The organism is Streptosporangium sp. NPDC050148, assembly GCF_055586505.1.
Genome location: NZ_JBVJIA010000008.1, coordinates 1 through 57,145, shown reverse-complemented (window position 1 = coordinate 57,145; position 57,145 = coordinate 1). Strand labels below are relative to the sequence as shown.

Here is a 57,145-nt window from a genome sequence, read left to right as displayed (position 1 = left end):
GGAACTGCGCGCCGAGCACGCGCTCGCGCTCGGCCGGGGGCCACTCCTCGGGGGCGGGCCGGTAGGCGGCCACGTCCGCCACGGTGATCGCGTCGCCGATGGCGATCGGCTCGCGCTCGGAGGACTCCTCGGCGTAGTCGAAGTAGAGCGGGAACACCGGGGTCTGCACCACGTCGTGCCCGGCCGCGGCGGCACGCCTGGCCACGCCGGGCCCCCGCCAGGGCATCACGATCGTGTCGGGCCTGAGCATGCCGCTGACGAACGCCTCGTCCCAGACCACCGCCCGGCTTCCGCGCTCGGCCAGCACGTCCGCCAGCCGCCGCAGGAACCAGGCGTGCAGCTCGGCCGGGCTGTCCAGCCCGAGCTCCGCCTGGAAGGCGACGATCTCGGGGGAGGCGGCCCAGTCGTCGAGCACGCACTCGTCCCCGCCGACGTGGACGTACGGGGTCTCGCCCAGCGCCCCGAGGATCTCGTCGAACACGTCGGTCAGGAAGGCGACGGTCTCCGGCAGGGGGGACAGGATCGCGGGGGAGATGCCCCAGCGCTCCAGCACCCGGTGGGGCTCGGGGCGGCGCCCGCCGGTGGCGCGGGCGTCCAGCCCGGGGTAGGCCGCGAGGATCGCCGAGGCGTGCCCCGGTACGTCGATCTCGGGAACCACCGTCACGGCCCGCGCCCGCGCGTAGGCGCCGATCTCGGCCAGGTCGTCCAGCGTGTAGTACCCGCCGTGCGGGACGTCGTCGAAGGCGGGCTGCTCCCGGTGGTGACCCACGACCGTGCGCGGCCGGTGCGAGCCCACCTCGTGCAGCCGCGGGTGCGCCCTGCTCTCCACCCGCCAGCCCTGGTCGTCGACCAGGTGCAGGTGCAGGCGGTTCAGCTTGTGCGCCGCCATGAGGTCGATCATCCTGAGCACCTCGCGCCGGGGCAGGAAGTGCCGCGCCACGTCCAGGTGCGCCCCCCGCCAGGAGAACCGGGGCGCGTCCCGCACCCGGCACGCCGGCACGCTCCAGACCGCCCCCCCAGGGCCCCCAATGCCTCCCGCGCCACCGGGGCCGCCGGAGGTGCCGGTCGCCGCGCGGAACGCCGCGTCGGGGAGCAGCTGCCGCAGCGTCTGCCCCGCGTAGAAGGCCCCCGCCCGGTCCCCGGCCGTGATCCGCACCCCGCCGGCCGCCACCTCCATCGTGTACGCCTCACGCCCGAGCGCCGGGTCCGTCTCCACCGTGATCGTCCCCGCCTCGCCGGGAACCGGGTCGAGCACCGCCAGCGCGGTCCGGAGCGCGGCGACCGGTTCGGCGGGACCGGACACCGTGAGCCCGAAGGGAAGGTCCACGCGGCCGTCGGCGGCCGTGACGGCAGAGGGGAGCGGCAGGAGATCGGTCATGGTCAGATCATGTCAAGTCACTCCGCGCCCCGCCATTCCCGGCCCGCCCCACCGGCATCGGCGGCCCCACGGCCCGCTCGTCCGCGACGGTCGTCCCGGCGAGCGGTCCCGGCTTCCGCTCCGGGCGGACCGGCGGGCGGCCCGGAGCGCGCGAGCCGTCCCGCGCGAGCGCGGGTGAGCCGCTACCTCAGGTACGCCTGGAGCCCGTCCGCCAGGGAGAGCGCGACCCGCTGCCGGAACGCCGCCCGCTGGAACTTGGCGGCCTCGGCGGGGTTCTTCATGTTGCCGCACTCGATGAAGATCTTGGGCACCGTGGAGAGGTTCAGGCCGCCGAGGTCGTTGCGGTAGTCCAGCGCCTGCCGGCCGATGTAGGTCGAGTACGCCAGGCCGGTTCCGCGCCGGAAGGCGTCCCGCACGCTCAGACCGAGCCGCTTGGAGGCCCCGACCACCGGGTCCACCGGCCCGCCGATCTTCCTCGGCATGATCACGTGGAAGCCGTGGTTCGCGGTGCTCGACCCGTCGGCGTGGACGGAGATCGCCGCGTCCGCCTTGGCCCGGTTGCCGATCGCGGCCCGCTGGGTGATGCACGGGCCGACGCCGGAGTTGTTCGCGCGGGTCAGCTTGACCGTCGCGCCACGGCTCTTGAGGATCGCCGTCAGGCGCTGGGAGACGTCCCAGGTGAAGGCCGCCTCGCTGTAGCCGTTCGCGGTGGCGGTGCCCGTGGTGTCGCACGCCTTCCACTGGGTCAGCACGTTGACCTTCTTGTTGATCTCCGCGGGATGACGGTAGTTCTGCCCGTTGTGCCCGGGATCGACGACCACGACCTTGCCGGTGAGCGGCCTGGAGCCGGCGGTCCGGCTCGCCGGGCTCACCGCGGGATCGTTCGCCGCGCCGGTCGCGGGGCCGTCCGTGCCGTCCGCCGCGCCGTCGCCCGCCGGGGCGTCCGCACCGTCCGCGGGGGAGGTCCCGGTCGCCGGGCCGGAGCCCGCGTCGGCCGCCGGGACCGGTCCGCGTTCCCGCGCGAGGTCCGTGCCGCCGGTGCCGCCGGTGCCGCCGCAGGCGGCCGCGCCCAGGCCGCACAGGACAAGGGTCGTCGCGAGTGCTCTGCCGGTCACGCTCATCGCCCCCAAGATAGGTCGTCGACCACCCAACTTACGTGGCTTGGCGGCGTGGCTCAGCCGTTGTCGCGATATGGCCCCTTCCGTCCGTCACCAGGCGTGCTCGCCGACCTCCTGCTTCTGCAGGAGCGAGGCCAGCTCCCTGGCGTCCTCGGCGTCCAGGCCGAGGACCACGCGGGGACGCCCCCATGGGTGGTCGATCGAATGGGCCACGTAGCTGGCCACGGACTCGACCCCCGCGTCCCCGCCGCGGCCCCGGGTGGCCCGCCAGTGGGCCCACGCCCGTTCGAGTTCGGCGGCCGCCCGCTGGGCGCATGACACCAGTTCCGGATCACGCATTGTTACCCCCCTCGTCTCGCTCGGAGTCAACACCGGCGGCGCGCCGTGGTCCGGGATGTTGACCTGGATTTGGGGAGGTCATGGAGCCTGCCTGGGCGTCCTGTAACGCTCCAGGCAGGCCGTTTACCCCGGGGTGGGGCTCGTGCTGCGCCGTACGACCAGTTCGGGGGCGACCTGCCGCAGGCGCGAGGCCTTGCCGGGGTCGCCGATCCGGTCGTGCAGCAGGGCGGCGGCGGAACGCCCCATGGCACGGCGTGGCTGGTCCACGGTGGTCAGCGCGACCGGCTGGGTCCCGGCGCGGCGGATGTTGTCGTACCCGACCACGGACAGGTCCTCGGGGACGCGCAGGCCCAGCTCGGCGGCGGCGGACAGGACGCCCATGGCCACCAGGTCGTTGGCGGCGAAGATCGCTGTGGGCCGGGGGTCGCGGGTGAGCAGGCTGTGCGCCGCGCGCGCGCCGCCCTCCTCGCTGGGCTCGCCCTCCTCGACCATGATGTACGGGGCCAGGGAGTGCCTGCGCATCGCGACCAGGTAGCCCTCGCAGCGGAAACGCCCGCAGGAGATGCCGGTCGCCTCGATGTGGGCGATCCTGCGGTGGCCGAGCTCCACCAGGTGGTCGACGGCCAGGCGGGCACCGAGCTGGTCGTCGTCGACGACGATGTCCACGCCGCCGAGGTCGATGTCGCGCTCGCCCACCACGACCGTGGGCGTGTAGCCGGTGGCCTCGACGAGCGTGCCGCTGGTGGGCGCGATGCCGAGCAGGACGAGCCCGTCGACGCGCAGTTCGAGGAAGGCCTCGACCGCCTCGTCCTCGAAGGCGGGGTCCCACTGGCTGTTGCCGATGAGGAGCCTCAGCCCGTCGCCGTGCAGGCTCTCCTGCAGGCCGTCCAGGAACTCGGCGTAGAAGGGGTTGTGCAGGTCGGCGACGAGCGCCCCGACCAGGTGGGTACGGCCCTCGACCAGGCTGCGCGCGACCGCGTTGGGCCGGTAGCCGAGGTCTCTGGCGGCCTGGAGCACGGCCTGGCGGCGGTGCTCGCTGACGTGCGGCGAACCGCGCAGCACGAGCGAGACCAGTGATTTGGAGACACCGGCTCGTTCTGCCACGTTGCGGATCGTGGGTCTGGGGCGTGGTCCCCCGCCCCCGTCGGACAAGACGGGCGCGGTGAACTCGCGGGCTCGGGTGACGGTGGTGTTGACCGGCGGTCCTGACATGGCTCTCCCCCGGGATGGTGGATGGGCACCTGTCACTCAAAACGATCGAGTTCCTAATGGGGTACGGCCTCGGCGCGAGGGAACTCCGATCTTGACCCCGCCGTCGCGCGTGTCGGCTCCGCTAGTGTGCACGGTGTGGGTTCGACATCCGGAGCCGCCGAGCAGGCGAGACCTGCGGCGGGCGGCGCGCGACCGGCACGGCGCAGGCTCAGCGTGGACCGGCGTCGTGAGGAGCTCATGATGGCGGCCCTGGAGCTGTTCAGCCGGCATGACGCCGAGGACGTGTCGATCGACGACGTGGCCTCCGCGGCGGGCGCGTCACGGGCCCTGGTCTACCACTACTTCGGCGGCAAGCAGGAGCTGTACGTCGCCGCCCTCAAGAGCGCCGCGGCCCAGCTGGAGGCGCGGCTGCGGCCGCACCAGGACGGGCGCCCGCTGGAGGAGATGACGGGGGGCCTGACCCGTTACTTCGACTTCGTCGAGGAGCACGCCGCGGGGTTCGCCGCGCTGCTCAGGGGCGGCCCCGCCAACCGCAGCGGCGAGATCGGCGAGATCGTCGACTCCGTCCGGCAGCGGCTGTTCCGTCTGATCATGAAGCAGATGCGGGTCGAAGAGCCGGGGCCGGTGCTGCGCATCACGCTGCGCTCGTGGATCGCCTCGGTCGAGACCGCGGGCCTGGACTGGCTGGAGCACCGCGACGTCGAGCGGCCCGAGCTGGAGCGTCTGCTGATCGACCAGATGGTGGCGCTGCTCGGGGCGGCGGCACGGCACGACGCCCGGGTCGCCCGGCTGCTGGCCGATCTGGAAACGGACCGGCCGGCCGGATCCGGCTGATCCCCGGCACGCGCGGCCGCTCCCCGGTCCCTCGCGGCCGCTCCCCGGTCCCGTCCCGGACGTGTCCCGTCCGGTCCCGCCCCGCGGCCTCGCCGCGGTCCCGCTCCCGTCCCGCTCGCGTCGGTCCGTCCCCCCGTGGGACGCGTGCCCGTCACGGTGCGAGGACCGTCGGGCGTGAGCGCGTGTTCTTCGCGGAACGCGTGCCGGGGCGGCGCCGGGCGGGCGGCGCCGCTCCCCACGAATCTGTGGCCTGCGCGCTCACGTGGGGAGCGCGCACCAATCCCCCTAGGTCGGTAACGGCCCCCGTCTTACTCTGAGCGCTGTTGCGGAATCCCCGCCAGCAGCGCGCGAACCTCGGTCTCCCGGTACCGGCGGTGCCCACCCAGGGTGCGGATGGACGTCAACTTGCCCGCCTTCGCCCACCGGGTCACGGTCTTGGGATCGACCCGGAACATGGTTGCGACCTCCGCCGGGGTGAGCAGCGGCTCTGCCTCGGGTGTACGAGCTGACATTTGTGCGGCCTCTCCTCCATGTGGACCGGCGACAGCGATCCTGCGACTTGACGCTTGTCACGGATGTCCGCCTATGGCCCATGCGTGCGGCTGTTTGGGCCATATGCGGCATCACCCGATGTGACCATACAGCCACGTAGAGCGATTGGCGAGCCTTTGAGCGACTCATCTCTCTTGTACACCTGTTGTGGTCACGCTCGGTGATTCTAGCGACACGTTTCGTGGTATCGCAGTGAAAACGGCAAACTACTCAGTTCGTAGGTGCATCCCCGGTCATCGACGGATCTACTTACGCAGGTCGAAGGGTGGATTTGCGACTCAGTTTGCTGATTCGAGAAGTTGTATTGATCTCCAGCGGAGAATGACGCGCTGATACATGGCGAACGCCAGTTCTTCCTCGCCTTTTTCCAGACCCGTCAGCGCCGCGGCGAGCTCGGCCACCGACTCGTCGGCCTGGAGCGTCTCGTCGTCCATCAGGTTGACGATGCCCCCGTAGTCGAGCTCGACCAGCGAGTGGGGGTGGAACTCCTCCAGCCAGCGCGCCACGTCCTCCACCTCGCCGGTGACCGGGACCTCCCCCACCTGCCTCCTGATGATCTGCAGGGCGCGGGCGCTGCGGCGCCGGGCGTGGGCCATGGACGTGACGTAGATCAGGTTGCGCGTGGTGGTGGTGCCCTCCTGGCCCTGGTCCCCGGGCCCGTCGATGACCAGCCAGCGCTCGTTGCCGTCGAAGGGGACGAACCACGAGGTCGGAACGTGCCAGGTGGAGCCGCGGATGTGGGTGCGCAGCGCGGCCGAGTCGGTGCGGCGCTTGAACCGGTCGAAGTCGTCGGCCGTCTGCGCGGCCACCGCGGCCGGGACGAACCGCTCCATCAGCTTGGGCGGGGTCGCGCCGCGGAAGCGCGAGAAGGCCAGCCAGGACCGCAGCCTGCTCTGCCAGGGGCAGACGTACAGGACGTCCTCCACGCGCCTCAGATAGGCGTTGGGGCTCTCCTGGGCGGGCGCCGGTGCCGGGGGCACCCCGAGGAGGCGGCGCACCGCCTCGCCGTGCTCGGCGTGCAGGGCGCCGGCCCGGCGCGGCCGGTCGGTCGCCTCGGCGTAGGCGGCCCAGGAGGCGCGCTCCGCCGGGGCGAACGCGGCCAGCGGTTCGTAGACGCGGAGGTAAGCGGCGTAGGGCAGCACGACCGCATCGTGTCACGAAGCGCGGGTCGTTGTCCGTAGCCGGGGGCCTCGGGCGGGTGCCGTCTCGGACACTGAGACGAGCCGGTGCGGGAATCGTCCCCAGGCCGGAGGGTGGTTACGCTGAAGGTGATCTCCGCCGCGACGGTGCGGTGGTAACGAACGACTGGGAGTCACCACAGTGACCGACGTCTTCGGGCTGTCCCACAAGGACGCGGGCTCGGTAACCGGCCAGACCAGACACGAGCAGGTCGTCTTCTGCTCCGATGAGCGCAGCGGCCTGCGCGCGATCATCGCCATCCACAACACCGCCCTCGGCCCGGCCCTGGGCGGCACCAGGTTCTACCCGTACGAGAGCGAGCAGGCCGCGCTGGCGGACGTGCTCAACCTCTCGCGGGCGATGGCCTACAAGAACGCCCTCGCCGGGCTCGACCTCGGCGGCGGCAAGGCCGTGATCATCGGGGATCCGTCGAAGGACAAGAGCGAGGCGCTGCTGCGGGCCTACGGCCGCTTCGTCCAGTCGCTGGGGGGCCGCTACTTCACCGCCTGCGACGTCGGCACCTACAGCGAGGACATGGACGTCGTGGCCCGCGAGAGCTCCTACGTGACCGGCCGCACGCTGGCCCACGGCGGGGCGGGCGACTCGTCGATCCTGACCGCCTACGGCGTGTTCCAGGGCATGCGCGCCGCCGCCGAGCACTCCTGGGGCACCGCGTCGCTGCGCGGCCGGAGGGTCGGCGTGGAGGGGGTGGGCAAGGTGGGCCACCGCCTGGTCGGCCACCTGGTCGAGGACGGGGCCGAGGTCGTGGTCTGCGACGTGAGCGAGCGGGCCGTGGAGCGGCTCGTCGGGCTCCACCCGCAGGTGCAGGTGGTCGCCGACCGGCTGGAGCTGACCGCGTCGGCCCTCGACGTCTACGCGCCGTGCGCCCTCGGCGGGGCGCTGGACGACGACACCGTGGCCCGGCTGAGCGCCACGGTGGTCTGCGGCGGGGCCAACAACCAGCTCGCCCACCCCGGCGTGGAGAAGCAGCTCGCCGACCGCGGGATCCTCTACGCGCCCGACTACGTGGTCAACGCCGGCGGGGTCATCCAGGTCGCCGACGAGATCGAGGGATTCAACATGGACCGGGCGCGGGCAAAGGCCACCCAGATCCACGACACGACTCTCAAGATCTTCTCCAGTGCGGCGGAGGATGGCGTACCTCCGGCCGTCGCAGCCGATAGGCTAGCCGAGCGCAGAATGTCGGAAGTCGGGCGAATCAGGGGCATTTGGCTAGGCCACTAGCCCCACACGCCCATACGGCGTACCGAGCCGGGCGTAAAACGGGTACGGTTGTAGGCGAACGAGAGCTGACGCTCAAGTCAGGTGCGTCAGCGCGTGGTGCGTTAGCGACGAGGGGTCGGGCACGACCCCACACGAGGGGGTCGAGCCAATGGGGCGCGGCCGAGCAAAGGCCAAGCAGGTCAAGGTTGCTCGCCAGCTGAAGTACAACAGCGGTGGCACTGATCTTGAGCGTCTTCGCGACGAGCTCGGAGTCAGAGACGACTCCAACCACGACGACGACTCCAACGACGCCTACGACGAGCTGGCGGAGCGGTACGCCGACTACGCCGAGGACTTCGGCGCCGGTGACGACCGCGACGACGGGCCCTCCGGCCGCCGTTAGGCGGCTTTCAGATCAACGTGGTGCGGGGACACCCGGCGGTGAACGGCCGCCGGGTGTTCTTCTCGTCCGGCGGTCCGTGATCGGTGACATGAGGCGCTCCGGGTGACCCGGAGCGCCTTTCGTCGTACCCGGGCCCGGAGGCTTCCGGATCACCGCTCCGGGAGTGCTCCGGGACCGGCTGAAACGATCAGCTGAAGCGCGCCCGGCCGGTGCCCGGCACGACCTCGCCCAGCACCCAGGCCGGCAGGTTCCGCTCGCCCAGCAGCGCCAGGGCCGCGTCCACGGCCTCCGCGGGGACGATCGCCGCCATGCCCACGCCCAGGTTGAACGTCCGGTCCATGTCGTCCCGGCCCACCCCGCCGTGCCCGGCGAGCACCTCGAAGACGGCCGGGGGCGTCCAGGACGAGCGGTCCAGGACCGCGTCCAGCCCGGACGGCAGCGAACGGGACAGGTTGCCCGCCAGGCCGCCGCCGGTGATGTGCGCGTACGCGTGCACCTCGACCGTGCGGGCCAGCTCCAGGCAGTCGAGCGAGTAGATCCTGGTCGGCTCCAGCAGCTCCTCGCCCAGCGTCCTGCCCAGCTCGGGCACCTCGGCCTCCAGCGAGAGGCCGGCGGTCGCGATGATGTGCCGGACCAGCGAGTAGCCGTTGGAGTGCACGCCCGAGGAGGCCAGGGCCAGGACCACGTCGCCCTCGCGGACCCTGTGCCCGCCGAGCATCGCGTCGGCCTCCACCACGCCGGTGGCGGCCCCGGCGAGGTCGTACTCGTCTGCGCCCATGGCACCGGGGTGCTCGGCCGTCTCGCCGCCGATCAGCGCGCAGCCGGCCAGCCGGCAGCCCTCGGCGACACCGCCGACGATCTCGGCGATCCGCTCGGGCACCACCTTGCCGCAGGCGATGTAGTCGGTCATGAAGAGCGGCTCGGCGCCGCAGACCACCAGGTCGTCGACGACCATGCCGACCAGGTCGATCCCGATCGTGTCGTGCTTGTCCAGCCGCTGGGCCAGCATGACCTTGGTGCCGACGCCGTCGGTGGAGCCGGTCAGCAGCGGGCGCCGGTACGACAGCAGGGCCGAGGCGTCGAAGAGACCGGCGAAGCCGCTGGGGTCGTCCACCACCTCGGGCCGGCGCGACCGCGCGACCTTCGCCTTCATCAGCTCGACGGCGCGCTCGCCCGCCTCGATGTCCACCCCGGCGGTCGCGTAACTGGTCATCGGGCGTCTCTCCTCGGGCGGGTGGCCCGGCCCGTCCGGGCCCGGGCGCGGCTCACAGCTTGGCCTCCAGCACGAACTTGCCCACGTTGTCCTGGTCGATGGGGATCGGGTAGTTCCCGTCGAAGCAGGCGCGGCAGAGCCGGTCGGCCGGGATCGTGGTGGCCGCGGTCAGGCCCTCCAGGGAGATGTAACCCAGCGAGTCGGCGCCCAGCGAGGCGCGGATCTCCTCCACGCCGAGCGAGCCGGCGATCAGCTCGGCCCGGGTGGCGAAGTCGATGCCGTAGAAGCAGGGCCAGCTGACCGGCGGGGAGGAGATCCGGACGTGGACCTCGACGGCGCCCGCCTCGCGGAGCATCTTGACGATCGCCCGCTGCGTGTTGCCCCGCACGATGGAGTCGTCCACGACCACCAGGCGCTTGCCCGCGACGACCTCCCTCAGCGGGTTGAGCTTCAGGCGGATGCCCAGCTGGCGGATCGTCTGGGACGGCTGGATGAAGGTCCGGCCCACGTAGGAGTTCTTGACGAGCCCCTGGCCGTACGGGATCCCGCTCTCCTCGGCGTAGCCGACGGCGGCGGGGGTGCCCGACTCGGGCGTGGGGATGACCAGGTCGGCCTCGACCGGGTGCTCGCGGGCCAGCACCCGGCCGACCTCGACGCGGGTGGTCTGCACGCCGCGCCCGGCGATCGTGGTGTCCGGGCGGGCCAGGTAGACGTACTCGAACAGGCAGCCCTTGGGCTCGGACAGGGCGAACCTGCGCGAGCGCACCCCGCGCTCGTCGATGGTGATCAGCTCGCCCGGCTCGATCTCGCGGACGAACGTGGCGCCCACGATGTCCAGGGCCGCGGTCTCGGAGGCGACGGCCCAGCCGCGCTCCAGGCGCCCGAGGACCAGCGGGCGCACGCCCTGCGGGTCGCGGGCCGCGTACAGCGTCTTCTCGTCCATGAAGACGAGCGAGTAGGCACCCCTGACCTGCGGGAGGAGCTGCGCGGCCGCGTCGTCGACGGACCGGCCGCGGTCCTGGGCCAGCAGCGCCGCCAGCACCTCGGTGTCGGTGGTCGCCCGGGTGGAGCCCGGTGCCAGGCGCCGGGCCAGCTCCGGGGTGTTGATCAGGTTGCCGTTGTGGGCGAGCGCGAGCCCGCCGCCGTCGGTCGAGCTCAGCGTGGGCTGCGCGTTCTCCCAGACACTGGACCCGGTGGTCGAGTAGCGGCAGTGGCCGATCGCCAGGTGGCCGCGGAGGGTTCCGAGCACGGACTCGTCGAAGACCTGGGCCACCAGGCCCATGTCCTTGTAGACGAGGATTCTGCTGCCTTCACTGACCGCGATGCCCGCGGACTCCTGGCCGCGGTGCTGCAACGCGTACAGCCCGTAGTAGGTGAGTTTGGAGACTTCTTCCCCAGGGGCCCAGACCCCGAAGACGCCACATGCGTCCTTCGGAGGCAGGTCGTGGGGGTCAAGGTCATGGCTCAGATGGCCGTCGCCCTTCAGCACATGCTTCATTCTAGGTCGGCTTCCTCCCTGCTCGCACCCCCGGGTCCGTTCCGCGACATGCCGCACCCTGACCGAAGGGTCATCGGCGTTTTGCCGTGTCAGCCTGTTTCACGGGGAAGGAGAGGGGGATTCTGGGGTATCCGGCCATGTCCGAGCGTCGGGAGAAGAGACGTGACAACACCTGTGGACCCGAACCAGCCCGATCCGCGGCGCGAGCCCCGTGAGCGGCGTCCCGACCAGGAAGGGGCCGGTGCGGAGGAGCCCTCCGGCGGAGCCGCTTCCGGTCCCGGGAACGCCGGAGACCCCGGAGGTGCCGGGGACGCCGGGGGTGCCGGCCGCGGGAGTTCCGCTCCCGGCGGGTCGAGCGCCTTCGGCCCCGACGACCCGCCCACCTCGCCGCTCCCCTCCCAGGACGACGCCTACGGGGAGTCCTCCCGCCCGGTCCCGGGCGGCACGCCGCCCGCCTACCCGGGCTGGGAGGGCAGCTCGGAGACCCCGGGCGCGCCCGGCACTTCGGGGGCGCCCGTCGCCCCCACCACGCCCTCGCGGTACGACCCGCCGACGCCGTCAGGGCCGTCCGGTTCGTCCCAGCCCGAGCAGCCCGGCCGGTGGGAGCAGCCCGGGCAGGCGGACGGGCCCGGCTACGGCGGGCAACCGGGATACCAGGGACAGGGGGAACAGACCGGACCCGGCGGGCAGCCCGGATACGGCGAGCAACCCGGACATGAAGGACAGCAGGGATACGCGGGGCAGCCCGGCTACGGCGGGCAGCAGGGACAGCAGGCCGGACAGTCCTACGCCCAGCCCGGTGCGCAGGCGCCCTCGGGGGCCGGCCCCTACCCGCAGGCCCAGGGCGGCGCGGCGTACCCGTCGGCGCCCGGCTACCCGGGCCAGCCCTATCCGGAGCATCCCGGGGACCGGCGCAGGCCGGGCGGGGGGCTCGGCACCGCCGCTCTCGTCCTGGGGATCGTGTCCCTGCTGCTGCTGGTCGTCTGCGGCCTGGGCGTGCTGGTGGCGGTCGTCGGCCTGATCCTCGGCATCGTCGCGCTGGTCAAGCGGTCCAACCCCGGCCGGGCCTGGGTGGGCATCGTGCTGAGCATCCTCACCCTGGTGCTCGCCGCGGTCCTGGTGGGCTGGCTCTACAACAAGGTCGGCGACTGCGTGAACCTGCCCCAGGAGCTCCAGCAGCGCTGCATCGAGGAACGGTTCGGCGTCCAGGTGCGACCCGCGCCGTGACCCCCGGCGGGGCCGCCCGCCCATCCGGGGCGGCCCCGCCGGGGTCCTGTCCCGCCGCGGCCCTGCCCGGTCCCGCGGCCCGCGCCACGCCGGTCCGCCCGCGCGGGCACGCCCGTGGGGGCACGGCGCCGGCGCGGCGGGACGGTCAGCGCAGCGGGAGGTGGTCCGACAGGTCGGCACGGGCCCCGCTGGCCGCCACCCTGCCGGTCGCCATCGCCTCCGCCCAGGTCATGCGGCCGGTGGCGAGGTCCAGCCAGGTACGCGCGTCGGTCTCCACCACGTTGGGCGGGGTGCCGCGGGTGTGCCGGGGCCCCTCCACGCACTGCACCGCCGCGTAGGGCGGGACCCGGACCTCGACGGTCCGGCCGGGGGCGGCCGTCGCCAGCTCGTCCAGCAGGTGGCGTACGGCGAAGCGGGTGATCTCCCGTTCGGGCCGGACCTGCCGCTCGAAGGCCCGCGACACCACGCTCACGCAGGCTCCCAGCAGGGCGGCGAGCCCTCCGGGACCGTCGTAGGGCGGCTCGTCGAGAGCGCTCAGCTGGGCGTCGAGGGCGGCGCGTACCTTGGCGGCGTCGGGCTTGTGAGGTGGCACGTCCACCATGATGCCCGCGGGGAGCGGCCGGTACGGACCGAAGGGACCCGCCGGGCGGGTACAAGATCCCTTCTGAGCAGCCGTTTCCGTGAACGGTTCATCGTCCGGGTGAACGTCGTTCACCCCGGGTTCGGCCGGCCCGCGTAGCGTCCCGGCCGAAAGACCTCGCCCCCTTTGGAGGACCCTGTGGCGAACACGGCGCCGCGCAGACTGCTCCCCTTGCTCATGAGCCCGCACAAGGGTGGGCGTAGCGCGCTCACCTGCCGGTTCCGCTGCGGTGACCAGTGCGCCCATGACGTGGTGAACACCAGTGAGAACACCTACTTCGGCGACGTGGTCGCCGAGGCCGTGAGCCGCCGGGGCATGCTGCGCGCCGGCGCGCTGGGCGCGCTGGTCGCCGGGGTGGGGGTCGGCATGTCCGCGCCCGCCGTCGCCGACCCGGACGTCGACGCCCTGGAGCGCGGTCGCGGCCACGGCCACGGGCAGGGCCACGGCGGCCGGAACGGCCTGCGCTTCACCGCCGTCCCGCCCAACACCGAGGACAGGGTGACCGTCCCGCCGGGGTACCTGTCGGCGCCCGTGGTGCGCTGGGGGGACCCGGTGCTGCCCGGCGCCCCCGCGTTCGACTTCGAGAACCAGACGGCCGAGGCCCAGGCCGCCCAGTTCGGCTACAACTGCGACTACGTGACGCTCTTCCCGCTGGGCCAGCGGCGCGGCCTGCTCTGGGTCAACCACGAGTACACCGACGAGAACCTGATGTTCCGCGGCTACACCGACGGCACCGCCGCGACCGAGGAGCAGATCAGGATCGGGATGGCCGCCCACGGCGGCTCGGTGGTCGAGATCGAGCGGGTGGGCTCCTCCGGTCAGTGGAAGCTGGTCACCCGGGGGTCGCGCCGCTACAACCGCCGCATCACCGTGCACACCCCCATGAGGTTCACCGGCCCGGCGGCCGGCAGCGACCTGCTCAAGACCGCCGCCGACCCGGCGGGCACCAGGCCGGTCGGCATGCTGAACAACTGCGCGGGCGGCACCACGCCGTGGGGCACGGTGCTCAGCGGCGAGGAGAACTTCAACCAGTACTTCGTCAACGGCACCGCCGTGCCCGAGGCCCAGAAGCCCTTCCTGGCCCGGTACGCGGTGAACACCACCAGCGCGATCCCGAGCGGCAACCGCCGTTTCGACCGGGTCGAGGAGCGCTTCGACCTGGCCAAGCACCCCAACGAGGTCAACCGCACCGGCTGGATCGTGGAGATCGACCCGTTCGACCCCGACTCCACCCCGATCAAGCGCACCGCCCTGGGCCGGATGTGCCACGAGGGCGCCACCACCTCCCTGGCCGCCGACGGCCGGGTGGTGGCCTACATGGGCGACGACTCGCGGTTCGAGTACGTCTACAAGTTCGTCTCCAGGAAGCGCTACATCCCGGGCTTCGACCGGCACAACCGGACGCTGCTGGACGACGGCACGCTGTACGTGGCCCGCTTCACCGGCGACAGCCCGGCCACGGAGATCGACGGCAGCGGGAAGCTCCCCGCCGACGGGCGGTTCGACGGCTCCGGGACCTGGATCCCGCTGGTCACCGGCAACGTCTCGCACGTGCCCGGCATGACGGCCGCCGAGGTGCTCGTCTACACGCGGTCGGCGGCAGACAAGGTCGGGGCGACCAAGATGGACCGTCCCGAGGACGTGGAGCGCAACCCCGTCACCGGCGGCGTCTACGTGGCCCTGACCAACAACTCCAACCGGACCCCGGCCCAGGTGGACGAGGCCAACCCGCGCCCCGCCAACAAGCACGGCCACGTCCTGGAGATCGTCGAGCGGCGCAACGACGCCGGGGCCACGACCTTCGCCTGGTGGCTGCCGCTGGTCTGCGGTGACCCGGACGACCCCGCGACCTACTTCTCCGGGTTCGACAAGAGCCAGGTCTCGCCGATCTCCTGCCCGGACAACGTCGCCTTCGACCCCGAGGGCAACCTCTGGATCTCCACCGACGGCAACCAGCTCGGCGCCCACGACGGCCTGTTCGCCATGCCGGTCCAGGGTCCCGAGCGCGGCCACCTGAAGCAGTTCCTGAGCATGCCGGTCGGTGCGGAGACCTGCGGCCCGCTGGTCACCGCGGACCGGCGCAGCGTCTTCGTCGCCGTACAGCACCCCGGCGAGACCAACGGCGCCACCGTTGAGAACCCCAGCAGCCACTGGCCCGACGGCGGGACCTCCCAGCCCCGCCCGTCCGTGGTGGTCGCCTGGCACGCCCGAGGCGGCCGGATCGGTTCCTGACCGGGGCCTGAAGGACCGGTTCACAGGAACGGCCCCGTCCTCACCACTTCGCCGTGGGCGGTGAGGACGGGGCCGTTCCCTTCCCGGAGCGCTCCGGGATCCCGGGATCACCTCCCGGAGCTCACCGGGAATCCGGGATCACCGGTCGAAGAACTGCCGGACGCTGAACCTTCGCACGCGCAGGGGTGCGGAGTCCCGGCCGATCACCTGGATCCGCCGGACGCGGGTCGCTCGTCCACCGTGACCTTCACGCACCTCAGGCAGGCCCCGTGGCGGCCCGGCAGGGCGGAGTAGGAGACGGACACGGCGCGGTGCGCCAGGCCCCGGCCGGAGAGCCCGAGCCCCACCTCCCGGTAGAGGCGTCTCGATCCCTTCAGGGTGAACGCGGTGGAGCCGATGATCGCGTGGTCCGATCCGGGAGGGCAGTGCACGAACACCCGGACGTGGCTCGCCTGGCGCGGCCACCGGGGAAGGACGCGCAGCGACGCCACGTCCCGCCACGCCGGCGGGATCCCGTCCCCTCCCGAGGGCCCTGCGGCGGCCGTCCCGGTCGTGACGCCCTTCGCGGTGCCCGCCGTGGCCGGGATCTCGGCCGGAACGGCCGGGGAGGTCGTGGCGCGCGGTGCGGGGGTGGGGGCGGCGTCATGCCCGGCCGGGACGCCCGGCCCCGTCACGAGGACGACGGCCGTCACCACCGGTGTCACCGAACGCATGTGCTCCTCCTGCCGGGCACCCGGGCGGCGGCGTGCCCGCCGGGTGGGGACACGGGTTCGGAGGGAGCGAGGTGGACGGGGCCCGGGACGCCGGTCCGGTGCCGGGTCGCCGTACGGCCCGGCCGGTCGTCTCGATTATGCCGGTCATGTCGGCGCGGGCAGGGGAGCCGCGCGGGAACGGGCACGGGCACGTCACGGCCTCCCGACGGGACCGGGGACGGGTGTTCCTCCGCCGGAGGTCCGTCACCCCACCGGGACGGCGGGTCGCCCGGCGGACGCGGCCGGTCGCCGCGGGGAGCGGCCGATCCGCAGCGACAGCAGGCTGACCGGCACGCCCACCGCGATGATGACCGCGGCGACGACCAGCGTGTCGCGGTAGGCGTCCAGGAAGGCCACCGCCTGCCCGGCCCCCTCGGCCAGCGACGCCGACTGCCGAGCGCTCAGTACCGCTCCCAGCAGCGTGATCCCGAGCAGGCCGAAGACCTCGCGCGAGACGTTCAGCACACCCGAGGCGATCCCCGTCCGGCCGGCGGGCAGCGTGCCCAGGATCGCGGTGGTGAGCGGCACCAGCATGCCGCCACCCAGTCCGTAGAGCAGGAACCACGGCAGCAGGTCGCCGTACGACCCGCCCTGTCCGACGAACGAGATCCCGAAGACCGCCACGGCCATCAGCGCGAGCCCGGCCGCCACGACCGGCGCGGTCCCGGCGGCCCGTTCCAGCCTCGGCGCGACGGCCGCGCTGACCGCCATCAGCAGCGCCATCGGCACGAACGCCGCACCGGCCTCGATCGGGGAGAAGCCCAGCGCGTTCTGCAGGTACAGCGCGGTGAAGAAGTAGATCCCGAACACGCCGAAGGACCACAGGCCCATCGAGAGCGTGCCCCCGCTGAACACCCTCGACCGGAACAGCGACAGATCGATCATCGGCTCCCGGCTCCTGATCTCGATCGTCGTGAACGCCAGCGCGGAGACGGCCGCGATCCCGAACGCGCCCAGGATGACCGGCGAGGTCCACCCGGCCCCCGCGCCCTCGATGAGCGCGTACGTCAGCGCGAACAGGGCCAGGCCGGAGGTCGCCAGCCCGGGGACGTCGAGGCCGCGCCGTACCCGCTCCGGCGGGCCGGTCCTGATGGCCCACAGGCCGAGGCCGAACGTCACCACCCCGATCGGCACGTTGATCAGGTAGATCCAGCCCCAGTGCCAGCGCTCGCTGATGAGCCCGCCGGTCAACGGCCCGAGGGCCAGCGCCAGCGCGCCCACCGCGCTCCACAGGCCGACCGCGGTCGCGCGCTCCCGCGGGTCCGGGAAGACCGAGGTGAGCAGTGCCAGCGCGGTGGGGGTCAAAAGCGCCGCGCCCACCCCCTGTACGGCCCTGGTGGCGATGAGCATGCCGCCTCCGGTGGACAGCCCGGCCGCCAGCGACGCGGCGGTGAACACCACCAGGCCGATCAGGAAGATCCGCCGCCTCCCGAAGACGTCGGCCAGGCGCCCGCCCACGAGCATCAGCCCGGCGAACACCAGGATGTAGCCGCTCACGATCCATTCCAGGCCCGAGACGCTCAACCCGAGATCGCGCTGGATCGTCGGCAGCGCCACGTTCACCACGTTGTTGTCGAGATAGGTCATGAAGGTGGCCAGGGAGATCGCTCCCAGTGCCCCCCACCTGCGGGTATCCGTCATCCCATTTCCTCTACGCTGTACTTATACGTCGTACATGTACGGTGCACAGTGGAACTCGTACGGCGTATAGTTGTCAAGCGTGATGGGAAAACTGACCCGCGAGGCGGTCGTCGAGCGGGCGCTGGAGATCGGTGACGCCGAAGGGCTGAACGCGGTGACCATCCGGCGCCTGGCCCAGGAGCTGGGCGTCACGCCGATGGCGCTCTACTGGCACTTCAAGAACAAGGAGCAGCTCACCGTCGCGATGGCCGACCACCTGGTCGAGGGGTTCGTGATCGGCCAGGAGCACGCCGGCCCGTGGCAGGAGCGGCTCCGCGAGCTCGTCACCGGCCTGGTGCGGATCCTGCGGCGGCACCCGTGCGCGGCGTCCGTGCTCAGCGAGGTGGAGCACCTGGAGGTGCCCGCCTTCCTGCGGGTGTGGGACACCAGCCTCGGCCTGGCCAAGCGCGGAGGGTTCTCCCCCGACGAGATCTGCATGATCTCCCAGTACCTGCTCCAGGGCGCGATCGCGCTGGCGGCGGGCCCCACCAGGCACTGCGTTCCCGGCCTGTCCGAGCCGGAGATGGCCGAGCGGACGCGCCTGAAGAGGGTCAGGCTGCAGTCGCTGCCGCCGGACGTCTACCCGCACATCGTGGAGATGGCCGTCCCGCTGTCCGAGGACGGGCCCCCCGGCCTCTACGACACCTTCGGCGTCGACCTCCTGATCACCGGAATCGAGACGCTGGCCGCCCGTACCTCCGGCCGGTGACGCCGCGCGGTTCCCCGCGGCCGCCGATCAGGGCACCGGGTCGGTGGGGCGGCGGGAGCGGGCGAGGGCGGCCATCAGCGCTCCGGCCAGGGCGACGGCGAACAGGACGGCGTAGGTCGTCCTGAAGCCGGTCATCAGCTGCTCGACGGCCACGGGGGAGACGCGCGACAGGGTGCCCGCGTACACCTGCGCGCGCAGCTCGGGGGTGACCGAGCCGGTCAGGACGCTGAGCGTCAGGGCGACGCTCAGCACGATCCCGACGTTCATGATCATGAGCCGGAAGCCGTTCACCACGCCCAGGCTCCCCGCGGGCAGGGCGGACATGACCTGCGTGGTGTTCCCGGTCAGGAAGGTGCCGCTGCCGCAGCCGCACAGGAACAACCCCACCCCGATGATCCAGTACGGCGTGGCGGGGTCGACGTTCAGCAACAGGACGCCCAGCCCGGCCGCGCTCAGCAGGGCGCCTCCCACCGAGAGCGCGTACGGCCGGATCCGGCGGCCGAGGGCGCCCGTCACCGGGGAGGCCAGGGCCATGCCCACGGGCACCGGCAGCACGCCCAGGGCCGCGGTGACCGCGTCGACCCCCCTGGCGGCCTGGAAGTACAGGGCGACGAGCAGGATCAGCGCCGAGCGGGCCAGCGCGTTGCAGAAGGAGGCCAGGTTGGCGAAGGCCAGCATGCGCTCGCCGAACAGCCGCACGTCCAGGACGGGGTGCGCCGCCCGGCGCTCCACCACGACCAGCAGCGGGACCAGCACCACCGTGATCACCGCACCGACGATCACCACCGGGCTGGACAGCCCCCGTGACCCCGCCTCCGACAGCGCGATCAGGGCGGCGGACAGGGCGGCGAACACGATCAGGTTGCCGGTCGCGTCCACCGAACGGCGCGGCCCCCGGGCGACCCGGCGCAGCGTGAACGCGCCCCAGGTCAGGGCGATCAGCCCGGCCGGCACGTTCATCCAGAAGATCCACTGCCAGCCCGCGGTCTCGGCGATCAGGCCGCCCAGGGTGGGGCCGGCGAGCTGGGCGACCGACAGGGTGCCGATGTAGACGCCCATGCCCTGGCTGAGCCGGTCGGGGGGGAAGGCGTCGGTGATGATCACGGTTCCGTTGGCGAGGATCATCGCCGCCCCGACCGCCTGCACCGCGCGCATCGCGATCAGGAACCAGATGCCGGGCGAGAGACCGGCCAGCAGCGACCCCGCGGTGAACAGGACGAACCCCGCCAGATAGACCTCCCGCCGGCCCATCAGGTCGGCCACCCGCCCGAAGAACACCAGCGTCGCGGTGTTGACGAGCAGAAAGGCCAGCAGCACCCAGCCGGCCGCGAACGCGTCCGCGTGGAAGTGCCTGACCACGGTGGGAAGGGCGACGTTCAGCGTGCTGCCGGATATGCCGATCATGACCAGGCCGAGGCTGGTGACCGAGCAGACCCGCCATGCGTAGCGGAGCCTGGAGAGGTATTCGGGGGATCCGGGCAGGTCTTGGGGGATTGCGACCATGAACCTCAGTCTGACGTACGTTGTACGCCGATCTTGGTCCGGCCCGCCCGGAAGCCCTCGCACGTCCTGTCGGTCCGGCCCGCCCGGAAGCCCCCGCGCGCCGTCTCAGCGGGCCCGCTTGCGCAACCCCTCCATGTCGTGCACGATCACGCGCCGCCGGCCCGTCTCGATCAGACCGCGGTCGCGCAGGGAGCGCAGCGCCTTGCTGACAGCCTCCCGCGAGGCCCCGGTCCAGCCCGCCAGCTCGTCCTGGGAGAGCGGCAGCGCGACCCGCACCCCGCCGTTGGACGGCTCGCCGTAGCGCTCGGCCAGCTCGATCAGCCGGGTGGCCACGCGGCCGGTGGTGTCGAACGCGCCGTACTCGATCCGCTTGCGGTCGGAGTCGCGCATCTTGCCGATCAGCATCTTCATCAGCAGCACCGCGACCCTGCCGTGCTCCTGCAGGTAGGCGGGGAAGTCGCGGATCGTGATCCCCTCGACGGGTTCGAGGGCGGTGACCGTGGAGGAGCGGGGCAGCCCGTCGATGGCCGCGAACTCGCCGATCAGCGCGCCGGGCCCGCGGATCGCGAGCACCACCTCACCGCCGGCCGCGGTGTGCGAGGACACCTTGACGCGGCCCGACGTCAGGAGCAGCACCCAGTCGGAGACGTCACCCTCGGTGAACATCGTCGCGCCCCTGTCCCAGTGTCTGGGCCGCCCCGCGGCGTACAGGTCCGCGACCTCCTCACTCGTGAGCTTCGTGATGAACTCGCCCGGCTCGGGGGAAGGGGAAGACGTCATGACCACCTCCTGGCGATCTCGATTGTGTCCTCGCGCCTCGGACGGCGAAAGGTATTTCTACGACAGTTCAGAGAGCACATAGGCATGGACGGGCTGCTCCCTCCCCTTGAGGTTGAGCCAGCCCAGCGATCGGGTCTTGACCCCGGGGCCGATCAGGTCCAGGGTGGTCTGGCCGATCACGACGCTGCCCGGCTCGGCGATGCCCTCCAGCCGGGCCGCCACGTTGACGCAGTCGCCCATCGCGTTGAACCCGCGCAGCTCGGGGCTGCCGATGTTGCCGACGAGCGCCTCGCCGGTGTTGATGCCGATCCTGAAGCGGGGGTACCCGGGCGTCCCCGCGGCGATCTCCTCGGCCGCCTCCTGCATGGCCAGGCCCGCCCGTACCGCGGCGAGGGCGTGGTCGGCCTGCCGGGCCGGGGCGTTGAACAGCGCGAGCAGCGCGTCGCCCACGAACTGCACGATCGTGCCGCCGTTGCCGAGCACGATGGGCACGGCCGCGGTGTGGTACCGGTTGAGCATCTCGACGATCTCCCCGGGCGCCACCCGCTCGGAGAAGCTCGTGAACCCCTTCAGGTCGGCGAAGAGCGCGGTCAGCTCGACCAGCTCGCCGCCGAGCGCGGCGGTCTGCGGGTCGGCCAGCAGCGACTGGGCCACGTCCGGCGACATGTACTGCCGGAAGAGGGTCTCCAGCTCGCTGTAGAGCCGGGCGTTCTCCAGGGAGAGCGAGAGCTGGCCGGCCAGCGTGGCGGCGAGCGCCTCGTCCTGCGCCGTCCTGCCGAGCGGCACCTCCAGCGCCCCGGCGAGCCTGCCCTTGACCGTCAGCGGGTGGACGATCTTCCCCTCCAGCCGGATCGGCCGGTCACCGGGGAAGTCCGCCTGGCCGTACTCCCTGGAGCTGACCGTGACCCGCCCGTTGTCGACCAGTTTGATGCGGACGTCCCCGTACGCCTGCCGGATGCGGTCGAGGCTCTGGGAGAGCATCTCGCTCTCCGGCAGGCCCACGCGGGCCTGCCGGCCGGTCTCCACCAGCGCGGTGAGCCGGTCGGTCAGCTCCCGCTCGTTGGCCAGCGCCTCGCCCGCCCGGTCGAGCACCGCGACCTGAGCCTCGGTGAGGCCGAACTTGCCCGCCAGCCTGTCCGCGACGGGGACCCCGCCCCCGTCACGCTCCTCCCTGCGCCGCAGGTGGCCGACGAGCTCCTCCAGGGCGGCCTCGTAGTCGGCCCTGATCCTGCGGACCGTGGCCGACAGCGCCACCGAGTCGAACAGCCCCGCGCTGCTGCCCTCCCGGCGGAACTTCAGGTAGGCGCTGTAGGCCACGAAGACGAACGCCATGGTCAGCAGCACGTGCCAGAGCCACCACGACAGGTGCCAGTTGCGGTGCGACAGCCCCGCGACCAACGTCTCGGCCAGCAGCGCGTACGCGGTGACCAGGCTGATCAGCACGGCCGCGGGACGCCTGCGGTGCAGCTGGAACATCATCGCGGCCGCGGCGACGAACAGGGCCACCCCGATCCACTCGGCCCCGCCCAGGCCGACGCCCCCGGGGGCGGAGGGCGGCTCGTCGCTCAGCGGCGTCAGGTCCGGCATCAGGCACGCGACGCCCCACGCGGCGATCAGGGCGGCGAGCCCGCCGCGCAGCCACATCTGGTGCCGGATCACGGCCGAGGCCGCCCGCTCGCCCAGCGGCAGCGCCGAGGCGAACGCGAACACCGAGGCCAGGATCAGCCCCACCGGGTGGGAGAGGTCGAAGCCGTAGCTGGCCTTGTCCAGGTCCAGGATGATCCCCGGTGTGGTCAGCCCGTGCACCAGGAACGACCCGGCACCGCTGAGGAAGACCAGGGAGACGAGCAGCAGCCGGGCGTCCGCCCGCCTGGCCGAGGCCTGGCCGACCATGAGGCCCAGGACGAGGTTGATCCCGGCCACCGCGATGATCAGCCAGAAGTGGGTGGGCTTGTCGTGCAGCACGATGTTCAGGTCCGGCTCGGCCAGCAACAGCCAGAGCCCGAGCATCGGTAACGCCAGGTGCAGGATCCATACCAGGGTGCGGACCGGCTGTGTCGCCGGTGGCAGGTACGGTTCCCGTCCGGCACGGTCGTCGATGACCGCGCCTGTCGGATCGATGGTCGGCACGGTGGCCTCCGCGTCTGGAGAACCCGGTCGGTTCCCTGTGGTGTCCGTCCACGCCCAGCGGGCGGGATTCCCCCGAACGGACCGATTATCCCGTACGCGGCCCGTACCGGAGGGCGTCCTTGGACACGCTCACGAGCCTGCGGACACGACGCGGTTCCTCCGAGGCCGAAGCGTGATGTACGCGTCGCCAACCGTTGGAACGGTTGAAACGTGTATTACGTGTCTCTCCCATCACACCAGGCTCTGGTGTCGCAGAAAGGAAGCCCTGTGGCTGTCAAGTTACCGGGCGGACGCACGCTCGCCGTCGTGACCGTCGGCGTGCTCGCCGGAACCCTGTTCACCGCGAGCGGTAGCGCCGTCGCCTCATCGGCGGGTGCCGAGGTTCACGCGTGCGTCCACAAGCAGACGAGGTACGCCCGGATCGTCAACGCCACGGCCAAGTGCCGGCCGACCGAGTTCCGGGTCAGGTGGGGCCAGACGACCCAGACCCAGGAGGGCATCGCCTCGGCCGGGCCGCAGGGCCCCCAGGGTCCGAGGGGCCCGCAGGGACCGAAGGGCGACACCGGATCGCAGGGCCCGCAGGGGCCGCGCGGCTTCCAGGGCAGGACCGGCCCGCAGGGGCCGAAGGGCGTGGACGGCAAGGACGGCGCTCAGGGGCCGAAGGGTGACACCGGCGCGCAGGGCCCCAAGGGTGACGACGGCAAGCCGGGCGTTCAGGGCCCGAAGGGTGACACCGGCGCGCAGGGCCCCAAGGGTGACGACGGCAAGCCGGGCGTTCAGGGTCCCAAGGGCGACACCGGTCCGCAGGGTCCCAAGGGTGAGCCGGGCGACAGCGCCGCGCTGACCACCTACGTCAACACCAGGAACTTCAGCCTGAGCAACGACGGCAGCGCCTCGGTCAGCTGTGACGGCGGAGACGTCGCGACCGGCGGCGGCTACTCCCTCACCGCCATGAAGTACTTCGTGGTCACCGGCACCTACCCGTCCTCGGCGACCACCTGGACGGTGGGCCTGAACAGGGACTACGGGATCTTCGACGCCCAGAGCGCCGACAGGGAAGCCGCTTCGGACGCCCAGGGCACCGACAAGGGCAGCGCCCCGAGCGCCACCCCGAGCGCCACGAAGGGCTCCGCCAAGGCCCCCGCCTCCGGTGGTGTCCAGGCACAGACCTTCTCCGCCTCGGCCAAGGGCACCGTCTACGTGGTCTGCGTCAAGAAGTGACCCTCGGGCGCGCGCCGCGCGGGCCGGGCGCCCCCGGCCGATCCGCGCCCGCCTGACCGCACGGCCCGTTCGTGGTGACGCGCCGCCACCTGGCGGGACGGGGACATCGACATCTCGTCCCGCCGGCCGGCGCGTCACCGCGTGATCCACATATACGAGACCGGCCGGGTCCCGGGGCGGCAGCCCCTGGACCCGGCCGGTACACGTCCGTTCCGCGCGAGACCCACGCGGCGGCCTCAGCCGAAGATGGCGGGCAGGGTGCCCGTGTGGACCTCGCGGAGCTCGGTGACCGGGACCTCCAGGAGACCCTCCACCCGCAGGGCGTCGCCGCCGGTGGTGCCCAGGCCGTAGCAGGGCACCTCGCGGGCCGCGCACAGCTCCGCGAAGGCGTCGAACGACTCGGGCCTGACGGTGACCAGCGCGCGGGCCGACGACTCGCTGAACAGGTCGACGAACGCGTCCTGCCCGGTGAGCGCGACCGTGCAGCCGACGCCCTGGGCGAGGCACGCCTCGGCGAGCGCGATGGCCAGCCCGCCGTCGGACAGGTCGTGGGAACCGGTCAGCAGCCCCTGCGAGGCGGCCTCGGCCAGGACGAGCGCCAGGTCGCGCTCGGACTCCAGGCGCGCCACGGGCGGCAGCCCGCCCAGGTGGCCGTGGGCCACGTGCGCCCACTCCGACCCGCCGAACTCCTCCTCGGTCTCGCCGAGGAGCACGATCCGGTCGCCCTCCCCGGTGAAGCCCGACCGCACCCGGCCGGCCACGTCCTCGATGACGCCGAGCACGCCGACGACCGGCGTCGGATGGATCGGCACGGAGCCGGTCTGGTTGTAGAACGAGACGTTGCCGCCGGTCACCGGTACGCCGAGGGTCCTGCAGGCGTCGGCCAGGCCGCGCACGGCCTCGGAGAACTGCCACATGACCTCGGGGTCCTCGGGGGAGCCGAAGTTCAGGCAGTTGGTCACCGCCAGCGGGGTCGCCCCGGTCACGGCGACGTTCCGGTACGCCTCGGCGAGGGCGAGCTGCGCCCCGGCGTACGGGTCGAGGCGGGCGTAGCGGCCGTTGCCGTCGGTGGCCAGCGCGATGCCCCGGGTCGTCTCCTCGGCGCCGGGCATGACCTCGCCGATGCGCAGCACGCCCGCGTCGGCGGGCTGGGCCAGCACGGTGTTGCCGCGCACGTAGCGGTCGTACTGGGAGGTGACCCACTCCTTGGACGCCAGGTTCGGCGAGCCCAGCAGCTGCAGCAGCGTCGCGCGCAGGTCGTCCGGGCGGGGCAGGCGGGCCGGGTCGTCGCCGTTCAGCGCGGCCTGACCGGCGGGCTCGTGGAACGGCCGCTCGTAGACCGGGCCCTCGTCGGCCGCGGTGCCCGGGGGGATGTCGACGATGGTCTCGCCGTGCCAGGTCATCACCAGTCGGCCGGAGTCGGTGACCTCGCCGATCACGGTCGCGGGGATGTCCCATTTGGCGCAGATCGCCATGAAGGCGTCGATGTCGTCGGGGGTGACGACCGCCATCATCCGTTCCTGCGACTCGCTCATCAGGATCTCCTCGGGCCGCAGCGAGGGATCGCGCAGCGGCACCAGGTCGAGCCTGACGTCCATGCCCCCGGTGCCCTTGGCGGCCAGCTCGGTGGTCGCGCAGGAGACACCGGCGGCGCCGAGGTCCTGGATGCCGACCACCACGTCCGCCTGGTAGAGCTCCAGGCAGCACTCGATCAGCAGCTTCTCCATGAAGGGGTCGCCGACCTGGACGCTGGGGCGCTTGGCCTGCGACTCGTCCTCGAACGTGGCCGAGGCCAGCACCGAGGCGCCGCCGATGCCGTCGGGGCCGGTCAGCGCGCCGAACAGGACGACCTTGTTGCCCGGCCCGGGGGCCACGGCGAGCTTGATCTGGTCCTTGCGGAGCAGGCCCACGCAGAGCGCGTTGACCAGCGGGTTGCCGATGTAGCAGGGGTCGAAGACGACCTCTCCGCCGATGTTGGGCAGCCCGAGGCAGTTGCCGTAGTGGCTGATGCCCTCGACCACGCCGGGCAGCACGCGCCGGGTGTCGGGGGCGTCCGCGGCGCCGAAGCGCAGCGCGTCCATCACCGCGATCGGCCGGGCGCCCATGGACATGATGTCGCGGACGATGCCGCCCACGCCGGTCGCCGCGCCCTGGTGGGGTTCGACGTAGGACGGGTGGTTGTGGGACTCGATCTTGAAGGTGGCGGCCCAGCCGTCGCCGACGTCCACCACGCCGGCGTTCTCGCCCATGCCGACGAGCAGCGCCGCCGACTCCGGGGCCTTGGTGCCGAACTGGCGCAGGTGCACCTTGGAGGACTTGTAGGAGCAGTGCTCGCTCCACATGACGCTGTAGATGGCCAGCTCGGAGCCGGTGGGCCGGCGGCCGAGGATCTCGCGGACCCGCTCGTACTCGTCGGTCTTCATGCCGAGCTCGGCGTACGGCTGGGGTTCTGAGGGGGTGGCCTCGGCCCGCTTGACGGTGTCGAGGGTCATGCGTTCACCATCGTCTTCAGGATCGAGGAGAAGAAGGCGCGCCCGTCGGTGCTCGGGGCCCCGGTGAGGTCCTCGACGGCGTGCTCGGGGTGCGGCATGAGCCCGACGATGTTGCCGGCCTCGTTGCGGATGCCCGCGATGTCGTTCAGGGAACCGTTGGGGTTGCCGCCGGAGTAGCGGAAGACGACCTGGCCTGCGGCCTCCAGCGCGGCCAGCGTGGCCGGGTCGGCGACGTAGCGGCCCTCGCCGTGCTTGACGGGCAGGACGATCTCCTGGCCCTCGGTGAAGTCGGACGTCCAGGGGGTGGCGGTGTTCTCCACCCGGATGCCCTGGTCGCGGCAGACGTAGTGCAGCCCGGCGTTGCGCATCAGCGCCCCGGGCAGCAGGTGGGCCTCGCACAGGATCTGGAAGCCGTTGCAGGTGCCCAGCACCGGCAGTCCCGCCCCGGCGGCCGGGATCAGCTCCTCCATCAGCGGCGCGAACCTGGAGATGGCGCCGCAGCGCAGGTAGTCCCCGTAGGAGAACCCGCCCGGCAGGAAGACCGCGTCCACCCCCTTCAGGTCGGGGTCCGCGTGCCAGAGCGGGACGGCTTCACCGCCCGCATGGCGCACGGCGCGGGCCGCGTCCTGATCGTCGAGCGTTCCGGGAAAAGTGACGACGCCCACGCGGGCAGCACTCATGGCAGCGTTCCCCTCCACAAACGGGCGCCGCGCCGGCGTCTCACACATCGGACGTCGGTCTGCGGCGGTGCGTCCAGGCTATCCGCTCCGGGTGAGAGCTCACGCGCGGAGTGGCGGATCCCACGCCGGACGGGCCACGGCCCGCCCCGCGTGGCACGACGTCTCCGGTACGGCGCCCGGGACGGGCCCGCACGGTGGGGCATCCCGGACGGGCGCCCGCACGACGGGCATCCGGGACGGGGCTGTGCGGCTCTACACGGCGGCGAGCACCCGGTCGCGCGAGAAGACGGCCTCGTCGTCCCAGTCGAGGCGCTTGCGCAGGTGCACGACCGTGCCCCTGCCGGGGGCGATGTCGAAGGAGATCTCGTCCACCACCGCCTGCATGATGAGCAGGCCCCTGCCGTTCTCGGCGTCCGACGGCGGGTAGTGCTCGGGCACCCGGACGATCCCCTGGCCCCGGTCGATGATGCGGACGTCACAGCGGCCCTCGCCGATGGAGGTCTCCACCTCGTAGCGGTTGGCCGGACCCCCGTGCCGTACGGCGTTGGCGCACGCCTCGGTGACCGCGAGCAGGATGTCGGAGATGCACTCCTCGGTGACTCCGAGCGAGCACAGGGAGTCACCGAGCGCCCTGCGGACCATCGGAATACCGACGGCCTGTCGTGGCAGAGCCAACGAGAACTCCATGTCCACCGGTTTCCTCCCGGGGTCAGACGTCACCACCGTGAAGGCTTCCCTGCAGAATCCGGGCTAACCGCAAAATAACCGTAATGTTATTGACTGGTGGTCAAGCCGTGGGATTGCTCTGTCCATATGGATGGATATGGCCAGATGTGGGCGTTTGGTCAACCGTCTGTGACGGTCTATGACTCCACGGTGACGACGTAGTCCTCGATCACCGTGTTGGCGAGAAGCGTTTCGGCCATTTTTCGGACGTCCGAAAGGGCCGCCTCGTCGGCGGGGCCGTCGATCTCGACCTCGAACCGCTTGCCCTGGCGTACCGCCGAGACCCCCGAGAAGCCGAGCCGCGGCAGAGCACGGGCGATCGCCTGCCCCTGCGCGTCGAGAATCTCCGGCTTCAGCATGACGTCGACGATGACGCGCGCCACGGCGTTCCTCCTGGTTGCGACGGGGACGGTGCGGAGCTCAAGAGTAACGGGCCCCGGGCGCCTCGCGGAGCCGGGGCCGTGTCACGACCGCCCTGCCGTCGCCGGGCCGTCGCCGGGCCCGGAAACGGCGGGTGAAAGCAGACGCCAGGGGAACGGGGAGCATATGGACGCCCCGGTAGGTCTTGCGCAGATGCATGTGACCTCTGCCACGATGGCCACAGACGCGGATGAACTACCACCAGATAGGGCGAACGCGTCGCGAATCGGCCGGACGGCGGTGGCGAACCCATCCAGACGGCCCCGAGCACACAGGAGCGGCACGTGACAGTCGACGCCTCTCGTGGTGCGGAAGCACCTCCGGAGCTCATCCAGCTGCTGACCCCCGAAGGAGAACGGGTCGAGCATCCCGACTACGACATCGACCTGACGCCCGAGGAGATCCGCGGACTCTACCGGGACCTGGTCCTGGTCCGCCGGGTCGACCTGGAGGCCGTCGCCCTGCAGCGCCAGGGCGAGCTGGGCATCTGGGCCTCGCTGCTCGGGCAGGAGGCCGCCCAGATCGGCTCCGGGCGGGCACTGACCGAGGCCGACATGGCCTTCCCCACCTACCGCGAACACGGTGTCGCCTGGTGCCGGGGGGTGGACCCGCTGAACCTGCTGGGCCTGTTCCGCGGGGTCAACCACGGCGGCTGGGACCCGGCCGAGCACAACTTCCACCTCTACACCATCGTGATCGGCAGCCAGACCCTGCACGCGGTCGGCTACGCCATGGGCATCCAGCGCGACGGCGCCGAGGCCGCCTCGATCGTCTACTTCGGTGACGGCGCCACCTCCCAGGGCGACGTGAACGAGGCGTTCATCTGGGCGTCGGTGTTCAACGCGCCGGTGGTGTTCTTCTGCCAGAACAACCAGTGGGCCATCTCCGAGCCGCTGGAGAAGCAGACGCGCATCCCGCTGTACCGCAGGGCCAGCGGGTTCGGGTTCCCGGGCGTGCGGGTCGACGGCAACGACGTCTTCGCCTGCCTGGCCGTCACCCGCAAGGCGCTGGCCGACGCCAGGTCCGGCCAGGGCCCCACGCTGATCGAGGCGTTCACCTACCGGATGGGTGCCCACACCACCTCCGACGACCCGACCCGCTACCGGGTGGCCGCCGAGCTGGAGGCGTGGAAGCTCAAGGACCCGATCGAGCGGCTGCGGGCCTACATGTTCAAGAGCCAGATCGCCGACCAGGAGTTCTTCGACACGATCGACGCCGAGGCCGACGAGCTCGGGCGCGACGTGCGCAAGCGCTGCCTGGAGATGCCCGAACCCGAGCCGCTGGCCATCTTCGACCACGTCTACACCGAGAGGCACCCGCTCGTGGACGCCGAGCGTGCCGAGTTCGCCACCTACCTGGAGGGGTTCGAGGCATGACGGTTCTGACGCTGGCCAAGGCGCTCAACGAGGGAATGCGCAAGGCCATGGAGGACGACGCCAAGGTGCTCGTCATGGGCGAGGACGTGGGCAAGCTCGGCGGCGTGTTCCGGGTCACCGACGGCCTGCAGAAGGACTTCGGCGAGCAGCGGGTCATCGACACCCCGCTGGCCGAGTCCGGCATCATCGGCACGGCCATCGGCCTGGCCCTGCGCGGCTACCGCCCGGTCTGCGAGATCCAGTTCGACGGGTTCGTCTTCCCGGCGGCCGACCAGATCATCACCCAGCTCGCCAAGATGCCGCTGCGCTCGCTGGGCAAGCTGAGGCTCCCGGTCGTGGTCCGGATCCCGTGCGGCGGCGGCATCGGCGCGGTGGAGCACCACAGCGAGTCGCCCGAGGCGTACTTCACGCACACCGCGGGCCTGCGCGTCGTGGCCTGCTCCAACCCGTCCGACGCCTACACCATGATCCAGCAGGCGATCCGCTGCGACGACCCGGTCGTGTTCTTCGAACCCAAGCGGCGCTACTGGGAGAAGGCCGACGTGGACGTCGCCTCCACCGCCTGGACCCCCTTCGACGAGGCCCGGGTGGTGCGGCCGGGCACCGACCTCACCCTGCTGGCGTACGGGCCGATGGTGAAGACCTGCCTGGAGGTGGCCAAGGCCGCCGAGGACGACGGCCGTTCCCTGGAGGTGCTGGACCTGCGCTCGCTCAACCCCCTCGACCTCCCCAAGGTCACCGAGTCGGTACGCAGGACCGGCCGCTGCGTCGTGGTGCACGAGGCGCCCGTCTACAACGGCTTCGGCGCCGAGCTCGCCGCCCGGGTGACCGAGGAGTGCTTCTACACCCTGGAGGCCCCGGTGCTGCGGGTCGGCGGCCCCTCGACCCCCTATCCGCCCTCGAAGCTGGAGGAGCACTACCTGCCGGATCTGGACAGGGTCCTTTACGCCGTCGACCGCGCGTTCGCGTTCTGAGGAGGGGCCGATGAAGGAGTTCAAGCTCCCCGACGTGGGCGAGGGACTGACCGAGGCGGAGATCGTCCGCTGGCACGTGAAGGTCGGGGACCCGGTCACGGTCAACCAGACCATCGTGGAGATCGAGACCGCCAAGGCCGTGGTCGAGCTGCCCTGCCCGTTCGAGGGCGTGGTGGCGGCCCTGATGGCGGACGAGGGCGAGACCGTGGACGTGGGCAGGCCGATCATCGCGGTGGACGACGGCTCGGGTCCCGCCCCCGGCGCCTCGGGTCCCGCCCCGGGCGCCTCCGGTGCGGCCTCGCCGGTCGCCGGGGAGAGCCGGGAGAACGCGCTGGCCGAGGACATGGTCCCGGAGCCGCCGGCCGGCGCGCGGCAGCCGGTCCTGGTCGGTTACGGCGTCAGGACCGGCACGGCCAAGCGGCGCCCCCGCAAGCAGGCGCCGTCCGGCGGCGGTGCCGAGGCGGCTCCGCAGGCCGCGTCCTCTGTCCCTGTCCCTGCGCCTCCGGCGGCCGTGTCTCCCGTGCCCGCGGCGGTGACGGTGGCCTCGGTGGCCTCGGTGCCCCCGGTGGCCTCCGCGCCCGCCCCCGCCCCCGCGGCGGAGAGGGCCGGTGCGGCGTCCCCGGGCAGGGTCGCGGTCCTGGCCAAGCCCCCGGTGCGCAAGCTGGCCAGGGACCTCGGGATCGACCTGACCACCATCACCGGGACCGGCCCGCAAGGCTCGATCACCAGGCAGGACGTCCAGGCCGTGCTGGACGCCCGTACCGGCGCCGGCGCGAACGGCCACGACGGCGTCCGGCCGCAGCAGGCCGGGGTCGTCGGGTCCGTCGGGTCCGTCGGCGACGAGGAGCGGATCCCGATCAAGGGCGTGCGCAAGGCGACCGCCCAGGCCATGGTGGCCTCGGCGTTCACCGCGCCGCACGTGACGGAGTTCCTCCAGGTGGACGTGACGGCGACCATGGAGGCGGTCCGCCGGCTGCGCGGCCTTCCCGACTTCGCGGAGGTCAAGGTCTCGCCGCTGCTGCTGGTCGCCAAGGCGGTCCTGGTGGCGATCCGCCGCCATCCGATGATCAATTCCGCCTGGGACGAGGCCAACCAGGAGATCGTGGTCAAGCACCGCGTCAACCTGGGGATCGCCGCCGCCACCCCGCGCGGCCTGCTCGTCCCCAACGTCAAGGACGCCCACCTGCTCTCCCTGCCGGCCCTGGCGGGCGCCCTCGGCGCCCTCACCGAGACCGCCAGGGCGGGCCGTACCCAGCCCGCCGACATGGCCGGGGGCACCATCACGATCACCAATGTGGGCGTCTTCGGGGTGGACGCCGGAACGCCCATCCTCAACCCGGGCGAGTCGGCGATCCTGGCCGTCGGGCAGATCAGGGAGATGCCCTGGGTGGTGGACGGGCAGATCGTGCCGCGCCGGGTCTGCACCCTGGCCCTGTCCTTCGACCACCGGGTGGTGGACGGGGAGCTCGGCTCGCTCTTCCTGCGTGACATCGGCGCCATGCTGGAGGATCCGCTCCGCATGCTCGCCTGGGGCTGAGGCCCCCGGACGCGACGGGCGCGTCTCCTCCACCGGAGGGGGCGCGCCCGTTCCGTCTCCCGCCTCACCGCGACGGAGGTCTCCCGCCTCACCGTGCCGGAGGAAGGGCCGGTCCCGGTCGGTGGGAGAACCCGGGAAGCGCCGGTTCCCCTCGGCGCCAGAGAACCGGAAGGGCCGGTCGCCGACGGCGTGGAAGGGCCGGAAGGCCCGTACCGCATATCCGGCGCTCCCTCTTCTGACAATTTCTGACCGGTCCTGTCAATTGTCGTCGCGGGCCCTTCCGCAGGTGCGGTGAGCCGTTCGCCGGGGACCGGCGCCGTTCCGGACGACGGATGGGGGTCGCTTCCGCGGTAATCCGGAAACCTCCTTTTCCGTCCTCTGGATCAAGCTTTAAGCTGCGGCTTCCTGGGCCGGTGGGGCCTGCCGGAGAAGCCGTGGATCTTTTGCCGGACTTTACGAACAGCGCGTTTCGAAGCTTTGTCGCGTCATTTGTTAAAACATCCATAATGCATCTCGGATTTAGTGATTTGTCTCGCTATAGGTGCTAGCGTCGTTGATGGAAAGTGCGACAACCTAGCACGAAAGGGGAAGCACATGAGTTTCATGCAGCTCTTCCCGACCAACCGGTCTCTGCACTGGGGCGGCTGTTGCTGCCGTCGCCGTCGTCGTTGCGGATGTGGCTGCGGCGGTGGCGGGGGCGGCGGCTGGTGGTGGTAGCCGGAAACGGTGCTAGCAGAATTCGGTGCTAGCTGAAACACATGAGAGCCGACGGGTGAACCGTCGGTTCTCATTCTCTGAGTCGCCCTCGCCCGCCGGGGCGAGGGCCGTCGTCCGCCGGCCTCCCGAGACGCCGGTGGTCTCCATCCGCAGGACCTTCCGTGAGTTCTGGCCGCAGACCCATGGCATCCGCCGGTTCCTCGTGGCCGGCTGCGTGCTCGCGATCGTCGCGGCCGTGTGCGAGGTCGTCACGATCGGCCTGTTCGGATTCATCGTCGACGAGGTGCTGAGCAGGCAGGACCTGGGGGCGTTCTGGATGCCCGCCCTCGGCTGGCTCGGCCTGGCGGCGGTGTCGGGACTGGTGTCGTTCGCGGGCGCCTACCTCACGTCCGTGGGCGGCGAGCGCTTCCTGCTGCGGCTGCGCGACAGGGTGTTCCGGCACGTCCAGACCCTCACGCCCGACTTCTTCGACAACCGCCGTCTCGGTGACCTGATGGCCAGGCTCACCGACGACATCGAGGCGATCGAGGAACTGGTCGGGTCCGGGCTGGTCAAGCTCTTCACCACGCTCGCCAGCGTCGTCTTCTTCTCCGCGGCCGCCTTCTATGTCCGCTGGGACCTGGCGCTGCTGACGTTCCTGCTGGTCCCGGCGTTCCTGGTGGTCTCGAAGATCTTCGCGAGCAGGTTCAGGACGGCCGCCGCCCGCGAGCGGCTCAGCAACGGGGCCATGAACAGCGTCATCGAGGAGAGCCTGTCCAACCAGTCGCTGGTCCAGTCCTACAACCGCCAGGACGCCGAGGCGGAGCGGCTGCACTCCGAGGGCCGCACCTGGCTGCGGGCCAACGTGGCGCAGGCGTGGCTGTCCTCGCTGTACGGACCCGTCGTGCAGGTCATCGAGACCGTCTGCCTGATCGCCATCCTCGGATTCGGCGCGTGGGAGATCGCCTCGGGCCGTCTCACCATCGGCGGGCTGCTCGCCTTCGCGGCCTACCTCGCCTACCTCTACCCGGCCGTGCAGAGCCTGGGGCAGATCGCCCTCACCGTCTCCGAGGCGGCGGCGGGCTCGGACCGGGTCATCGAGATCCTGCGGACCCGGCCGGCCGTCGCCGACCGCGAGGGCGCCGTCCACCTGGCCCGGCGCAGCGAGGGCAGGATCGAGTTCCAGGGGGTCGGCTTCACCTACCCGAACCGGACGAGGCCCACGCTGCGGGACCTGTCGTTCACCGTCGAACCCGGGGAACTGGTCGTGTGCACCGGGCCCAGCGGCGTGGGCAAGTCCACGCTCGCCAAGCTCCTGCTCCGTTTCTACGACCCCACCGCCGGGCGCATCCTGCTCGACGGGACCGACATCCGGGACCTGACCCGGGAGTCGCTCCGCGACAACGTCACGATCCTGCAGCAGGAGAACCTGCTCTTCTCCGGGACCGTACGCGAGAACATCGCCTACGGCAGCCCCGGCGCCGACCTGGACGACATCGTCCGGGCCGCCGTCCTGGCCGACGTGCACGACTTCGTCGGCACGCTTCCGCTGGGGTACGAGACGCCGATCGGGCAGCGGGGCCGGTTGATGTCCGGCGGGCAGCGCCAGCGGATCGCCATCGCCAGGGCGATCCTGCGCGACGCCCCCGTGCTCGTCCTCGACGAGCCGATGACGGGGCTCGACACGCTCACCGCGGCACGGATCATGGAACCGCTCAACAGGCTCATGAGCGGTCGTACGACGATCCTGATCACCCATGACCTCAGGTCCGTCCCCGAGGGCGCCCGGCAGGTCGTGCTCGAACCCGTGCCGCGCCGCTCCGGCCGGATAAGGATCAGGTCCGCGGCGCGCCGGTCGATGGCCCGCCCGGGCTGAGGGGACCGCCCGTACCGAGGGGTGCGGGCGGACCGGGGACGGGCCACCCTGGAGGGGTCCGTCCCCTGGCCCGCCCTCGGCTTTTCCCCTCCCCATCCCCGGCTTGTCCTCGACCCCTTCCCGGCCCGTCCCCGGCTTGTCCCCACCCTTTCCCGGACTCGGCCTTTTCCCGGCTCGTTTCCGGTCCTGGCTCGTTTCCGGGTCCGGCCCTTTCCGGGCCCGGCCCTTTCCGGGCCCGGCCCTTTCAAGCCCTTTCCGGCGCGGCGCCGGGCTCCACCGCCCCGGAGGAAGGCTCGGGTCAGACGTGGGTGACCAGGAGGGTCACGCCCGCCTCGCCGCCGCAGTCGACGAACACGGGGCCGACACCGTTGCCGATCGTGCGGGAGAGGGTCGCCTCCGCCACGAAGCCCTTCGGGTCGGCGTCGACGATGCGGACGTTCTCCAGCACCGGCCTGTCACCGAACCCGCTGAGCACGGCGCCGAGCCCCCTGCCCCCGCCGCAGTGGCCGGTGATCCTCACCTTCTGTCCCCGCCTGGCGGTGGGGTTGGGGCTGACCCGGACGACCGCCCTGGCTCCCTTCGGGGGCCGGGCCGCGCCCGTCTCGGCGGTGACCCGGCTCGTCGTGCCCGTCGTGCCCGTCGTGCCGATCGTGCCCGTCGTGCCGACCGTGCTCGTCGTGCCCGTCGCGTCACCGGCGAGCGCGGAGGGCGCGCCCGGCCCGAGCACCCCGGCGGCCAGGGCCGTTCCGGCGATCGCGGCGATCATTCTCTTGTTCACGGCGACTCCCTTGTCAGGGCCCTGCGGGCCCGTGCACCTGTGGTGACCCCTGTCGTCCGGGATCACCCCGTGGGTAGCCGCAAGGACCGCCGCGGGTTCGCGCCCGGCCGGGAACGTGACGTGGATCACAACACGGTCGCGCCGTCCGCCCGCTCACCCCGTCCCGCCGCCGGATCGGGGCACGCGTGGCCGTACGCTGGCCGGGCACCCAACCGAAGGGAAGATCATGTTCCGGCATGTCGTGCTGTTCACCTGGGCCGAGGAGTCCACCGGCGAGCAGAGGGCCAGGGTCGCGGAGGAACTCGGAAAGCTGCCCGCGGCCATCCCGGAGATCCGTGCCTACACCCTCGGTGCCGACGCGGGCGTGAGCCCCGGCAACCACCAGTTCGCGATCGTCGCGGACTTCGACGGCGTCGACGACTTCCTCGCCTACCGCGACCACCCGCTGCACCAGGCCGTGATCGCCGAGCACATCAAGCCGATCATGGCCACCCGCGCGGCGGTCCAGTTCGAGGTGTAGGGGGACCGGCCGCGCCACCGGCCCGCCGGGACGGCGCGTCTAGGCCTCCGGCGGGTTGTTCTCCCGGTGCATCAGGCGGTTGTCGGACGTCTGGCCGCGCCTGGGGGCCATCACGACGCTCAGCACGACCCCGACGGCGCCGACGATCATGAAGATCAGACCGATCACGTCGATGTGCACCGACTCGCCGAGGACGTCGGGTTCGATGGCGAAACGGAGGATGGCGCCGAGCGTGAGAAAGAAGATGCTGATCCCGACACCCATGAATTCCTCCGGATAAGGCCGTTCGCCAGGCAAAGGGAGCGTACGGAAATGGTCATACCCTTCCGCGCGCGATGACACCACTCAGAACGACCTTGTCCGCGGCGGTGGGCCCGGCCGATCCCAGCCACACCGGGACTCCCAGGGCCTCCGTCACGGCCGAGGGCCAGTCGTCGATCCCGTCGGTGTAGCGCGGCCGGGCCCCGGAGAGCCGGGCGGTCAGCCGGGCCTGCCGGTCCAGATCGCCGGGCGCGCCGACCGGCAGCTCGCCGATGTCGTACGAGACGCACATCCGCGACACCGGCGCGTCCAGGTGGGTGAGGGCCAGGGCGTCGGCGCCACCGGCGGCCGCGAGCGCGTAGCGGTGGGCCACCGCATCGAAGTGGCCGGTCCTGAAGGGCCCCTGCCAGGGGCCGGTGCCGTTGTGGGCCTCGGGGAGCGCCAGGGCGGGGTCCTCGGTCACCAGCGGTCCCGGACCGTGCCGGGGGGTGTAGGTCCGCAGCACGCCCAGCCGCAGCGCGGGCGCCCCGTCGAGCAGCTCCAGCGCGCCCGCGAAGGTCGTCGTGCTCCAGGTGGTGTACGGGTGGAAGCCGTGCCACTCGTCGAGCAGCACGCCCTGCGCGCCCTCGAAGACCACCGGCCGCCTGCGCAGCAGGGCGGTCACGAAGGAGGAGCCGACCAGGATCACCCGTTCGGCGAACGCCCGGAAGGCCGCGACGCAGTCCTCCACGTCCGGCCCGGTCACCCCCAGCGCCTCGCGCAGGGCGTGCAGCTTGCGGGTCAGCCGGGCCGGTTCCTCGCAGTCGCCCGCGGTCGGCGCCAGATCCGGGTGCGCGAGGGCGTAGGCCATGGTCTCGCCGACGCCCATGCCGCACGACCCGTGCCGGTCCTCGCCGCGCGCCAGCTCCCTGGCCCGCCCGGCCTCCACGTGGTACGGGGTGGCGAGCAGGGCGTCGCGGTCCACGGTGAGCAGGGTGAGCGGGTCGGGGACGCCCAGGCCGGCCAGGTGGGCGGCCTCCCGGGCCAGCGCCAGGGGGTCCACGACCGTCAGGCGGGACAGGTGGGTCGGCACCCCCCTGAACGTGCCCGACCCGAACTGCGCGAACGTGTGGTGCCGCCCGTCGGGCAGGACCACGTTGTGCCCGGCCTGCGCGCCCCCGTTGAACCTGACCACGGCCTGGACGGGCTTGCGCTCGCAGAGCCAGTCGACGACCGTCCCCTTGCCCGCGTCGCCGTAACCGAGGTCGGTCACGATCACATGCTCGTCCATACGATCACCCGTTCGTCGCCATCGTCGCCATCGTCGCCATCGTCGCCACCGGCGGTCCGTCCGGCCGGGTCGTGTCCCGGCCGTGTCGTCCCCGGTGGCCTCGTCCTCTCGGCCGGCCCGTCCCGGCCGGTTCGTCCGGCCGGGCCGTCTTCCACCCGGCCGGGGACGGCTCGGTCCGTCTTCCACCCGGCCGGGGACGGCCGGGCCGGGTCCCGCGGGCGTTCCCCGCGGGCCCCTCTCCCTTCGTGGTGGCGCTCCCCGCCGCGGTGCTCGCGGTGGCCGCCGCGCGGCGGGTGGCGCCTCTCAGAGCCGCAGCACGCCGCTGTCGCCTCCCAGGTCGAGCCCGTCGGCGACCACGAGCGTGCCGCGGTCGAGCCTGGCCAGGGCCTTGCCCACGGCGGTCCCGGCGGTCGAGCCGATCTCCTCCAGGTCGTCCAGCCCCTCCCGCAGGTCGATGGCGTCCTCGCCGAGGCCGACGGTGAGCGCGATGGTCTCGGAGACGGCGTCCAGGTCGTCCAGCTCCAGCACGTTCTGGCCGAGCAGGTCACGCCAGGCGGCCAGCACCCCGCCGTTCCCGGCGTGGCTCGCCCCGGCGGGGACGATGTAGTACACGTCGTAGGTCCTGGTCAGCTCGGCGATCATCTCCTTGATCGGGATGTCCCGCTCGATCCGCTCGCCGACCACCTTCTCGACCTCGCGCCGCTTGACGTGCGCGTACGGCATCTCGTCGCCGATGATGAACAGGTAGCCGCGGCGGCCCCGCTTCTCGAAGCAGTCGATCGAGGTGTGCCTGGCCATGAAGTACATCGCCAGCTCGTACGACTCGCGCATCTGGCCGCCGCCCCCGCCCTCCAGCAGGATCTTTCCCAGGTGCTCGTCCATCCTGTTGTCGGACTCGAACTGGCCGACCTGGAGCGGTGCCCGGTCGCAGGTGGCGTCGCCGATCGCGCCGAAGAGGATCTGCGGGTCGGTCGCGTAGCCCTTGCGGAGCAGCAACCCGAGCAGGTCGGGCAGCCTGGTCTGCAGGCGGCGGGGCACCCCGCCCATCGAGCCGGTCACGTCGAACAGCACGGCCACGGCCAGGGAGGCGGGGTGCTCGGCGGAGTCGCGGCTCTCGCGGGCCGTCACCCCGTGCGGGTCGAGGTCGGGGTGCGTCGAGCGGGCACCGCTGTCGGTGTGCGCGAAGGCGCTCGCGCCCTTGGCGGCGCGGTAGCTCGCCGCGGCGGAGTAGACGTCGGTGGACCAGATTCCGCTTCCCACGGGGGATCTCCTTGCATCGGGGGTGGAACGTTCTGAGAGCCCGGCGATCACGGGCACGACCGGGGCGGCGGGGGGCCGTCCGGGCGCGGGCCGGCCCGGCACGCACCGGGCGGACCGGCCGGGTCGGACGGGACGGTCACAGGCGCAGTGGCCGGTACGTCCGCGGTCCGTACAGGTCGTCGAGCAGGTCGTCCAGCTCGGCCAGGAGCCGCCAGGCGTCGTCCGGAGGGGCGAGCAGGCTTCCCCGGACGAAGCGCCGGATCGGGACGGGGGCGCGGTCGCCCATGAGGGCGGCCACGCACCGGGTGGCGAGCTGGATGTCGAGCGCCGGGGTCGCGGGCCTTCTGGCCATGACCTCGGGCGGGTAGTCGTCGCGGTGCCGGGCCACCAGGGCGGTGACCGGCGTGCCGGTCGGGACCGACTGGCTCCAGTCGACGAGCACCAGGCCGTGGTCGACGGGGTGGACGAGCACGTGGTGCCCGAACACCGCGCCGTGCACCACCCCCGCCCGGTGGGCCGCGCCGACGGCGACCAGCAGCCGCCGCCAGATCCAGGCCACGTCCCGCGCGTCGAGCACCGGTCGCCGCCGGGCGATCTCGTCCAGGCTCACGAAACCGTCCGGCACCCGGCTGATCACGTTGGCCTGCCGTTCGACCCCGCCCGAGCGGTGCCGGAACGATTCCACCAGCCGGGGCACGTACGGCAGGAGCAGCGGGTCGCCGTCCCGGCCGATCGTCTCCAGGGCGTCGGCCTCGCGGCGCATGAGGTCGTTGTCGGCGTGACTGCGCGGGATCTTGAGCAGTGTGTCGGGCCCGCTCCGGTAGAGCACGGCCGTGGCGCCGTGCCACAGGACGCCGCCGAGACGGTAGGACCCCCGCCTGGTCGTGATCACCGTTTCGGGCGCCCCGCCCCGGGCCGCCCAGAGCTCCGCCAGCCGGGTGAACGCCTCGGCGGCCTCGGCCCCGGGGGCCAGGTCGGGGTGGAGCAGCCGGGCCAGGGTGCGGTAGACCCGGTGCGGGGACGGCCCGTCGAACAGGTCGCCGGGCGTGCGGGCGGCGGTCACCAGCGCGATCGCCTCGGCCGTGGTGGTCATCTGATCGTCTCCTCCCTGGCGGGCCGCAGCAGCGCGGGGTGCAGGAGCCGGGCGTCCCCGGCCCGGTAGAGCTTGGCCCGCGGGCCGCCCCTGGCGCCGCCGCTCTCGGTGGTCTCGCCGGTGCTCTCCACGAAGCCGGGCACCGACAGGATCTTGCGGTGGAAGTTGCCCGCGTGCAGCGGCACGCCCCAGACCGTCTCGTAGACGCCGCGCAGCTCGGAGATGGTGAACGTGTCACCGGCGAAGGCGGTGGCCAGCGGGGTGTACTCCAGCTTCCCGCGGGCCCGTTCCAGGCCGTGGTCCAGGATCCGGCCGTGGTCGAAGGCGAGCTCGGGCACCTTGTCGACGGGGTGCCAGGCGGCGTCGGAGGCGTCCGTACCGGCCCGGGGGTCGGGCAGGTCCGGAGCGAAGGCGAGGTAGGAGATCGACACGACCCTCATCCGTGGGTCCCGGCCGGGCGCGCCGTAGCTGGCGAGCTGCTCGATGTGCACCCGGTCGGACAGTCCGGTCTCCTCGGCCAGCTCCCGCGCCGCGGCCTGGGGCAGGTCCTCGTCCGGCCGGATGAAGCCCCCGGGCAGCGACCACCGTCCCGCGTGGGGCTGCTCGCCCCGCCGGACCAGCAGGACGCGCAGCCCGCCCCCGCGGATGGTGAGCGCCACCACGTCGACCGTCACGGCCACCGCGGGGTAGTCCCGCGGGTCGTAGCCGGCCAGGAACTCGGATTCGTTCATCGCACGTCCTTCTCAAGTTGAGACAATCTCAGTATGAGAATAACCGAGGGCGATGTCAACGCCCGAGCCCTGTCGGGTTTCCGGGAGAACGCTCCGGGGGCCGTACGGGTGAGAAGAAGAACGAGGGGCCGGTCCCGTCGGAACGGGACCGGCCCCTCGTCACGCACACCACGGCCGCGGGGACCGGCCTGTGCCGACCTGTGCCGTCAGGGACGGTCCGAGGGTCGGCCGGTCGGTGCGGTCGGTGCGGTCGGTGCGGTCGGCGTCTGCCGTCGGCGGCCGGTGTCGTGGCCGGTGACGGCCGGGGTCAGAAGGCCTCTTCGGGCAGCTCCATCAGGCTCTGGTCGGTGGCCTCCAGCGTGCGGCGCTCGGCCGCGATGCGGGGCAGGACGCTCTGGGCGAAGAAGGAGGCCGCGGCGACCTTGCCCGTGTAGAAGGCGACGTCACCCCGTCCACCGGCCGAACCCGGCGCCTCGGCGGAGGACCCCAGGGCGGTCAGCGCCACCTCGGCCTGGCGCAGCAGCAGCCAGGCGATCACCACGTCGCCCAGGGCGAGCAGGAACCGGGTGGTGTTGAGCCCGACCTTGTAGACCTCGGTGGGCACCTCCAGTGAGCCCAGCGCCCAGCCGGCCATGGTGTCGGCCATCGCCTTGACCTCGTTCGCGGCCTCGGCCAGCAGTGCGCGCTCGGCCTTGAGGCGCCCGTTGCCCGCCTCGGAGGCGGCGAAGGCCGTGATGTCCGCGTGCAGCGAGCCGAGGGCGGCCCCCTGGTTGCGCAGGACCTTGCGGAAGAACAGGTCCAGGCCCTGGATCGCGGTGGTGCCCTCGTACAGGGAGTCGATCTTGGCGTCCCTGATGTACTGCTCGATCGGGTAGTCCTGCAGGTAGCCCGAGCCGCCCAGGGTCTGCAGCGACCGCGACAGCATCTCGTACGAGCGCTCCGAGCCCACGCCCTTGACCAGCGGGAGCAGCAGGTCGTTCATGGCCTCGGCGTGCGGGTCCCTGCGGCCCTCGTGCTCGGCGATCAGCACGTCGTCCTGGTAGGTGGCGGTGAGCATGACCAGGGCCCGCATGCCCTCGGCGTAGGACTTCTGGAGCATCAGCTCCCGGCGTACGTCCGGGTGGTGGGTGATCGTCACCCGCGGCGCGGCCTTGTCGGCCATCTGGGTGAGGTCGGCGCCCTGCACCCGCTCCTTGGCGTAGGCCAGCGCGTTGAGGTAGCCGGTGGAGAGGGTGGCGATCGCCTTGGAGCCGACCATCATCCGGGCGTGCTCGATGATCATGAACATCTGCTTGATGCCCTCGTGCACCTCGCCGACCAGCGTGCCCACAGCCGGGTGCTCGCCGCCGAAGGTGAGCTCGCAGGTCGTGGAGACCTTCAGGCCCATCTTCTTCTCGACGTTGGTGACGTAGACGCCGTTGCGCTCGCCGAGCTCGCCGGTCTCCAGGTCCACGTGGTACTTCGAGACCAGGAACATCGACAGCCCCTTGGTGCCGACGCCGTGCCCCTCGGGGCGGGCCAGCACCAGGTGGAAGATGTTGTCGGAAAGGTCGTGCTCGGCGCTGGTGATGAAGCGCTTGACGCCCTCGATGTGCCAGGTGCCGTCGTCCTGCCGCACGGCCTTGGCGCGCCCGGCGCCCACGTCGGAGCCGGCGTCAGGCTCGGTGAGCACCATGGTGGCGCCCCACTGGTTCTCGATGGCCAGCTCGGCGTAGCGCCTCTGCTCCTCGGTGCCGATGGTGTGCAGCACGTGGGCGAAGGCGGGGCCGCTGGAGTACATCCACACGGCGGGGTTGGCGCCGAGGACCAGCTCGGCCAGGGCCCAGTTCACGCTGCTGGGCAGTCCGGGGCCGCCCAGCTCGGCGGGGAGCCCGAGGTTGGTCCAACCGGCGTCGCGGTAGGCGGCGAAGGACTTCTTGAAGCCCTCCGGCATCGTCACCGTCGCGGTCTTGGGGTCGAACACCGGGGGCGTGCGGTCACCCTCCTCGAAGGAGTCGGCGAGCACCCCGGTGGCGAGGCGGTCGACCTCCTTCAGGATGCTCCGCACCACGTCCTCGTCCAGGTCGGCGAAAAGGCCGGTGCCCAGAACGTCCCGGCGCCCGAAGACCTCGAAGAGGTTGAACTCCAGGTCACGGACATTGCTCTTGTAGTGGCCCATGGGGTCTTCTCCTTGAAACCGGGGGAACCGGAACTCACGTACTCACCGGTAACGTTACCGGTAATGCTACCCGCGAGTAACCCCTAGAAAACAGTCCAAGGTAGGACGTGCATCACGTCATTTCCCGAGAACGTCAGCTGCGGCCCGGGCGGGGCCGCGAGCCCCGCCGCGTTCTCGTAGGCTCCCCGCATGGACGAGCGGTGGCGGGCCGACCTGGAGCGGTGGAGCATCCCCGAGGAGATCGCGGCCAGGGCGCCGGCCGACCCCTGGGGGCACTCGGCGGCCCGGTTCGCCGGGCGCACCGACCGTGCCCTCGCGGCTCCCGGGGGGCCGACCCTGGCCAGGGCGGGCGAGGCGCTGCCGCCGGGCGGGAGCGTGCTGGACGTGGGCGCCGGGACCGGCGCGGCCTCACTGCCGCTCGCCCCCGCGCTGGGAGAGCTGATCGCGGTCGACGTCTCCGGCGAGATGCTCGCCGACCTGGCCTCCCGGGCCGCCGCGCTGGGCGTCCCGGCGCGGACCGTACGGGGCCGCTGGCCCGACGTCGCGGACCGGACCCCGGTGGCGGACGTCGCCGTCGCCGCCCACGTCGTCTACAACGTGCCGGACCTGGCCGCCTTCCTGGCGGCGCTCACCGGTCACGCCCGCCGCCGGGTGGTGCTGGAGCTCACCGAACGGCACCCGATGAGCTGGCTCAACCCCCTGTGGCGGCGTTTCCACGGCATCACCCGCCCGCTGCGGCCCACCGCCCACGACGTGATCGCCGTCGCCGAAGGGCTGGGCCACCGGGTCCGCCACGAGTCGCGCCCGGCCCCGCTGCCCCGCTTCGACCGGCTGGAGGATCTCGCCGAGAGCGCCTGCCGGAGGCTGTGTCTCGGCCGCGAGCGCGCCGACGAGGTCATCGCCGCGGTCGTCGAGCTGGACATGTGGCCGGTTCCCCGCGACCGGTGGTTCACCCTCTGGTGGGAGCCTGCGTCCGGGCCGGATCGGGAGCCTGTGTCCGGGCCGGACCCCCGGTAGAGCAGGCGAAAACCTGCTTGACGGCTTTGGTGGTGACGGCTTGGGTGGGCCCATGATTGAGGTTCACTATGTGACATTCGACTGCGCCCGGCCCTACGAGGTGGCGACCTTCTGGCGCGACGCCCTCGGCCTGCGGTTCCACCCCGAGACGGACAAGGACGAGGACGACGAGTTCCTCCTCCAGGGCGACACGCTGAATCTTCTGTTCATGACGGTTCCCGAGGGCAAGACGGTCAAGAACCGCCTTCACCTGGACGTCACGGCCTCGCCGGACAGCACCCGGGAGAAGGAGGTCGAGCGCCTGCTCGGACTCGGCGCCACGATCTTCGACGACCTGCGCAAGCCCGACGGCAGCGGCTGGGTGACGATGCTCGACCCCGAGGGCAACGAGTTCTGCGTCTGCCGCGCCGAACACGAGAGGAGATAGCGCCGGGCACCACGGCGACCGGCGGACCACAAAGGACCCGTACCGGGCACCGAGCGGGGTCCACGACCGGTCGCGCCGCGGGACCCCGCGGGCCCCGAGGGGCCGCGCGGGTCACCGTCGAGGCCGCGGCCGTACGGTTCAGCGACCGTCCGGCAGCGACCGCCGGCCACGTCCCTTGAGGGCGACGGCCAGGATCGCCGTGATCAGGTAGACCGCCAGGCCGCCCTGGAGGGCGTCCAGCGCCGCGCCGAACACGCCCTCGCCGTCGAGGATGAGCTGCACCGGGTACAGGAGCGTCGCGGCGCCGAGCGCGGGGTAGAGCGAGAATCTCCAGGGGTGGCGCAGCGCCCACAGGCGGGCCTGCCGGGTCACCCGGTCCCCGACCGCGGGCTTGCTGATCGCGCCGATGGCCGCGATGAGCGAGAACAGGCCGATGCCGACCGCCAGGGACCAGGCCAGGCTGTCCCCTCCGCCCAGTACGCTCACCCCGAAGCTGGTGACCGCCAGCGCGCCACCGGCCACCGCGGCGGTCTTCCAGGGAGCGCCGCGCAGCGCCGCTCCGGCGAGGGACATCTCGTCACGTCGAGTCAGTTCGTCGTTCATGCCATCAGAGTGCCTGTCGTGTCCCTGTGTTCACATCGGGGAGCGACCCTGGTTGTTCCCGGGGTCACCGGGTCGGGGACGCCGCCCGTACCGATGACGCGACCGGGACCTCCGCGAAGGGCGATGACGCGACCGGGGCGTCCGCGCGGGAGGCGATGACGCGACCGGGATGCCCGCGCGGGAGCCGGGGACGTGGTCCGGGCGCCGTACGGGAGGCTCCGCGGCTCCGGATAGATTGATCGTCATGCCGGTGGAATTCCGTATCGCCCGTGCCGAGGACGTCCCGATCATCGTGGCCATGCTCGCCGACGACGTCGTCGCGGCCGGCCGTCAGGGCGCCTTCGGCGACGAGCACCGCGCCGCCTTCGAGCTGATCGACGCCGACCCCGGCAACGAGCTGATCGTCGCCGAGCTGGACGGCGAGGTCGTGGGCACCATGCAGCTCACCTACATCCCCGGCATCTCCCGTCGCGGCGCGCTCCGGATGCAGATCGAGGCGGTCAGGATCGCCTCCGGCCTGCGGGGACGGGGACTGGGCCGCACGATGATGGAATGGGCCCTCGACCGCGCTCGCGCCCGTGGCTGCGCCCTGGTCCAGCTCACCACCGACAAGAGCCGCACCGACGCCCATCGGTTCTACGACTCCCTCGGCTTCGTGGCCTCCCACGAGGGGTACAAGCTCTCCCTGAGCTGACCTCGGGGACGCCCCGGCCCGTCCCCTGACGACCGTGCCCCCCACGCTCGCGGCCGCGCCTTGAAGGACGTGCCCCCCTGCTCGCGGCCGTGCCTTGACGGTCGTGCCCCCCACGCCCGAGGCCTGCGGAGATCACGCACACCCCTGCCGGGACGCGGTGCCGTCACCCCGCGTCGCAGGGCCGATCTCGACGAGGTTGTCGTGGTAGACGGCGCCGCGTCCCATGTCGGCGTCGCGCGCGCCCACCACGGCGTTCGCCGTGGCACCCCCCGGGCTCAGCTTGCGCCAGTGCCCCTTGGTGGACGCGACCACGCCGGGCCGTACCCTCTCGCTGATCTCGACGACCGCCTCGAACGCGCCCTCGTCGTTGAAGACCCGGGCCCGCTGCCCGTCGCTCAGCCCCCGCCGCGAGGCGTCCTCGGGGTTGACCAGGACCCGCGGGCCCTTCGAGCGCCGCAGCAGCTCGGGGTTGTTGCCGAACGTGGAGTTGAGGAAGGTGTGCGAGGCGGGCGTGACGAGCGCCAGCGGATACGGCCCGGGCGCGGCCGAGGCCGTCCGCGGGGGGACGTAGGCCGGTCCAGGGGCGAACCGCATCCGGCCCGAGGGCGTCGGGAAACCGTCGGCGAACGGCATGAAGGGCCGGGGCACGTTCAGCCGGACCCAGCCCTCCTTGCGCAGCCGGTCGACCGTGATCCCGTCCAGCGACGGGTGGCCCGAGGAGAGCAGCTGCTCGGCCAGCTCCAGGTCGGAGTCGTACAGGGACGGCTCGGTGAGCCCCATGTGCCGCGCCAGGCGGCGGAACGTCTCGGTGGTGGACAGGCACTCGCCGGGCGGCGCGACCGCGGGCTCGTTCCACGCCAGGTACATGTGGCCGTAGCCCGCGTGCAGGTCGGCGTGCTCGATCTGCATGGTGGCCGGGAGCACGATGTCGGCGTGGTCGACGGTGTCGGTCGGGAACTGCTCCATCACCACCGTGAACAGGTCCTCGCGCAGCAGCCTCTCGCGGATCCGGTTCTGGTCGGAGGAGGAGGACATCGGGTTGGCCGCGTACACCCACAGGCACTTCACCGACTCGTCCAGCTCGTCGGCCAGCCGGGTCATGGTGAGCGTGCGGACCGGCCGGGCCAGCAGGTCCTCGCGGGTGTCGATGTTCAGGTGCAGGTGCCCGCTGGTGGAGTACGCGATCCCGCCGCCCGGACGGCGCCAGTCGCCGGTCACGCCGGGGATGGAGGCGATCGTGCGCACGGCCGTGCCGCCGCCCGCGTGCCGCTGTATCCCCATGGTGGCCCGGATGCCGGTGGGCCGGGTGTGGGCCAGCCGCCGGCCCAGGGCCAGGATGTCGGCCTCGTCCAGCCCGGTGATCTCCGCCACCCGCGCCGGGGGGTGGCGGAGGATCTCCGCGCGGAAGTCCTCCCAGCCGCTGGTGTGGTTCTCCAGGAAGTCGCGGTCCTCGGCGCCCTCGGCCAGGACCACGTTCAGCAGTCCCAGGGCGAGGGCGGCGTCGGTGCCGGGCCGGATCGGCAGGTGCTCGTCGGCCTGCTCCGCGGTACGGGTGCGGATCGGGTCGATCGCCACCACGTACGCCCCGGCCGCGCGGCCGTCCTGGATGAACTTCCACAGGTGGTGCCCGCTGGTCAGCGTGTTCGTGCCCCACAGCAGGATCAGCCGGGAGTCGGCGAACGTCTCCGGGTCCATGCCGCCGGGCGTGCCGTAGACCTGCTCCAGCCCGGTGTTGCCGGCCGAGGAGCAGATGTTCAGGTAGTGCCTGGAGGCCCCCAGCACGTTCCACAGGCGCCGGCCCGCGATCCCCTCCGTCCCCTGGAGGTAGCCCAGCGTGCCGGTGCCCGCGTAGGGCCAGATGGCCTCGCCGCCGTGGCGCTCGATGATGTCGCGCAGCCGTACGGAGATCTCCTCCAGGGCCTCGTCCCAGCCGATCCGCTCGAACCTGCCGGAGCCCTTGGGGCCGGTCCGCCGCATCGGGTACAGGATGCGGTCGGACGCCGCGGCGTGCTCCAGGTAGCGGTTCACCTTCACGCAGAGCGCGCCGCGGGTGTAGGGGTGCTCGGCGTTGCCGCGCAACGTGACGGCCCGGCCGTCCCGGACGGTCACCACCCAGGAACAGGTGTCGGGGCAGTCCAGCGGGCACGCCCCCAGCACTCGCAATTCGCCTGACGACATGTCCCGACTGTAACGCCGCCGCCCGGAACGGCACACGTCACCCCAGAACGCCGGCGTGACCGTGGGCGTGGGCGTCATGGGCGTGGTCGTGGCCGCCCCTCAGCCCGCCACCGCCCGTCCTCGGCGAGCCCTGCTGCCGGCCGCCCCACCACCACTCGCCGATCCTGTCGCCACCGGCTCTGCCGGCACCGACCCTCGGCCCGTCCGTCCCGGGCGCGCCGGTCCTCGGCCCGCTCGTCCTCGGCCCGCCGGTCCCGAAGGAGCCGGCGGTGTCCCCGCCGGGCAGGTCGCGGGCGTAGGCGTAGCTGAACGCCGCGGCCGCGATCGCCCCGGTGTTCACCACCAGCGCCAGGTCGCCGATGTTGGCGATGGTGTCGCACGCCTGGTGGTAGCACTTGTCGTAGGCCGTGCCCGCGACGCCGCCGAACTTCACCGCCTCCTCGGGAGACTTGATGCCCTCGGCCCCGGTGAAGAGCCCGCCCGACGGGATGCCGACCGCGATGAACGGCCCGTAGTCGGACCGGCCGGTGAACTCGGAGTCCTGGTAGGGCTGCCCGACCGCCTTGAAGTACGCCTCGAAGAGCTGCTCGATCTGGGCCGACCCCGCGGGCGGCCTCGACTCGCTGTCCGGATCCGAGGAGTCCCCGTCGTAGATCCCGAAGACGTGGTTCGGTGAGGCGATCATGTCGAAGTTCAGGTAGAGCCTGATCTTCGGCCTCTCCGCGGGCGGGAGGGCGGCCACGTAGTGCTTCGACCCCAGCAGCCCCAGCTCCTCGGCCCCCCAGAAGGCGAAGCGCAGCCGGTTCCGCGTCCGCAGCGGGGCCGCCGCCAGCGCCGTCTCCAGCACGGCCGCGCTGCCGGAGCCGTTGTCGTTGATGCCCGGGCCCGCCGCGACGCTGTCCAGGTGCGCGCCGAGCATGACCACCCTGTCCGGGTCACCGTGACGGGACTCGGCGATGACGTTGTGGGTCCTGCGGTCGGGGGCGCTCTCGGCGTCCACCGAGAGCGACACGGTCGTGCCGCGCGCCGCCAGCGCCGCGCCCGTGGCGAAGTCGGCACCGAGCGCCGGGATGGTCACCGACGAGGCGTTGAGCGAGCCGTTGATCAGCGGCCTGCGGTCGGCGGTGCCCTCGCCGATCTGGCCCTCGTTGAAGATGATCACCGCGGAGGCGCCGGCCGCCTGGGCCAGCTCCGCCTTGACCTGGAAGCTGCAGGTGCCGCGCTGCATCAGCGCGATGTGACCCCGGACGAACCCGGCGAAGTCACTCGCCTCACACCCGGAGGTCGAGCTCGGTGTCCTGCTCGGCGGCAGGGTCAGGTCGACTCCCCGCACCGGCGCGGTCACCTTCCCCGAACCGGAGTACGTCATGGTCCTGAACTGGACACCGGGCTCGTACGTCGCGGTGGTGGGCGAGACCCGGCGCAGCACGGGCGTCGTCCGCTCCTGGAAGAAGGAGATCTTGAACTCCTGCGTGGTCACCCGGTAACCGGCGGCGCGCAACCTGTCCGCGACGTAGTCGGCCGAGGCGTCGTACCCGGGCGTGGCCGCGGCCCGGACACCACCGGCGGCGTCGGCGATGCTCTGGAACCTCTCCAGGTGCCGCCGGACGGACGCGATCTTGATCGATTTCCCGAACGTCTCCGCGCCCGGCGGCAGGGGCGTCGCGGCGGGTGCCGGGACGGCGGGCGCCGCGGCGGCGGGTACGGCGGAGACGGTGGACAGGGCCATGACCGCGGCCGCGAGGATCGCGACCGGCATCCCCCCGGGGGCACGTGCGCTCATGCGGGACTCCTCTGCGTGGAACGAGCGGCCGCCCTTCTCCCGGCCCGGCGGGGCGGAGTCACGACGGGAGCCTCGCTCCACGGACGAGGGGGGACACGGCCGCGAAGGGGAGTTCCCGTTCCTTGGACACGCCCGCACGGGCCGTCGGCGGGCGACGGAACAGACCGTCAGCCTTTCAGGCCGTCACCCGTTAAATCCAGCGTTTCCGCAGCTAGGAGGGTCAATTCTCCATCTGTGACAGGTACGCTGTGTTCGTCTGATCTTCCTGCCCCGAGCCCCGAGCCCCGAGCCCCGAGCCCCGAGCCCCGAGCGCTGGGCCCCGAGCCCCGAGCCCCGAGCGCTGGGCCCCGAGCCCCGAGCCCCGAGCGCTGGGCCCCGAGCCCCGAGCCGCGAGCCCTGGGCCGCCGGCCCGGGACCAGAGCCCGGGGCCGGGAACGTGGAGCTGACGGTCCGGGGCTCAGGATCCGGGGCTCGGGCTTTCGTGAACCGGACGGCCGGCCCTGCCACTGGACGGGCGGGGGACAACCGTAGACAGATCTCCGGCACGCCGACGGCGTTCCCTGGCCTTCCCTGATGTTCTGGCGGCCTTCCCGGGGGTTCCCTGGTGCCCCGCTGGCCTCGCGCGGGGATTCCCTGGTGTTCCGGTGGCGTTCCGGCGCTTCCCGGACGCCGCGGCCGCACCGGGTGCCGCCCGCGCACCCGGCCCGGTCGGCCACCGCTTCGCCGGCACGACGCCACCGTTTCGTCGTTCATCGCGCCGTCGTCCACTGTTCCCTCGTTCGCCGTGACCGGCGTCTCAGCGGCGCGCGACCCTTGCTCCACGGTCCCCGGGGCCGCCTTCCCGTCGTCCGCCCGGCCGGCCCAGCCCGGCCCTGCCCGGTCGCCGGCCGGGACGACGACCGGCGTCGCGGCACGACGCGTTTCCCGATCCGGGGGCCCAGGATGGAGGCGGAGGCGTTCACGGCCGTCGCGGGCCCTCGGAGGCCACTGCGACGCGCAAGGCCACGATTGTGGACACTGAAGGAGTAGATCGGTGACGCACCTGTGATGCGGACCATGCAGAATCGCTGGCGGTGACGGAAATCAAGGAGCTGGACGAGACGACGTCCACCGGCGGGACACCGCCGGTGCCGGACGGCGATACCGTCGTGCGCGTGGTCGAGCCGCTGCTCCCACAGCGGATCCGGCGGCCCTCGGACCTGCTGCGCTTCCTGGCGACCCTGCTCGCGCTCGTCGCGGTGATCCTGCTCGCCCTGGTCGCCAAGAAGACCCTGAACGGGCTGGAGGGTGACGTCGCCGACGGCACCAACCGGGCGCCCTTCCTGCTCAGCGGCCTGGCCGGGGTGCTGAGCGCCTCGGCGATGCTGGGCGTTCCCGTGGCCTTCGCCATCGAACGGGTGTTCCACCGTGACGGGCTCCGGGTGGCCGAGGGCCTCTTCGCCGCCATCGCCGCCATGGTGCTCTCGTACGTGCTCGGCGAGTGGATCGTCAACGCCGGCCCCGAGGACCTGCGGCTGCTGCTGACCGGCAACCGGGAGGGCGTGGAGCCGGTCGACACGCTGCTGACCCCGATCATCGCCTACGTCACCGCGGTGCGCATCTCCCGCCGCCCCACCTGGCGCGCGGCCCTGTGGAGCGCGGTCGCGCTCAACGCCGTCGCCCTGTTCGCCGGGCTCGCCGCGACCATCCTGGGCATCGTCGTCTCCATTCTGGTCGGCCTGGCCGTCGGCTACGCCACCCTGTACGGCGTGGGCAGCCCCAACACCCGCCCCCCGGGCAGCGCGGTCGTCTCCGCGCTCCGCAAGCTGGGCTTCTCCCCGGTCAGGGCCCACCGGCTCGACGACGACCACCAGAGCAGCCGCCGCTACGCCGTCGAGCTGAAGAACGGCAGCCGCCTCGACGTCACCGTCCTGGACCGGGACCGCCAGGTCGCCGGGGTCCTCTACCGCCTCTGGCGGCGCATCCGCCTCAACTCCGAGACCCGCCGCAAGGCCATCCGCTCGCTCCGCGCCGAGCTGGAGCGCGAGGCCCTCATGGCGTACGCGGCGCAGGCCGCCGGGGCGAGCACCCCCCGGCTGCTGGGCACCAGCGAGATCGGCAGCGAGGCCGCGCTGCTCGCCTACGAGCACACCCCTACCCGCGCGCTCGACGACATCCCCGACGACGAGATCGACGACAACCTGCTGGCCCAGATCTGGGAGCAGGTCCTGCTGCTCCAGGTCCAGCGGCTCGCCCACCGCCGACTGACCGGCGACAGCATCCACGTCGACGCCGAGGGCCGGGTCGTCCTGATGGACGCCCGCAGCGGTGAGATCGCCGCGGGTGACCTGCTGCTCCGTCTCGACATCGCCCAGCTGCTCACCTACCTCAGCCTCCGCGTCGGAGCCCGCAGGGCCGTCGAGGCCGCAGCGGCCGGGGCCGGTCCCGGCGTGCTCGCCGACGCCCTCCCGCTGCTTCAGCGGATCGCGCTGACCCGCGAGACCAGGACCGCGCTCAACAAGAACAGGGGGCTGCTCACCGAGATCCGCGAGCAGATCGTGGAACTCAGGCCGAGAGCCGAGGCCGACGAGGTCCGCCTGGAGCGCTTCCGCCCCCGGACGCTGATCACCATCATCGCCACCGCGTTCGCCGCGTACTTCCTGGTCTACTACCTGACGCAGATCAACCTCAACATGATCACGTCGGCCAAGTGGAGCTGGACCGGGGTGGCGCTGGTCGCCGCGATGCTGAGCTACGTCGCCGCCGCCCTGATGCTCAAGGGCTTCGTCCCGGAGAAGCTGCCCCTCGGCCGTACCGTGCTGGTCCAGTTCGCCGGGTCGTTCGTCAAGCTCGTCGCGCCCGCCGCGGTGAGCGGTGTCGCGATCAACAGCCGCTACCTGCAGAAACGCGGCATCCCGCTCGGGCAGGCGGTGGCCAGTGTGGGCGCCTCCCAGCTCATCGGGCTGGTCTTCCACATCATGCTGCTCCTGCTGTTCGCCTACATCACCGGTTCCAACACGGCCTCGTCGTTCACCCCGTCGCGCACGCTCGTGATCGCGTTGCTCGCGGTGGCCGTGCTGGTGGTGGCCGTGGTGAGCGTGCCGCGTCTGCGCCGCATGATCACCTCGCGGCTCCGCTCGCTGTTCTCCGGCGTCATCCCGCGGCTGCTGGACGTCCTGCAGTCACCCGCGAAGATCGCCGAGGGCTTCGGCGGCACCCTGCTGCTCACCGTGTTCTTCGTGATCTGCCTGGACGCCTCGGTACGCGCCTTCGGCGGCTCCCTCAACATCGCCGCCGTCGCCATCGTCTTCCTGGCCGGGAACGCCATCGGCTCGGCCGCCCCCACCCCGGGCGGTCTCGGCGCCGTCGAGTTCTCCCTCTCGGTCGGCCTGACCCTCTCCGGCCTGCCCGCCGAGGTCGCCACCCCGGCCGTGCTGCTGTTCCGGCTGCTGACCTTCTGGCTGCCGGTGCTGCCGGGCTGGGCCTCCTTCACCTACCTGCAACGGCACGGGGCCCTGTGACCCCGCCCCGCTGACCTCAGGCGACCCGCACGGATCCGACGGGCCGCACGGATCCCGGGCCCATGCGGACCCCGGATCCATGTGGACCGCGGACCCACCCGGCACCCCGGTGGCCCGTACGGACCGCCGGGGTGCCGGGTGGATCAGGCCTCGCTGGACCTGGCCCAGAGGTTGACGCCCGCCTCGACCGCGTCCTTGTCGATGGCCGCCAGCTCGTCGGCCTCGAACGAGAGGTTCTCCACCGCCGCCAGGCTGTCCTCCAGCTGGGAGACACTGCTCGCGCCGATCAGCACCGACGTGACGCGCCGGTCGCGCAGCGCCCACGCCAGCGCCATCTGCGCCAGCGACTGGCCGCGCCCGCTCGCGATCCCGTTCAGGGTGCGGACGTGCCGCATCGTCTCCTCGGTGAGCATCTCCGGGGTGAGGAAACGTCCCTGCGAGGCCCGCGACCCCTCGGGGACGCCGTTCAGGTAACGATCGGTCAGCATGCCCTGCGCCAGCGGGGAGAACGCGATGCAACCCACGCCCTCCTCCTCCAGCACGTCGAGCAGCCCGCCCTCGATCCAGCGGTTCAGCATCGAGTACGACGGCTGGTGGATCAGCAGCGGCGTGCCCATCTCCCGCAGCAGCCGCGCCGCCTCGGCGGTGTGCTCGGGCGAGTACGACGAGATGCCCGCGTACAGCGCCTTGCCGGACCGGACCGCGTGGTCCAGCGCGCCCATCGTCTCCTCCAGCGGCGTGTCCGGGTCGAACCGGTGGCTGTAGAAGATGTCGACGTACTCCAGCCCCATCCGCTGCAGCGACCGGTCCAGGCTGGAGAGCAGGTATTTGCGCGACCCCCACTCGCCGTACGGGCCGGGCCACATGTCGTAGCCCGCCTTGGTGGAGATGACCAGCTCGTCCCGGTACGGCGCGAAGTCCTCGCGCAGGTGCCGGCCGAAGTTGGTCTCGGCCGACCCGGGGGGCGGGCCGTAGTTGTTGGCCAAATCGAAGTGGGTCACCCCCAGGTCGAAGGCCCTGCGCAAGATGGCCCGCTGGGTCTCGAAGGGCTTGTCGTCGCCGAAGTTGTGCCAGAGCCCCAGGGAGACGGCCGGGAGCCTGAGCCCGCTCTTGCCGACCCTGTTGTACGGCTGCCGGTCGTCGTACCTGTCGTTCGCCGCGATGTACGTCATCGGTCCGCCTTGGCCGTGTCGAGGATCCAGGAGAGGGTGAACGCCTCTTCGCGCCAGGCGTCGTACCTGCCGCTCCGGCCGCCGTGCCCGGCGCCCATCTCCGTCTTGAGCAGGAAAGGCCCGCCGCGCGCGACATCGCGGAGCTTCGCGATCCACTTGGCGGGCTCGTGGTAGAACACCCGGGTGTCGTTGAGGCTGGTGATCGCCAGGATGGGCGGGTAGACCCGGTCGTCGACGTTCTCGTACGGCGTGTACGACCTCATGTACGCGTACACCTCGGGATCGTGCAGCGGGTCGCCCCACTCGTCCCACTCGATCACGGTCAGCGGCAGCGACGGGTCCAGGATCGTGTTCAGCGCGTCCACGAACGGCACCTCCGCCACCACACCGGCGAACGTCTCCGGCGCCAGGTTGGCGACCGCGCCCATCAGCAGCCCACCCGCCGACCCGCCCCTGGCGACCACGGGCCCGGACCAGCCCGCGGCCTTGAGGTGCTCGGCGGCGGCGACGAAGTCGGTGAAGGTGTTCTTCTTCTTGGTGAACTTGCCGTTCTCGTACCAGTGACGGCCCATCTCGCCGCCGCCCCTGACGTGCGCGACGGCGAAGACGAGGCCCCGGTCGAGCAGGCTGAGCCGGGCGATCGAGAACGAGGGGTCGATCGAGATCTCGTAGCTGCCGTAGCCGTAGAGCACGGTAGGGGCCGGGCGCTCGGTGCCCTTCCTGAGGACGATCGAGATGGGCACCTGGGTGCCGTCCGGAGCGGTCGCCCACTCGCGGAACTGCTCGTAGTCGTCGGGGTCGTACCCGCCGAGCACCGTCTTGCGCTTCAGCAGGACCAGCTCGCCCGCGCCGAGGTCGTAGTCGTAGACCGACGGCGGGGTGATCATGCTGGTGTAGCCGAGCCGCAGCCGCCCGGTGACGAACTCCGCGTTGCCCGACGGGGCCACGTCGTAGATCGGCTCGGGGAAGGGGATCTCGTACGGCTCCCCGGAGCGGGGCAGGATCCGGATGCCGGTCTGGCCGCTGCGGCGGAAGTGCACGACGGTGTGGCCCTCGAAGGCGTCCACGTCGAGCAGCCGGGTGTCGGTCCGGTGCGGGATCAGCGGCGTCCAGTCGCCGGGGGCGTCGAGCGGCGCGGTGGCCAGCTCGAAGTTCTCCGCCTCCCGGTTGTGCAGGACCAGGAAGTGGTCGCCCGCGTGATCGACGCCGTACTCCACGCCGGTCTCCCGGGGACGCACGACGCGGAACTCCCCGGCGGGGTCATCGGCCTCCAGCAGGCGCACCTCACTGGTGATCTTGCTTCCGGCGGAGAGGATCAGGTAGCGCTCGCTGCGGCTGAGCCCGATGCCGACCCAGAACCGCTCGTCGGTCTCCTCGTGGACGAGGACGTCGTCGGCGGCGGGGCTCCCGATCGCGTGCCGGTGGACCTGGTTGGGCCGCCACGCGTCGTCGACCGTCGTGTAGAAGAAGCTCGTGCCGTCGGCCGACCAGGCTCCGCCGTAGAAGATGCCGGGGATCTCGTCGGGCAGCGTCTCACCGGTGAGGAGGTTCTTCACCCTGAGGGTGAAGCGCTCGTCGCCGGTGAAGTTGGTGGAGTACGCCATCAGGGTGCCGTCGGGGCTGACCGAGCTGGTCCCGATCGAGAAGAAGTCGGAGTCGCCGGCGAGCTCGTTGCCGTCGAGCAGGATCTCCTCGCCCGGGAGGGGTTCGTCCGCCTTGAGCTCCGGAGGGGTCTCACCGTCCGCCGCCACCCGGCACTGGATGCCGTACTGCTTGCCCTCCTCGGTGCGGGAGTAGTACCACCAGCCGCCCTTGCGGGTGGGGACCGAGAGGTCCGTCTCCAGGGTGCGCCCCTTGATCTCCTGGAAGAGCGTCTCCTGAAGGGGCTTGAGGTGGGCGGTCGCCTCCTGCGTGTAGGCGTTCTCCGCCTCCAGGTAGGCCACCACATCCGGGTCGTCCTTGACCGTCAGCCACGCGTAGTCGTCGACCACGGTGTCTCCGTGGTGCACGCGCTCGCTGGGAACCTTTTTCGCCGTCGGCGGCATCTGGCTGCTCACCCGGCCGAGTCTATGTTTCCGCCGGTGCCTGTTCGGGTCCGTCCGTCCAGCCGGGTCCGTCCTGCCCGGTGGATCGATCGTGCGGTACGTCCGCCGACTCGGTGTGAGGACCCGGGGCAGGGAGGGGCGAGGGGCGGTGTCCCCGGGGTGCTCGGGATCCTCGGGATCCTCGGGGGTGCTCGGGATCCTCGTCTGAAGGGCCCAGGGCCGCCGTCCCCGTCAGGGGAATACGGTCGTGGGGTCGGCCGTTGCACCTGGAGCGGCCGGTGGAGGCTGGCGGGTGCGAACCCGGTCCGGTCCTCCGTTCGAGGAGGAATACGGTCGCGAGGCCGGTGGTTGTACCGGGAGCGGTTGGCGGAAGCTGCGGATGTGACCGAGCCGGGTCATCCGTCCGGGGAATACGGTCGCGAGGTTCGGCGTTACGTCTCGAGCGGTCCGTGAGGGCTGCTAATCTTTTGATGTCGGCGGGGTCCGGCGCAAACCACTCAAATCACTTCGGTGACCTCCGTATGGCTTGTGTCGTGTCCACCGTCCCTCCCTTTGAAACCCATGGTTCCAGAGCCGGTTCGCAGAGCCGCTCAGAGGCTGGTAAGTTCAAGGGGTGGCTCCGGAAACGGAGCGGCCGGAATTCCAGAAGCACCGTGAGATCGAATCGACCGACTTGAAACAGGCCGGTTTGACACGAAAAAGCGGGGCTGAAAGAATAAAGGCACAACGAAAAAGCAAAAAGAATACGAAATGGAACGCCCCTGGTGGTCGGCCGGTTGTTCGGTCGAGGATCGGGTGTACGCGTCCGTTTCTTGAGAACTCAACAGTGTGTTAAAAGCCAGTGCATGAAGCACAACCCTGTCCTAACCACCCTCGCGGGTGGGGGACGGATTCCTTTGGTTGAACATCCATCGCGTTCCCGGACCTGTTCGGGGATGGTGGTGGGCTTTCAGCCGGGTAGGACTGTTCAGACATTGTTTGGAGAGTTTGATCCTGGCTCAGGACGAACGCTGGCGGCGTGCTTAACACATGCAAGTCGAGCGGAAAGGCCCTT

General features: G+C 71.9%; 46 protein-coding genes and 1 rRNA gene (1 of these 47 cut by a window edge). 17 read left to right on the top strand and 30 right to left on the bottom strand.

Features of this window, described 5'->3' with window-relative positions; translation table 11 throughout:
• The 4 genes from ACZ6RT_RS11030 to ACZ6RT_RS11015 all read right to left on the bottom strand — a co-directional run.
• Nucleotides 1–1,378, bottom strand: the 5' portion of a protein-coding gene (locus ACZ6RT_RS11030) for a beta-N-acetylhexosaminidase (protein ID WP_470153123.1). The gene continues 308 nt to the left of window position 1, outside the view; only the first 1,378 of its 1,686 coding nucleotides appear in the window; its start codon is at nt 1,376–1,378; its stop codon lies beyond the left edge, outside the window.
• Between the two features lie 182 nt (nt 1,379–1,560).
• A complete protein-coding gene (locus tag ACZ6RT_RS11025) occupies nt 1,561–2,499 on the bottom strand; it encodes an N-acetylmuramoyl-L-alanine amidase (RefSeq protein WP_470153122.1) in 939 nt (312 codons plus the stop codon).
• Between the two features lie 87 nt (nt 2,500–2,586).
• Nucleotides 2,587–2,835 (bottom strand): hypothetical protein, encoded by a 249-nt coding sequence (locus ACZ6RT_RS11020; RefSeq protein ID WP_344899812.1) that lies wholly within the window; start codon nt 2,833–2,835, stop codon nt 2,587–2,589.
• 123 nt (nt 2,836–2,958) lie between these two features.
• Nucleotides 2,959–4,047: a LacI family DNA-binding transcriptional regulator gene (locus ACZ6RT_RS11015; protein WP_399189530.1), complete on the bottom strand. Its 1,089-nt coding sequence runs from the start codon at nt 4,045–4,047 to the stop codon at nt 2,959–2,961.
• 135 nt (nt 4,048–4,182) lie between these two features.
• On the opposite strand from ACZ6RT_RS11015, the gene ACZ6RT_RS11010 reads away from it, so the two are divergent.
• A complete protein-coding gene (locus tag ACZ6RT_RS11010) occupies nt 4,183–4,881 on the top strand; it encodes a TetR/AcrR family transcriptional regulator (RefSeq protein WP_399189528.1) in 699 nt (232 codons plus the stop codon).
• 308 nt (nt 4,882–5,189) lie between these two features.
• On the opposite strand, the gene bldC is transcribed toward ACZ6RT_RS11010, so the two are convergent.
• Together bldC and ACZ6RT_RS11000 are read right to left on the bottom strand one after the other, a co-directional pair.
• Nucleotides 5,190–5,393 (bottom strand): developmental transcriptional regulator BldC, encoded by a 204-nt coding sequence (bldC, locus tag ACZ6RT_RS11005; RefSeq protein ID WP_013133571.1) that lies wholly within the window; start codon nt 5,391–5,393, stop codon nt 5,190–5,192.
• A gap of 318 nt (nt 5,394–5,711) precedes the next feature.
• The gene (locus ACZ6RT_RS11000; protein WP_399189526.1) at nt 5,712–6,575 is read right to left on the bottom strand and encodes a DUF8083 family protein; all 864 of its coding nucleotides are present in this window, start codon (nt 6,573–6,575) and stop codon (nt 5,712–5,714) included.
• Between the two features lie 178 nt (nt 6,576–6,753).
• On the opposite strand from ACZ6RT_RS11000, the gene ACZ6RT_RS10995 reads away from it, so the two are divergent.
• Complete coding sequence (locus ACZ6RT_RS10995; protein WP_399189523.1) at nt 6,754–7,857, top strand: Leu/Phe/Val dehydrogenase; 1,104 nt, start codon at nt 6,754–6,756, stop codon at nt 7,855–7,857.
• 148 nt (nt 7,858–8,005) lie between these two features.
• On the top strand, nt 8,006–8,239 hold the full coding sequence (locus tag ACZ6RT_RS10990; protein WP_344899803.1) for a DUF3073 domain-containing protein: 234 nt from the start codon (nt 8,006–8,008) through the stop codon (nt 8,237–8,239).
• Nucleotides 8,240–8,426: 187 nt separating this feature from the next.
• Here ACZ6RT_RS10990 and purM read toward each other — a convergent pair whose 3' ends face one another.
• Nucleotides 8,427–9,452, bottom strand: a complete 1,026-nt coding sequence (gene purM / locus ACZ6RT_RS10985; RefSeq protein ID WP_470153118.1) for a phosphoribosylformylglycinamidine cyclo-ligase — start codon at nt 9,450–9,452, stop codon at nt 8,427–8,429.
• Between the two features lie 52 nt (nt 9,453–9,504).
• Nucleotides 9,505–10,950, bottom strand: coding sequence for an amidophosphoribosyltransferase (gene purF / locus ACZ6RT_RS10980; protein ID WP_399189519.1), 1,446 nt, complete (start codon nt 10,948–10,950; stop codon nt 9,505–9,507).
• 162 nt (nt 10,951–11,112) lie between these two features.
• Here purF and ACZ6RT_RS10975 point away from each other — a divergent pair, with 162 nt between their 5' ends.
• On the top strand, nt 11,113–12,177 hold the full coding sequence (locus tag ACZ6RT_RS10975; protein WP_470153116.1) for a DUF4190 domain-containing protein: 1,065 nt from the start codon (nt 11,113–11,115) through the stop codon (nt 12,175–12,177).
• A 145-nt stretch (nt 12,178–12,322) separates the two neighbouring features.
• Here ACZ6RT_RS10975 and ACZ6RT_RS10970 read toward each other — a convergent pair whose 3' ends face one another.
• Nucleotides 12,323–12,769 carry a sterol carrier family protein gene (locus tag ACZ6RT_RS10970; RefSeq protein WP_399189515.1) on the bottom strand — a complete coding sequence of 149 codons (447 nt, stop codon included), beginning with the start codon at nt 12,767–12,769 and terminating at the stop codon, nt 12,323–12,325.
• Nucleotides 12,770–12,955: 186 nt separating this feature from the next.
• Here ACZ6RT_RS10970 and ACZ6RT_RS10965 point away from each other — a divergent pair, with 186 nt between their 5' ends.
• Nucleotides 12,956–15,049 carry a PhoX family protein gene (locus tag ACZ6RT_RS10965; RefSeq protein WP_470153114.1) on the top strand — a complete coding sequence of 698 codons (2,094 nt, stop codon included), beginning with the start codon at nt 12,956–12,958 and terminating at the stop codon, nt 15,047–15,049.
• 203 nt (nt 15,050–15,252) lie between these two features.
• Here the strand turns inward: ACZ6RT_RS10965 and ACZ6RT_RS10960 are convergent, their stop codons facing one another.
• Nucleotides 15,253–15,762, bottom strand: a complete 510-nt coding sequence (locus ACZ6RT_RS10960; protein ID WP_470153112.1) for a hypothetical protein — start codon at nt 15,760–15,762, stop codon at nt 15,253–15,255.
• A gap of 243 nt (nt 15,763–16,005) precedes the next feature.
• Nucleotides 16,006–17,442 (bottom strand): DHA2 family efflux MFS transporter permease subunit, encoded by a 1,437-nt coding sequence (locus tag ACZ6RT_RS10955; RefSeq protein ID WP_470153110.1) that lies wholly within the window; start codon nt 17,440–17,442, stop codon nt 16,006–16,008.
• Nucleotides 17,443–17,524: 82 nt separating this feature from the next.
• On the opposite strand from ACZ6RT_RS10955, the gene ACZ6RT_RS10950 reads away from it, so the two are divergent.
• The gene (locus ACZ6RT_RS10950; protein WP_399190031.1) at nt 17,525–18,190 is read left to right on the top strand and encodes a TetR/AcrR family transcriptional regulator; all 666 of its coding nucleotides are present in this window, start codon (nt 17,525–17,527) and stop codon (nt 18,188–18,190) included.
• 27 nt (nt 18,191–18,217) lie between these two features.
• Here ACZ6RT_RS10950 and ACZ6RT_RS10945 read toward each other — a convergent pair whose 3' ends face one another.
• From ACZ6RT_RS10945 to ACZ6RT_RS10935, 3 genes are all read right to left on the bottom strand, one after another.
• Complete coding sequence (locus ACZ6RT_RS10945) at nt 18,218–19,693, bottom strand: MFS transporter (protein ID WP_399189507.1); 1,476 nt, start codon at nt 19,691–19,693, stop codon at nt 18,218–18,220.
• A gap of 105 nt (nt 19,694–19,798) precedes the next feature.
• Nucleotides 19,799–20,473 (bottom strand): Crp/Fnr family transcriptional regulator, encoded by a 675-nt coding sequence (locus tag ACZ6RT_RS10940; RefSeq protein ID WP_344899790.1) that lies wholly within the window; start codon nt 20,471–20,473, stop codon nt 19,799–19,801.
• 57 nt (nt 20,474–20,530) lie between these two features.
• Nucleotides 20,531–22,603: an adenylate/guanylate cyclase domain-containing protein gene (locus tag ACZ6RT_RS10935; protein WP_470153108.1), complete on the bottom strand. Its 2,073-nt coding sequence runs from the start codon at nt 22,601–22,603 to the stop codon at nt 20,531–20,533.
• 267 nt (nt 22,604–22,870) lie between these two features.
• Between ACZ6RT_RS10935 and ACZ6RT_RS10930 the strand changes: the two genes are divergently transcribed.
• Nucleotides 22,871–23,824: a hypothetical protein gene (locus tag ACZ6RT_RS10930; RefSeq protein ID WP_470153106.1), complete on the top strand. Its 954-nt coding sequence runs from the start codon at nt 22,871–22,873 to the stop codon at nt 23,822–23,824.
• Between the two features lie 236 nt (nt 23,825–24,060).
• On the opposite strand, the gene purL is transcribed toward ACZ6RT_RS10930, so the two are convergent.
• The 4 genes from purL to purS form a co-directional block, all read right to left on the bottom strand.
• Nucleotides 24,061–26,316 carry a phosphoribosylformylglycinamidine synthase subunit PurL gene (purL, locus tag ACZ6RT_RS10925; protein ID WP_470153104.1) on the bottom strand — a complete coding sequence of 752 codons (2,256 nt, stop codon included), beginning with the start codon at nt 26,314–26,316 and terminating at the stop codon, nt 24,061–24,063.
• Nucleotides 26,313–26,996, bottom strand: coding sequence for a phosphoribosylformylglycinamidine synthase subunit PurQ (gene purQ, locus ACZ6RT_RS10920; RefSeq protein WP_470153102.1), 684 nt, complete (start codon nt 26,994–26,996; stop codon nt 26,313–26,315). The genes purL and purQ overlap by 4 nt, the downstream gene beginning before the upstream one ends.
• A 252-nt stretch (nt 26,997–27,248) precedes the next feature.
• Entirely contained in the window at nt 27,249–27,671 is a 423-nt protein-coding gene (locus tag ACZ6RT_RS10915) for an ATP-binding protein (RefSeq protein WP_399189496.1), read from the bottom strand.
• 188 nt (nt 27,672–27,859) lie between these two features.
• Complete coding sequence (purS, locus tag ACZ6RT_RS10910; protein WP_470153100.1) at nt 27,860–28,105, bottom strand: phosphoribosylformylglycinamidine synthase subunit PurS; 246 nt, start codon at nt 28,103–28,105, stop codon at nt 27,860–27,862.
• Nucleotides 28,106–28,426: 321 nt separating this feature from the next.
• Here purS and pdhA point away from each other — a divergent pair, with 321 nt between their 5' ends.
• The 4 genes from pdhA (at nt 28,427) to ACZ6RT_RS10890 (ending at nt 34,601) form a co-directional block, all read left to right on the top strand.
• Nucleotides 28,427–29,518 carry a pyruvate dehydrogenase (acetyl-transferring) E1 component subunit alpha gene (pdhA, locus tag ACZ6RT_RS10905; RefSeq protein WP_470153098.1) on the top strand — a complete coding sequence of 364 codons (1,092 nt, stop codon included), beginning with the start codon at nt 28,427–28,429 and terminating at the stop codon, nt 29,516–29,518.
• Nucleotides 29,515–30,492 carry an alpha-ketoacid dehydrogenase subunit beta gene (locus tag ACZ6RT_RS10900; protein WP_399189490.1) on the top strand — a complete coding sequence of 326 codons (978 nt, stop codon included), beginning with the start codon at nt 29,515–29,517 and terminating at the stop codon, nt 30,490–30,492. The genes pdhA and ACZ6RT_RS10900 overlap by 4 nt, the downstream gene beginning before the upstream one ends.
• 10 nt (nt 30,493–30,502) lie before the next feature.
• Nucleotides 30,503–32,029 carry a dihydrolipoamide acetyltransferase family protein gene (locus ACZ6RT_RS10895; protein ID WP_470153096.1) on the top strand — a complete coding sequence of 509 codons (1,527 nt, stop codon included), beginning with the start codon at nt 30,503–30,505 and terminating at the stop codon, nt 32,027–32,029.
• Nucleotides 32,030–32,882: 853 nt separating this feature from the next.
• Nucleotides 32,883–34,601, top strand: a complete 1,719-nt coding sequence (locus ACZ6RT_RS10890) for an ABC transporter ATP-binding protein (RefSeq protein ID WP_399189486.1) — start codon at nt 32,883–32,885, stop codon at nt 34,599–34,601.
• A gap of 298 nt (nt 34,602–34,899) precedes the next feature.
• Here ACZ6RT_RS10890 and ACZ6RT_RS10885 read toward each other — a convergent pair whose 3' ends face one another.
• Nucleotides 34,900–35,379: a hypothetical protein gene (locus ACZ6RT_RS10885; protein WP_470153094.1), complete on the bottom strand. Its 480-nt coding sequence runs from the start codon at nt 35,377–35,379 to the stop codon at nt 34,900–34,902.
• Between the two features lie 226 nt (nt 35,380–35,605).
• Between ACZ6RT_RS10885 and ACZ6RT_RS10880 the strand changes: the two genes are divergently transcribed.
• Complete coding sequence (locus tag ACZ6RT_RS10880) at nt 35,606–35,899, top strand: Dabb family protein (protein ID WP_399189482.1); 294 nt, start codon at nt 35,606–35,608, stop codon at nt 35,897–35,899.
• A 39-nt stretch (nt 35,900–35,938) separates the two neighbouring features.
• Here the strand turns inward: ACZ6RT_RS10880 and ACZ6RT_RS10875 are convergent, their stop codons facing one another.
• From ACZ6RT_RS10875 to ACZ6RT_RS10850, 6 genes are all read right to left on the bottom strand, one after another.
• A complete protein-coding gene (locus ACZ6RT_RS10875; RefSeq protein ID WP_399189480.1) occupies nt 35,939–36,163 on the bottom strand; it encodes a DUF6458 family protein in 225 nt (74 codons plus the stop codon).
• A 52-nt stretch (nt 36,164–36,215) separates the two neighbouring features.
• The gene (locus ACZ6RT_RS10870) at nt 36,216–37,430 is read right to left on the bottom strand and encodes an adenylosuccinate synthetase (RefSeq protein WP_470153092.1); all 1,215 of its coding nucleotides are present in this window, start codon (nt 37,428–37,430) and stop codon (nt 36,216–36,218) included.
• 303 nt (nt 37,431–37,733) lie between these two features.
• On the bottom strand, nt 37,734–38,690 hold the full coding sequence (locus tag ACZ6RT_RS10865; protein ID WP_399189475.1) for a hypothetical protein: 957 nt from the start codon (nt 38,688–38,690) through the stop codon (nt 37,734–37,736).
• A 136-nt stretch (nt 38,691–38,826) separates the two neighbouring features.
• Nucleotides 38,827–39,783 carry a lipopolysaccharide kinase InaA family protein gene (locus ACZ6RT_RS10860; RefSeq protein ID WP_470153090.1) on the bottom strand — a complete coding sequence of 319 codons (957 nt, stop codon included), beginning with the start codon at nt 39,781–39,783 and terminating at the stop codon, nt 38,827–38,829.
• The gene (locus ACZ6RT_RS10855; protein ID WP_344899764.1) at nt 39,780–40,514 is read right to left on the bottom strand and encodes an NUDIX hydrolase; all 735 of its coding nucleotides are present in this window, start codon (nt 40,512–40,514) and stop codon (nt 39,780–39,782) included. Before ACZ6RT_RS10855 ends, ACZ6RT_RS10860 begins: the two co-directional genes overlap by 4 nt.
• A gap of 307 nt (nt 40,515–40,821) precedes the next feature.
• A complete protein-coding gene (locus tag ACZ6RT_RS10850) occupies nt 40,822–42,672 on the bottom strand; it encodes an acyl-CoA dehydrogenase (protein ID WP_470153088.1) in 1,851 nt (616 codons plus the stop codon).
• Between the two features lie 189 nt (nt 42,673–42,861).
• On the opposite strand from ACZ6RT_RS10850, the gene ACZ6RT_RS10845 reads away from it, so the two are divergent.
• Nucleotides 42,862–43,689 (top strand): class I SAM-dependent methyltransferase, encoded by an 828-nt coding sequence (locus ACZ6RT_RS10845; protein WP_470153086.1) that lies wholly within the window; start codon nt 42,862–42,864, stop codon nt 43,687–43,689.
• Nucleotides 43,690–43,759: 70 nt separating this feature from the next.
• Complete coding sequence (locus tag ACZ6RT_RS10840; protein ID WP_470153085.1) at nt 43,760–44,116, top strand: VOC family protein; 357 nt, start codon at nt 43,760–43,762, stop codon at nt 44,114–44,116.
• Between the two features lie 138 nt (nt 44,117–44,254).
• Here the strand turns inward: ACZ6RT_RS10840 and ACZ6RT_RS10835 are convergent, their stop codons facing one another.
• The gene (locus ACZ6RT_RS10835) at nt 44,255–44,719 is read right to left on the bottom strand and encodes a hypothetical protein (protein ID WP_470153084.1); all 465 of its coding nucleotides are present in this window, start codon (nt 44,717–44,719) and stop codon (nt 44,255–44,257) included.
• A gap of 244 nt (nt 44,720–44,963) precedes the next feature.
• Between ACZ6RT_RS10835 and ACZ6RT_RS10830 the strand changes: the two genes are divergently transcribed.
• Entirely contained in the window at nt 44,964–45,413 is a 450-nt protein-coding gene (locus ACZ6RT_RS10830) for a GNAT family N-acetyltransferase (RefSeq protein WP_470153082.1), read from the top strand.
• A 132-nt stretch (nt 45,414–45,545) separates the two neighbouring features.
• On the opposite strand, the gene ACZ6RT_RS10825 is transcribed toward ACZ6RT_RS10830, so the two are convergent.
• Together ACZ6RT_RS10825 and ACZ6RT_RS10820 are read right to left on the bottom strand one after the other, a co-directional pair.
• Nucleotides 45,546–47,591 (bottom strand): molybdopterin-containing oxidoreductase family protein, encoded by a 2,046-nt coding sequence (locus ACZ6RT_RS10825; protein ID WP_470153081.1) that lies wholly within the window; start codon nt 47,589–47,591, stop codon nt 45,546–45,548.
• A gap of 37 nt (nt 47,592–47,628) precedes the next feature.
• Nucleotides 47,629–49,374 carry a M20/M25/M40 family metallo-hydrolase gene (locus ACZ6RT_RS10820; protein WP_470153079.1) on the bottom strand — a complete coding sequence of 582 codons (1,746 nt, stop codon included), beginning with the start codon at nt 49,372–49,374 and terminating at the stop codon, nt 47,629–47,631.
• Nucleotides 49,375–50,447: 1,073 nt separating this feature from the next.
• On the opposite strand from ACZ6RT_RS10820, the gene ACZ6RT_RS10815 reads away from it, so the two are divergent.
• Complete coding sequence (locus tag ACZ6RT_RS10815) at nt 50,448–52,874, top strand: lysylphosphatidylglycerol synthase transmembrane domain-containing protein (protein ID WP_470153077.1); 2,427 nt, start codon at nt 50,448–50,450, stop codon at nt 52,872–52,874.
• Between the two features lie 143 nt (nt 52,875–53,017).
• Here the strand turns inward: ACZ6RT_RS10815 and mgrA are convergent, their stop codons facing one another.
• Both mgrA and ACZ6RT_RS10805 read right to left on the bottom strand, forming a co-directional pair.
• A complete protein-coding gene (mgrA, locus tag ACZ6RT_RS10810; protein WP_470153076.1) occupies nt 53,018–54,046 on the bottom strand; it encodes an L-glyceraldehyde 3-phosphate reductase in 1,029 nt (342 codons plus the stop codon).
• Nucleotides 54,043–56,103, bottom strand: coding sequence for a S9 family peptidase (locus tag ACZ6RT_RS10805; RefSeq protein ID WP_470153074.1), 2,061 nt, complete (start codon nt 56,101–56,103; stop codon nt 54,043–54,045). Before ACZ6RT_RS10805 ends, mgrA begins: the two co-directional genes overlap by 4 nt.
• Before the next feature lie 963 nt (nt 56,104–57,066).
• On the opposite strand from ACZ6RT_RS10805, the gene ACZ6RT_RS10800 reads away from it, so the two are divergent.
• Nucleotides 57,067–57,145, top strand: a 16S ribosomal RNA gene (locus ACZ6RT_RS10800); the annotation flags it as partial.

Bases quoted from the DNA above. Each gene is read 5' to 3' on its own strand.
- ACZ6RT_RS11025 (WP_470153122.1), bottom strand. From the start codon at position 2,499: ATGAGCGTGACCGGCAGAGCACTCGCGACGACCCTTGTCCTGTGCGGC.
- ACZ6RT_RS11020 (WP_344899812.1), bottom strand. From the start codon at position 2,835: ATGCGTGATCCGGAACTGGTGTCATGCGCCCAGCGGGCGGCCGCCGAA.
- ACZ6RT_RS11015 (WP_399189530.1), bottom strand. From the start codon at position 4,047: ATGTCAGGACCGCCGGTCAACACCACCGTCACCCGAGCCCGCGAGTTC.
- bldC (WP_013133571.1), bottom strand. From the start codon at position 5,393: ATGTCAGCTCGTACACCCGAGGCAGAGCCGCTGCTCACCCCGGCGGAG.
- ACZ6RT_RS10990 (WP_344899803.1), top strand. From the start codon at position 8,006: ATGGGGCGCGGCCGAGCAAAGGCCAAGCAGGTCAAGGTTGCTCGCCAG.
- purM (WP_470153118.1), bottom strand. From the start codon at position 9,452: ATGACCAGTTACGCGACCGCCGGGGTGGACATCGAGGCGGGCGAGCGC.
- purF (WP_399189519.1), bottom strand. From the start codon at position 10,950: ATGAAGCATGTGCTGAAGGGCGACGGCCATCTGAGCCATGACCTTGAC.
- ACZ6RT_RS10960 (WP_470153112.1), bottom strand. From the start codon at position 15,762: ATGCGTTCGGTGACACCGGTGGTGACGGCCGTCGTCCTCGTGACGGGG.
- ACZ6RT_RS10955 (WP_470153110.1), bottom strand. From the start codon at position 17,442: ATGACGGATACCCGCAGGTGGGGGGCACTGGGAGCGATCTCCCTGGCC.
- ACZ6RT_RS10950 (WP_399190031.1), top strand. From the start codon at position 17,525: ATGGGAAAACTGACCCGCGAGGCGGTCGTCGAGCGGGCGCTGGAGATC.
- ACZ6RT_RS10945 (WP_399189507.1), bottom strand. From the start codon at position 19,693: ATGGTCGCAATCCCCCAAGACCTGCCCGGATCCCCCGAATACCTCTCC.
- ACZ6RT_RS10940 (WP_344899790.1), bottom strand. From the start codon at position 20,473: ATGACGTCTTCCCCTTCCCCCGAGCCGGGCGAGTTCATCACGAAGCTC.
- purL (WP_470153104.1), bottom strand. From the start codon at position 26,316: ATGACCCTCGACACCGTCAAGCGGGCCGAGGCCACCCCCTCAGAACCC.
- purQ (WP_470153102.1), bottom strand. From the start codon at position 26,996: ATGAGTGCTGCCCGCGTGGGCGTCGTCACTTTTCCCGGAACGCTCGAC.
- ACZ6RT_RS10900 (WP_399189490.1), top strand. From the start codon at position 29,515: ATGACGGTTCTGACGCTGGCCAAGGCGCTCAACGAGGGAATGCGCAAG.
- ACZ6RT_RS10895 (WP_470153096.1), top strand. From the start codon at position 30,503: ATGAAGGAGTTCAAGCTCCCCGACGTGGGCGAGGGACTGACCGAGGCG.
- ACZ6RT_RS10880 (WP_399189482.1), top strand. From the start codon at position 35,606: ATGTTCCGGCATGTCGTGCTGTTCACCTGGGCCGAGGAGTCCACCGGC.
- ACZ6RT_RS10875 (WP_399189480.1), bottom strand. From the start codon at position 36,163: ATGGGTGTCGGGATCAGCATCTTCTTTCTCACGCTCGGCGCCATCCTC.
- ACZ6RT_RS10870 (WP_470153092.1), bottom strand. From the start codon at position 37,430: ATGGACGAGCATGTGATCGTGACCGACCTCGGTTACGGCGACGCGGGC.
- ACZ6RT_RS10860 (WP_470153090.1), bottom strand. From the start codon at position 39,783: ATGACCACCACGGCCGAGGCGATCGCGCTGGTGACCGCCGCCCGCACG.
- ACZ6RT_RS10855 (WP_344899764.1), bottom strand. From the start codon at position 40,514: ATGAACGAATCCGAGTTCCTGGCCGGCTACGACCCGCGGGACTACCCC.
- ACZ6RT_RS10850 (WP_470153088.1), bottom strand. From the start codon at position 42,672: ATGGGCCACTACAAGAGCAATGTCCGTGACCTGGAGTTCAACCTCTTC.
- ACZ6RT_RS10845 (WP_470153086.1), top strand. From the start codon at position 42,862: ATGGACGAGCGGTGGCGGGCCGACCTGGAGCGGTGGAGCATCCCCGAG.
- ACZ6RT_RS10835 (WP_470153084.1), bottom strand. From the start codon at position 44,719: ATGAACGACGAACTGACTCGACGTGACGAGATGTCCCTCGCCGGAGCG.
- ACZ6RT_RS10830 (WP_470153082.1), top strand. From the start codon at position 44,964: ATGCCGGTGGAATTCCGTATCGCCCGTGCCGAGGACGTCCCGATCATC.
- ACZ6RT_RS10825 (WP_470153081.1), bottom strand. From the start codon at position 47,591: ATGTCGTCAGGCGAATTGCGAGTGCTGGGGGCGTGCCCGCTGGACTGC.
- ACZ6RT_RS10820 (WP_470153079.1), bottom strand. From the start codon at position 49,374: ATGAGCGCACGTGCCCCCGGGGGGATGCCGGTCGCGATCCTCGCGGCC.
- mgrA (WP_470153076.1), bottom strand. From the start codon at position 54,046: ATGACGTACATCGCGGCGAACGACAGGTACGACGACCGGCAGCCGTAC.